This is a genomic window from Collinsella sp. AM42-18AC, from assembly GCF_003467965.1.
Lineage (GTDB): Bacteria > Actinomycetota > Coriobacteriia > Coriobacteriales > Coriobacteriaceae > Collinsella.
Genome location: NZ_QSFY01000004.1, coordinates 57,672 through 115,342, shown reverse-complemented (window position 1 = coordinate 115,342; position 57,671 = coordinate 57,672). Strand labels below are relative to the sequence as shown.

Below are 57,671 nucleotides of genomic sequence, written 5' to 3'. Positions count from 1 at the left end.
CGAATCGACGTGTCATCGGCTTTGATGCTGCCCGCGTGTCCTGCCCGGCTCTACGCTCCGGGTATGCGACGTTGCGACGCGGCCGGCTTCGGTCCTTGCGTGCGGGTTCGCGAGTATGCAACTGTGTATGTAAGGAGCGACATATGACTGTCGAGAAGAAGGATATCGATTGGGGTAGCCTCGGCTTTGGCTACATGAAGACCGATTACAGCTACGAGGCTCATTGGAAGGATGGCGAGTGGGACGAGGGCGGCCTGACCACCGACCACACCCTGCATGTCTCCGAGTGCGGCGGCATCTTCCATTACTGTCAGGAGGTCTTTGAGGGCCTGAAGGCCTACACCGCCGAGGACGGCAGCATCGTCTGCTTCCGTCCCGATATGAACGCCGAGCGCATGTATAACTCTGCCCAGCGCCTCGAGATGCCCCCGTTCCCCAAGGACAAGTTCGTTGAGGCCGTCAAGCAGGTCGTTTCTGCCAACGCCGCCTGGGTTCCGCCCTTCGGTTCCGGCGCGACCCTGTACGTGCGTCCGTTTATGATCGGCTCCGGTGACGTGATTGGCGTGGCTCCCGCTCCTGAGTACACGTTCCGCATTCTCGTGACCCCGGTCGGTCCGTACTTTAAGGGTGGCCTCAAGCCCGTCAAGCTGCGCGTTTCCGAGTATGACCGTGCCGCACCGCACGGCACCGGCAACATCAAGGCCGGCCTGAACTACGCCATGTCCCTTAAGCCCACGATGGAGGCCCATCGCGAGGGCTATGCCGAGAACCTGTATCTCGACTCCGAGTCCCGCACCTATGTCGAGGAGACCGGTGGCGCCAACGTCCTGTTCGTGAAGGAGGATGGCACCCTCGTCGTTCCTCAGTCGCACACCGACTCCATCCTGCCTTCTATCACCCGTCGTTCGCTCGTTCAGGTTGCTCAGGACCTGGGCATGACCGTTGACCAGCGCCCCGTCGAGTGGGCCGAGGTCAAGGCCGGTACCTTTGTGGAGTGCGGCCTGTGCGGCACCGCTGCCGTCATCTCCCCGGTTGGCGAGATCGACAACAAGGTCTATGGTGCCGATGAGACCGTGACCTTCCCGGCTGGCTACACCGAGATCGGTCCCGTGATGAAGAAGCTTCGCGAGACCCTGACTGGTATCCAGTCCGGTGCTGTCGAGGACAAGCACAACTGGGTTTACACCGTCGCGTAAGCTGTCTTAGCTGTCCGGCCCGAGGGCGGCCTTCCTTTCCGGCGCGTCCTCGGACATGAAAGAACCTCCGCTGCGCACTTCGTGCGGCGGAGGTTCTTTCGTCCTGCGGAGTGCGCCGGAAAGGAAGGCCGCGCTTTTGTTTTGGTTCGCGCCATGTGGGGGTGGTGGCGACGTGCATTTTTGCGAGTATTCTGCAATCGAAGGCCCCTGCATACCGACCTCGGGCAAAAAATCGGGATTTCTCGATGTTTTCTACGGATGATGGGCGGGGTTATGGGCTGACAGCGTTTGATTTGCAGGGATATTCGCAGTCTTTGGCATTTATCGTAGTGCCCGAAGCCCTTGGTTATGTTGAATACTCCTAAAAATGCACGGCGCTTAGAGGGGGACCTTCGCGAAAAAGGAAACCGCCCCGTCGAAGTATGCATTCGACGGGGCGGTTTATACATTTGGCCGATTAAGGATGCGCTGTCAAACTACTAGAACTTGACGGTAGGGGCCTGGCGGGCTGCTTCGGCGGCCTCGAAGCCCTGGCGCTCCTTAAACTGGAAGATGCCGGCAAAGATGACAGCCGGGAACGTCTGAATGGCGTTGTTGTAGCTGAGCACGCAATCGTTGTAGCTCTGGCGTGCATAGCTAATCTTGTTCTCGGTATCCTCGAGCGATGCCTGCAGCTGCGTAAAGTTGGTGTTTGCCTTAAGATCGGGATAGGCCTCGGCTACGGCGAAGAGCTGGCGCAGCGCACCGGTCAGCACGTTGTCGGCTTCCATCTTGGCCTCGGGCGTGGTGGCCTTGACGGCGGTGTTGCGCGCGCTGATCACGGCGGAGAGCGTCTCCTGCTCGTGCTTGGCGTAGCCCTTGACGGTCTCGACCAGGTTGGGGATCAGGTCGTTGCGACGCTGCAGCTGCGTATCGATGTTCTGCCAGGCGTTATCGATGCGGTTACGCTTGGTGACCATGTTGTTGTAGATGCCGGCGATGGCGCAGACAATCACAATGACAACAACGATGCCGATGATGACGGTAATCATGATGTCTCCGTTTCGAATGGCCGCGGCGGCATGCGCCAGCTGCCGTTGGTATAACGCTACTAGTATACCCGCAACGTTTTGCCGTGCCGAACTTTCCGGTAAGCGTTATGTTTTCGGTGGGGTTGGTACCGGGACAAAGCGCACGAGGTACAGGTGTAAGATATGCGACAGATTGACGAACGTTGTCTTTGCCCTGAGGATGGCGATACCAGTGGACCTTCGCATTAAGAAAACCTACCGCGCCCTGTTCGATGCCTTCACCGAACTTCTCGAGGAGCATCGTTTTGAGGACCTGACGGTTGCCATGCTGTGTGACCGCGCCATGATTCGCCGCACGACGTTCTACAAGCACTTTCGCGACAAGAACGATTACTTTGCCTTTTATATCGATGAGCTTATGTCGGGCTTGCCGCAAAAACAGCCCGATGAGGCCGGCGCAGTGTCTGCCGAGGACGTGCGCGCGCTTCGACACGCGATTTTGGACGATGCCATGGATTTGATTTTGGCGCACGAGCAGCTCATGGATAACATTTTGGCAAGCAGCATGTCGGGCATGTTGACCAACGTTATTTGCGACCGCATTGCCCGCTCCATCCGCGAGCGTGTGATGAACGTGCTTGCCGAGAATGCCCTGGCCCCCGTGTCGCTCGAGACGACGTCTGAGTTTATCGCCGGCGGTATTATTCGACTTTTCACGATATGGTGGGAATCGGGCCACGATCTTGAGCGTCGACCTGAGATAGCCGACGTGGTCGATGCACTGTTTGAGCGGACCATGACACCGGTGAATCACTAAAGTGGCGGAGAGAGGGGGATTCGAACCCCCGGAACGCTCTCGCGCTCAACGGTTTTCAAGACCGCCGCATTCAACCGCTCTGCCATCTCTCCGTGAGTCGTAATGATAGCATCGTTTTGAATTTGCAACAGGGAAGGCGAACGATGACGAGCACCGAAATCGACGAGAAGTTCATGCGCGAGGCGTTGGTGGAGGCGCGCGCCGCCGCGGCGGTGGGCGAGGTGCCCATTGGCGCTGTGGTGGTGCGCGCGGGTGAGATTGTCGCGCAGGCGCATAATCGTCGCGAGCTCGATCAGGACCCTTCGGCGCATGCAGAGTTCGCGGCCCTGTGCGCTGCCGCTCGGTCGCTCGGTCGCTGGCGCCTTTCCGACTGTACGGTCTACGTGACGCTCGAGCCCTGCTGCATGTGTGCGGGGCTTATGGTTAACGCGCGCGTAGGACGCTGCGTGTATGGCGCGGCTGATGCCAAGGCGGGCGCTCTGGGTTCGCTGTATGACCTGAATGCCGATTCGCGCCTGAATCATCGGTTTAACGTGACCGCCGGCGTGCTGGCGGAGGAGTGTCGTGAGGTGTTGAGCGACTATTTTAGTGGGCTGCGTGACGCCGATGGTGCTGGCTGCGGTTGCGGGGCCGATCTTGAGGCGCATGCCGCTCATGCTGAGGCGCTCGCGTGTGCCGAAGAGGATGCTGGCACGGCGGTTGACTTTGGCCCCGCGTGCCGCCGGCCCCGCCGCGTGCTGCTGGCGATCGACTCCTTTAAGGGCAGCGTTTCGAGCGCGCGGGCGGAGGCGACGGTTGCCGAAGGCGTGCGCCGCGTGTGGCCCGATGCCGAGGTGTGCGCTTTGCCGCTGGCAGATGGTGGCGAGGGAACGCTCGATGCCGTTGCCGCGTGCGGCGGTGAGATTGTGGCCTGCGAGGTGGCAGGTCCCTTGGGCAAGCGCGCGTCTGCCCGGATGCTGGTTGATGTCGAGCGCGAGTCCGCGGTCATCGAGATGGCCGAGGCGGCCGGCATTGGGTACTCGCCTTGCACGGAGTCGTCGGCGCTGGTTGCTACAACCTATGGCGTGGGCGAGCTCATGCTTCGCGCGGTTCGCACGGGCGCAAAGACACTCTATATTGGTCTGGGCGGCAGTGCCACTAACGACGGTGGCGCCGGCATGCTGCAGGCGCTGGGCGCGCGTCTTGTCGATGACCGTGGCTGCGATATCGCGCCGGGGCTCGCGGGCCTTGAACACGTGGCGAGTATCGATTTGGCACCGGCGCTACGGGCACTGAATGGCGCGCGTGTCGTGGTGCTTTCGGATGTCGAGAACCCACTCGTGGGGCGTCGCGGCGCGCTTGCGGTGTTCGGCGGACAGAAGGGTCTGCCGGCTGATGATGCCGAGGCGCTGAGCAGGTGCGACAGCTGGATGGTCGGCTACGGTCGCTTGCTCGACGCTGCGATTGCCGGAGCTCGAGCCCAGGGGTTGTTGCGCACACCTGAGGGCGCACGGACATTTGGCTCGGTGCTCGGCGTGCCCGGCGCGGGCGCTGCCGGTGGCTTGGGCGCGGCGTTGCTGGCGCTCGGTGCCGAGTTGCGTTCGGGTGTGGAGACGGTGCTCGATCTCGTGGGGTTTGATGAGCGCGTGTGCGATGTCGACCTGGTCATAACGGGCGAGGGCAATATGGATGAGCAGTCCGCCGCCGGTAAGGCGCCGGTGGGCGTGGCCCGTCGTGCGAAGCGATATGGCAAGCCGGTGGTTGCCGTCGTGGGCGGTCGCGCCGTCAAGCTGGACACGGTGTATGGGCAGGGCATCGACTTGGTGCTTCCGATCTGCCGCAGGCCCATGCCCCTCGACCAGGCGCTCGATCCGCACGAGGCCAAGACGAACCTCATCTGCGCCGGCGAGGCAGCTGCCCAAGCCTATGACCTCGCTCGCCTCTAAAACCCATCCCCTCGATAAGTTGCGGTGGAATACGGAGTGTTTTTGCCTTTAAGGGGCCAATTCAGTCCGTATTCCACCGCAACATCGAGAATGGCCAACCGAGGCTGGTCGCCATGGGTCTCTAGTCGGACCGTTTGCCACGAAATGCGGCCATCTACTACATTAAACCGGCCACCCTCGACCATCCTGGAATTTGCAAAAACAAAACCGCAGGTAGAAAGCTTGCCGATTTTCGAAAAAGCCGGCTATGGTTGACTCCTGCGGCTTAAACGTAGTAGATAGGCCCCTTTCGTGACACAGCGTCAGACCAGTCTTTTTAGGACGGGCTTATTTTGACTACATGCCGATCTGATTGCCCAAGTAGTCAAAAAGCCTCGTCCCAAATTAGCTACTTTGTGGGTTGTGGGGGATAAAGATTGCCGGTCGATTTGTCCTACTGGGGTATGTCGATGGCGCGAGTGGTTCGATTTTGAGCCTGAGTGGCAACCCGAGGCGAAATTTCGGGTCACCCAAATTGCTACAATTTTAAGCATATAGCGATGTCCTGCCTTGCGTTTCTGCGCGGGGGGGGGGCGTATATTTGCATCGATGGGGACGACGACACATATATAATGAGCCGCTTCTTGCCGTCCTCATGGATTGGGGAGGCCTTCATGAATCGCGCGTGTGCGAGAGCTCGAGAAATGCTAAAGCCTTTTGGCAAGAAAACCAATACCGCCAAGCGTGCCCTGAGGGTTTTGGCCGTCCCGCTGGCGGCGTGTGCGCTCATGTTTGGTGCGACGAGTGCGTCGGCCGATCAGGCGGTTCCTTTTGGCAACCATACCGTGCAGACGGTGAATCCCACCGGCACTACGGTCAATTTGTTCGACTATTGGGTCGTCGATGGCGACAACGATAGCTCGGCAAACATCAATAACGACAACGGCAATAACAACACTGGCATCAATAAGGGTCGTCAGCTCAAGTTCAATGGTGGTGCCGGCACGGGCATTAACAAGTGGACGGGAAAAAGTGATATTGGCGGCTTTGGACGTCTTTCGTTTGTGAAGAACACGCTGGTAAATGGCTATCCGTCGATCATTGCCGGCACCTACACCTCCTATAACACGAGTGGTGCGTACACCGACGAGTCGCTGGCCTATCTCTTTAATAGCGACAGCCAGGCAAATGGCAAGCAGAATGGTAAGGCCGTCTACAACAACGTGAAGGGTCTCTTCCAGCTTAAGGGCGGCTATTACGTTTACGACTCGTATGGTTCTAACGGCAACTATGCCGTATATAACCACACGACCAACTCTTTTGACGTCTACGATAAGGCTGGCGTATATAAGGACAGCGTGTCAGATGCGAATCGGGGTCAGTTCTTCCCCTTTGACTCGGCTGCCAAGGTTTTTAAAGAGAATGACGGTCAGCTCTCTCCTATAGGAATAACGGACGGAACGAACGATAAGCTCAACCACCACTTTGGCATGTCCATGACCACGGAGTTCGTCCAGCCTGCGGGCGGCAAGACCACCGATAACAATGACATGGTCTTTAAGTTCTCGGGTGACGATGACGTCTGGGTCTATATCGACGGCGTGCTCGTGGGCGATCTGGGTGGTATCCACGAGAAGGCGACGCTTGATATTAACTTCGCTACTGGTGTGGTGCGCGTTGGACATATTGATGGCGCGAATGGTTCACCAAAGTATTTTCCGGATACTACCATCAAAGCAATGTTCAAAGCCGCCGGCGCAGATACCACCAACTTCCGCGACAACACCTTCCGCGACAGCACTAAGCACACGCTGAGCTTCTTTTATCTGGAGCGCGGCGCGGGCGCATCGAACATGTCGCTCAAGTTCAACCTCACCACCCTGCCGTCCTCTGAGCTCGAAAAGGTCGACCAGAACGGTGAGGCAGTTCAGGGTGCCACGTTTGCCCTGTATCGGTCAGATCCCAACTGGAACGCGCAGGGTGAGGCCATCGCCCGGGGCACGACGGACGCCAATGGCCAGCTGGTGCTTCTGAACTCAGATGGTTCGGTCCTTTCGTTCGACAACCAGCATTCCGAGGGACATGATTACTTTGTGCTCAAAGAGGTTGGCCTGCCCCCGGGATACCGCTCGAGCCTGACCTCGTCGACCACCGCAAAGCGAGGCGAGCTGCATCTGCAGTACAAGCCGGCTGCTGCAAGCGGTACGGGTGGCGTGGTGGTTGCGCCGCAAACAACGGTCACAACAGCCGATGACAACCAATGGACGGGCAGCCGCATGTGGCTGAACGGTGGCTATCTGGCCGCCAAGGAGACCATCTCCCTCCCTGAAGATACACGGGATAACAAGGGTAAAGCCATCCGCTCGGGCACGACCTTTGCCGTCGTGCTCAAGCGCACCGATAAAAGCATGGGTGACACGGACGAAAGCGCGTGGACGGCAGTTACGGGCAACCCGCTTAGCGGATATACCCTGTGCTCCACGCACGGCATCGCCGGCGCTGTCGAAGCTGCCAAATCAGCGGACACCAATGTCTTTGCCGTCAACACCAAGGGTGACTACGAGGTGTCGGTCAGCTCTCTGCCTGGCGATATCGAGACATACGCCGCCATGCTGCAAGACAAGAGTCAAGCCGACTATACCGTAGCGGTCTACCACACCACGGCATCGTCTCTGGCGGAGGCAACCATCGACAACACCTCTATGGTCCAATATCAAACGATAAACAGGCAGTTTTCTACGGTGATCCACCTCACCAACGTTCAGAACCGTCTGTTTGTGCAGAAGGTTGACGACCTGGGCAAGCCCGTGAACGGCGCGACGTTTGAGCTGTACCAGGCCAAGGACGTTACCGGCGATAGTCCCAGCACGTATGCCATCAAGTCCGGTGCCACGCCGTATGACACCGTGCAGGCAAACGGCATGACCTATCCGTATGACATTGAGGGCGCTGCATGCTTCCCACTCGATTCGGCAAATAATGCACCCCTTGTCAAGGGTGCGTACTACCTGCGTGAGTCTAAAAGCCCGGATGGCTATGAGATTAACAGCACGATTACCAAGGTGATTGTGGATGATTCGGGCGTGTATGTGGATGCCGGCGATGTGGACGACGGTGTGCGTAGTATGAGTGGCCCGGGTTCGCTGATTGCCTCCTTGGCGCAGTTCGGCTCCCCCGATGCTATCGATAACACCCTTACGCATATCAAGGGCAAGTTGCAGAGTGCGACCGTCGACGCCAGCGGTGGTCTGACGTGGGGTCAAGTGAGCACCGCCGAGGGCGTGACGCCCTCTCTTGCAGACAACTTGATGCACATGCGCTACGACAAGACGACGCAGGGAACCAGGTCGGTCTTGCGCTATGTCGAGGACGGTGGCGCGCGCAACGGTCAGCTGGCAATTATCTATACCGACACGGGCATCAACCGCATGGCCCTGTACCAGGAAGATGACTCGGCATATATAGACGATGCCTCCAAGACCCGTACCGACCTGGGCACGCTTCAGCTCAACCATTTGTTTACCACGGGTACGGCCGTGCAGTATGCCGACCGTCGCGTGGCGCGCCTGCAGGTGACTAAGACCGTGACGGCAGATGACGGGCTTACTGCACCCACTAAGGATGCGGACGGCAAAGATCTGACGTTTACGTTTAAGTTCACCCTGCCTGAGTCCCAGAAGGGCTATGAGGCGCATGTATTTGATGCGAACGGCAACGCTGTGGGCAAATCTTTCACGCTTAAGAGCGGCGACACCCACTCCATCAAGGCCGGCGAGACCATCCGCGTATACGACCTTAAGCAGGGCGACAAGTATAGCGTGAGCGAGCTCACCACCAAGGGCGAGGAGTCCAGCGGCAACGTGCTGGCGAGTATCGTTAACACTGTTACCGGCTCTGCCGACGAGTCGGTGCTTCCGGCTGGCTTTAGCCTCGTGAACCGCAAAGCCGGTGGCGAGGAGCAGTCGGGAACTGGCAACACCATCGAGGGCAAGATTGTCGCGCTTGCGGGCGGACAGATTCCCGCCGATAACACGCTTGAGTTCACCAACAACTACAGCGCCAGCCGCGTAACACTTGAGGCCAAAAACGGTCTGAGCGCCAAGAAGGTGCTCGAAGGTCGCGATTGGGCCGATGGCGATTCCTTTACCGTGCAGCTTACGGCCGACGACGGCGTTCCCATGCCCGGCGGTGCCAAGAGCAAGGTGGCTACGGTTGAGCTTACCAACGACCAGCCGGCGACGTTTGGCGACATCACCTATAAAAAGCCGGGTACCTACACCTATACCATCAAGGAGGTTATCCCCGGCTCCGATGCCAGGGCGGATGGCATAAGCTACTCTGCCGCCTCCTATACCGCGACGGTCGTGGTGGAGGACAACCAGGCTGGCGCTCTTGTCATTAAGAGTGTGAGGATGGTGCAGGAGTGCGACGACGCGGGTGCCGACACCAAGACGGATGTTGCCGGTAAGGTTGCAACCTTCACCAACCACTACGATACACACGAAGCGAAGATCACCATCCATGCTCAAAAGATCCTGACCGACAACGCCGGGAGTTTCCCGCTTTCCCAGAACGCCTTTAGCTTTACGCTCGAGGGCGTTGGCGGCTATGCGGACGTCAACGCTGTGTTCAGTCCCAATACGGTCGATGCGAGCGTGACGGCTCCCATGCCCGAGGGTGCCGAGGACAATACCGTAACCGTGGGCAACAACGCTGACGGTACGGTGGCATGGCCGGCGATCTCCTATACCGCCAAGGCGGATGCGGGACGCGCCTACGTGTACAAGTTCGCTGAGAATCTCGGTAGCATTACGGGCATGACCTACGACGGGTCGGTCTATTATGCCTTGGTGCGCAACGCCAAGAAGGGTGCCGGCATCCAGACTTCGATCGAGTACTACAAGGTTGCAGAGGACGGCTCGGTAAAGCAGCTGGACAAGGATGCCACACCTTCCTTTACCAATATATATAGCGTGGAGCCCACGAGCGTGACCCTGCAGGGCCAAAAGACTGTGAGCGGTCGCGACTGGAACCAGGGCGAACGCTATACCTTTAACCTCACCGCTGCTGCGGACGATGCCAACGCAACTGGTTTGAGCAAAACCACTGCACAGGCGGTGAAGGATGGGGTTGTTGCCGTTAACGCCAACCAGGCAGTCGCCAGCACGCCCGAGTCGGGACGCGTGGCCTCGTTCTCCTTTGTTGGCACCGAAGCCGCCCCGACCGTGACGTTCAACCGCGCAGGCACCTTTAGCTTCAACATCACCGAGAAAGCTGCGCAGGATGGCCAGGCGGGCATGTCCATGGACAAGCACACCGCACGCGCGACCGTCGTGGTGACCGATCTGGACGAGTCGGGCAACCACACGGGCAAGCTGCGCGTGTCGAGCGTGACCTACGCCAACACCGGCGCCTCCGATGCGGACAAGGCCGTAACCGACAAGGCCGCCTTTACCAACGCATACCATGCGTCGGGCACCTTTGATGGCGTGACGGTCAGCAAGACCCTTGAGGGTCGCGCTTCTGCCGCGGGCCAGTTTACCTTTGCCGTGACGGGCCTTTGGTACAACGGCGTTCAGACATCGGTCGACGGCGCCGAGGCTAGCCTATCCAATACGGCTGCGGGGGCCGGCGTGCCCGGTGCCGTGGTGGGCGCAAGCGGGCAAGAGAAGCTTTTTGCCCGTGAGCTCACGGAACAGGACCTGGGGCGTACGTTTGCCTATCGCATCCACGAGAACCAGCCTGCGGCTGCCGGCTACGCCTATGACACCGGCTACACGGGCGATGCCATCGTGCTCGTCAAGGTTCTAGCACGCAAGGACGACCCCGCTAAGCTCTATACCGTGACGACCGTGCTCAAGGGTGCGGGTGTGACGGAGTTGCTGGGCGATGGCACCGATGCGAGCGCGTTGACGGACGAAAAGATCGTCGAACTCAAGCAAAAACCGAATACCTACGTGCAGCAGTACGATGCAAGTGAGGTCGGCGCCGCGCCTGCCGTCTCGTTTGTGAACCGTTACACGGCAAGTCTCGACTATGGCGCCGCTGGCGGTTTGCAGATCGAGAAGACGTTGACGTATCCCAAGGACGCGACGGTGTTCGGCTCGCCCAAGAGCACGTTCCGTTATATCGTCAAGCCTGCTGATGAGACATCTGCCAGCAAGGTTGGCATTTCCACGGACGGCAAGGTCTTTGAGACCGCAAATGTCGAGGCTGACGCCCCCAAGACCGTGAGTTTGATACCTGCGGGTGGGTTGACCTTCACTCAGGATGATGCCGGCAAGACGTTCACCTATACGGTGAGTGAGATTGACGACAAGGCGACGGGCTATACGTACGACAAGACGGTCCATACGGTTAAGGCTGTCGTGGCGGATAACGGCGACGGTACGCTTAGAGTCACGACAGCGGTAAGCAAGCAGGTCGATGGCAAGGACGAGCTCGAGGGCCAGTGGATCTATCCGTCGGGTGCAACGTCCACCGGTGTCGCGACGGTCAAATTCAAGAACACCTATACGGTCACCGAGGCGGCAACCTACACTCCGTCCGTGACAAAGGTGGTTGTCGGTGCCGATGCTCCGGACAAGTTCACCTTTGCCATGACCGCGGCTGACGATGCTACCAAGGCTGCCATCAGCGGCAATCTCATTACCGGCTCTTCGATGAGTGCGGACAACGGCTACGTTGAGAAGGCACAAACGAAGGAGGGCCTCAAGGACGGGGAGCACTATAAGCTCGATTTCTCGAAGCTCACCTTTAACAAGCCAGGCACGTATAAGTTTGCTATTAACGAGCTGGCCCCGAATGGCGGTCTCGGCGAGTGGACGTATGACGCGCACACCCATAACCTGACCATCACTGTAACCGATGAGGGCGGCAAGCTTGTGGCCCGCGCCGATGGTACGACCGGCTCGGAAGGCTTCATCTTCACCAATAGTTACCAAACTTCAACGAGCTACGAGCTCCAGGGTGGTCTGGAGATCGTCAAGACGCTCAATGGGCATGACCTGCATGCCGGCATGTTTGGCTTCACGGTGACAGGCGAGGGCGATGCTTCAATCGAAAAGCTCAACAAGCTGCTGCGCGCGGATGAGGGCAAGCTCACCGTGACAAACGATGAGCCGCAGGCCGATGGCACGTCCCACACCGGTATTTTGGGCGGCCTGACCTTCGCGACGGAAGATGCCGGCAAGACGTTCGTCTACAAGGTTGTCGAGAATGGCGGCGGCAAGGGCGGCTATACATACGACTCCACCTATTGGATGGTAGAGATTGCGGTTAATAATCGCCGCGATGGTTCGCTCTATACCGTGACCACGGTCAAGCACTATGACGCCAAGAAGGTCGAGCTTTCTGAGGATGAAAAGACCTTTAGCTCCGAGAATGGTGCTGCCAAGGCTCAGGTATTCTTTACCAACAGCTACGCTGCGACTGGAACATTCGATGGCCTCCATGCCCAAAAGGTAATGGACTCCGGCGACAAGATCGAGGCGGGCCAGTATACGTTTGACCTGTATGCCGAGAAGGTCAACGGCTCGCTCGAAAAGATGGATGAGGGTAAAACCAAGACGGGTGAGAACGGCACCGCTACGGTCGACTTTGGTAAGGTTTACTTTAAGCTTGGCAATGCTGCTGGCGAATCCAATGAGCTGACGATTGACCTTGCCGACGCCGTCAACGATGGCATTGCCACCAAGCGTCACAATGCCGACCACACCACCACCTACAGCTTTAACCTGGTGGCAAAGGAGCGCATGGCCAACCTGCCCGAGGGTGTGCGTCCCGTGGATACGTCTGCGACGTGCCGAGTGCTGCTCGAGGTGACCGACCACAACGATGGCAGTCTGACGCCCAAGGTGACCTATCGCGATGGTGCCGAGAAGGGCAAGATCGTCTTCCACAACACACGCGATAAGGTCAAGACGATCGGCACGGTCGCGAAGCCCGATGTGGGCATCGACGGGCAGCTGCTCTCTGTGGGCGACTCCTACGTCTATACCATCAACTGGGTCAATACCGAGGCCGATGCTGACGGCAACCTGGTCTCCGCCGACGTGACCGTGACCGACGAGCTGCCCACGGGCGTTGTGTTCGAGTCATTTGAGGGCGAGTTTGCCGATAAGGGCGCCGCGAGCGGCCAGGTGCTCACCTGGAACCTGGGTGACCAGCCTGCGGGCAGCCACGGTTCGGTGCGCGTGCGCGTCAAGATTACCGAGGACGCTGTGAAGGATGCCCAGGGTGCGGTCGGCACCGTTGAGAACAAAGCTACCGTAACGGTTGACAACAAGAGCTATACCGGCACCACAACCAACTACGTGCCCAAGAAGTCCGAGAGCGATGTTCAGGATTCGACGGGGTCGGGTGTGGCGCTGGGCGATGAGCTCACCTACACCATCGGCTACAAGAACACTGAGGGCGCGTCTGCCACGGTGACGATCACCGATGCCGTTCCCGCGGGAACCGAGTTCGTGGAGTTCGCCGGCGACCATAAGGACGCCGGCTCCAAGGACAATGACGGCAACCTCACTTGGACATTGAAGGACGTTCCCGCCGGCAAGGAGGGCACGGTTCAGTTTAAGGTCCGCGTGACCGAGGACGCGTTTAAGAGCGGTGGCGCTTCGGGCGACATCTCCAACCAGGCGTCGGTGACGGTCGGCAACAACCCCGCCGTCAAGACCAACACCACCACCGATCAGGTTTCTGACGGGCGCCTGACGTTGAGCAAGACGGTCACGGCCGCCGAAGGCATCACCGCGCCCAACAAGGCATTTACCTTTAAGGTGCTGCTCTACCAGGCCGATGGCACAACGCCTCTGGCCGGCACCTTTGCGTTCGCCGGTCGCCCCGGCGGCACCAATGGCACTTATGTAAGCGGACAGATCAAGAGCGGTGACACCATCACGCTTAAGGCCGGCGGCTCCGTGACGGTTACCGTGCCCGTGGGCGCTCGCTACGAGGTGCAGGAGCTTGACTCCAAGGGCAACCTCATGACGAGTGAGGACGGATTTGCAATTACCGACAAGGCGAACCCCCAGAAGGGTACCGTCAGACAGGCGACGCAAGCGAGCTTCACCAACGTCTACAGCGTGGAGTCCACAAAAGTGGAAAACGCTTTTAAGGTGCAAAAGAAGATCTCCGGACGCAACTGGATAACATCGGATGCCTTTACCATGACGCTGACTGCCCAGGGTGAGGCGCCCATGCCCAAGGGCGCCAAGGACGGCGTGTCGGCGATTGAGTTGCACAAGGATGCCCAGGTTGGCAACTTCGGTACCATCGAGTACACCAAGCCCGGTACCTATACCTATGTGATTACCGAGCAGTCGGGTGACGAGGCGGCACTCACGTTCTCGAAGGCCACCTATCGTGCCACCGTCACGGTGACCGACAACGGCGCCGGTGAGCTGCTTGCCAAGACCAAGATTGCACAGCTGACCGACGACGCAGGCGACGTTGCTGAGCGCACGGTCGAGGCGGCGATCTTTACCAACACCGCCAAGACCGGCAGCCTCACCGTCAAGAAGACGGTCGTCGGCGGCGACAGCCAGCGCGAGTTCGGCTTTGCGGTCGCGCTGACCGACGGGGACGGCGAGCCCGTCTCCGGCACCTTCGGCAAGGGCGAGCACGCCGTGACGTTCGCGGACGGCAAGGCGACCTTCACGCTCAGGGACGGCGGGGAGAAGACCATCGCCGGCCTGCCCGTGGGCGCGCGCTACACCGTGACCGAGGACGCCGCCGAGGGATATGCGACCACGGTCAACGGGGCTGACGGCTCCAAGGTCGAGGGCGCCGTGACCGAGGACGGCGCGACCGCGGCGTTCACCAACACGTACGGTACGGCCACCGAGGGCAGGGACGTCTCCACCGTGGGGCTCTTCACCAAGACGCTCGAGGGCCGCGACTGGGCGGAGGGCGATAGCTTCCAGTTCACGCTCACGGGCGAGGGCGGCGCTCCCATGCCCGAGGGATCTGCCGACGGCTCCAAGACCGTCAGCGTGACGGCCGCCGGCACCAAGGCGGGCGATAGGGTCGCCTTCGACTTCGGCCCCATCCGCTACACGCTCAATGACATCAAGGACGCCGGGTTCGCCGAGGTCGGCGGCAAGCGCGTGCGCGCCAAGACCTTCACCTACACGGTGCGCGAGGTCAGGCCCGATGACGGCTCCGCCATCGCCGGCGTGGCCTACGACGGCCACGTCGCCACGATGACGGTGACCGTGGCCGACGACGGCTCCGGCAACCTCACGGCCACGACGCCCGCGATCGCGCAGGCGAGCGGCGGCGACTTCGTCAACACCTACACGACCGAGCTCGACTACTCGGCCCGCGCGGGAGTGCGCCTGTCCAAGACGCTCTCCGGCCGCGCCATGGAGGCGGGGCAGTTCGCCTTCACCGTGACCGCGGACGCCGAGACGGCCGCCAAGCTCGGCCTCAAGACCGACGGGGACGCCTATACCGTTTCCGCGGCCGATGACGGTGCGGCCGACCTGGTCGACCTCATCGGCGGGACCGCGGAGGGCGACGTGAAGTTTACCGACGCCGACGCGGACAAGACCTACAGCTTCACCGTCACCGAGACCAAGCTCGGCGGCGAGGGCAACGTGGCCATCAACGCCACCAAGACGCTGACGGGCCGCGCCGCGGCGGCGGGCGAGTTCTCGTTCTCCGTCCGCGATGCCCAGGGCAATGTGGTCGCGACCGCGACCAACCGGGCCTCCGGCGACGGCGAGGCCGTGGGACTTTCGTTCTCGCCCATCTCCTACACCACCGACGCTCTCGAGCAGATGGTGGCGGACGGCATCGCCACCAGGGCCGCCGACGGCTCCTGGGTCATTCCCTATACCGTTTCCGAGGACGGTACGGACCGGCTGCCCGCGGGCGTGACGGCGGCCGTGTCGAGCTTCGGCATTACGGTCAAGGTGACCGATAACGGTAAGGGCGGGCTGGATGTGGCCGTGGTCTACCCCGAGGGCTCCGACGGCACGCTGTCGTTTGTGAACGGCTATAGCGCCGGCGAGGCGACGGTCGACATCGCGGGTGCCAAGACGCTGGCGCTCGGCCAGGCCGGACTCGGCCTCACGCAGGCTGACATCGCGGGCAGGTACGCCTTTAAGATTGAGCCGCTGGACGGCGCGCCCGCACTGGTCGACGCCTCCGGCAAGACGGTGACCGAGGCGACCAACGACGCCGCCGGCAACGTCGAGCTGGGCCATGTCACGTTTAAGCAGCCGAGCGATCTCGATGGCGTCGAGATCGACGGTGACGGCCTGCGCACCAAGACGTTTGCCTACCGGGTGAGCGAGTCCGGTTCGGTCGACGGCGTGGTCAATGACGCGACGGCGAGCAGGATCTTCACGGTCAAGGTGGTCGAGGACACCAATGCGGGCACGCTCGCCGCGGAGGTCCTGCCCGCAGAGGGCACGCCCGAGGGCAGGGGTGCGTTCGAGTTCACCAACACCTACGGCGTGAACCCGACGCCGAGCTCCGTCACCGACCAGATCAAGGTGAACAAGAAGCTTAAGGGCCGTGACCTGGCCGAGGGCGAGTTCGAGTTCCAGCTGATCGAGATTGCCGCCGACGGCAGCGAGAGCGTCGCGGCGACGGGCAAGAACGCCGCCGACGGAACGGTCGCGCTCGGCCCCGTCACCTACACCGCGCCCGGCGCGCACAGCTACGAGCTGCGCGAAGTCGCCGGCACGGCGGGCGGCGTGACATACGACAGGGCGACGTACCGAGTGCGCACGACGGTCACCGATGCCGGCAACGGCACGCTCGCCGTCAAGCACGAGCTCATGGATGCCGAGGGCAATGCCGCGAACGACACCTCGGTGACCTTCACCAACGGCTACGAGGCCGCACCCGTCACCCTCAAGCTGGGCGCCGCCAAGGTGATCGAGGGCGCCGAGCTCAAGGCTGGCCAGTTTAGCTTTGAGCTCAAGGGCCGGGACGGCAAGGTCATGTCGACCGCCAAGAATGCCGCCGACGGCAGCGTCGCGTTCGATGCGCTGACGTTCAAGCGGGCCGGCACCTACACCTTCACGGTGAGCGAGGTCGACGACGGTCAGGCGCACGTGACCTACGACACGGCGGCGCACAAGATCGTCGTCACGGTGAGCGACGAGGCGGCAGACGGCACCAAGACGGGCTATCTGTCGGCGAAGGTCTCCTACGAGGGCGACGCCAACGTGCCGCCAGTCTTCACCAACAGCTACGCCGAGGAGCCCGGCACCCCCGAGAACCCCGGCACGCCGGGCGGCGGCTCGGGCGGCGGTTCAGATAACGGCTCCGGCAGCGGCTCCAGCGGCGACGGCTCCAAGGGCGGCATGCCCGACACCGGCGACCGCAGCCTGCCGGTCGAGGCGCTCGCGGCCATGGCCGGCATCGGCGCGCTGACCGCAGCGGGCGGCGCGGTCCTGTACCGTAGGCGCCGCTAGCGATATGGACGAGTGGGGCGAATCCATCCGATGGGTTCGCCCCACTTGCCGTGACGGGCGGGAGCAGGTAAGATATACCGAGCGCCTAGCGCGTTCGATGGGTTCGGATGACGACATGTTCCGAATCTGGTCAGGTCCGGAAGGAAGCAGCCATAAGGAGCCTCTGTCGGGCATCCGAATCCATCGAGCGCACGGGCTTTCTTTTTGCGCGGTTTTACCAAACCGCGCAATGCTCGACGCTGCGCGCCATCCAGAGCGACAATTTGTCATTCAAAAGGCAGGGCATGACCAGAAGGTCTATGCCTTGCCTTTTTCATGCCAACTTGTTCGCTCTGGATGGCGCTCGCTGACTGCGCCAAGACATCAATGGCTACGTGGTTCAAGAGACGGCGGCGTTGCCATCTGTTTTTACAAGTAAAGAGGCCCGTTTCCCTGGTTTTGGTTGGGGAAACGGGCCTCTTTTTTTCTCTGGGCTTGTAGATTGGCGAAGGCGATATGCTCTGTCGGCTATTTTGAGTTCTTGAGGCGGCGTGTGGCTGCGGTGGTTATTCCGAGTCCTGCGGCGGCGATTCCTGCGAGTGCGATTGCGCTCGGTGCTGTGTCGCCCGTGTTTGCGAGCTTGCCGGCGGTCGTATTTGCTTGCTTGGTGGAGCTCGATGGAGCGTATTTGCCGGTCGCGGGCGAGCTGGCGGGCTGGGCCGTTTCGGCCGGCTGCGCTGAGCTGGAGGGTTTTGTCGTCTCGGCGGGTTTCGCTATCTCGGGCGAGGTGGCCTTGTCTGCCGCGGCCTTTGCCTCTTCGTATGCCTTGCAGGCGTCGTCATAGGCCGCTTGCGCCTTTTCCAAATCGCTAAGGAGCGCATTTCGCTTGGCTATGTCCTCGTCGATGTGGGCTTTAGCTTCCTTTGCCTCACTTTCGAAATACTGAACCTGTTTTTCCTGGCTTTCGAGCCGGCGTTGGTAGCGGTGAAGATCATCTTCACAAGATTCTTCTCGCCTTTCTGCCGCCATGATCTCACTGCGCAACTGCTTAATATGCTCCTCAATGGCTGTGCTGGGCGCCTCGTCGCCGAGCTCCTTGAGTACCTTATCTAATTCTGCCTGAAGGCCGCTTGTCCGGTTGTGGGCCTCATCGTATTTGGCTTGGGCTGCATCGACGTTCGCTTGCATGGCGGGAAGGGGTTCCCTCCGTTTGGCGGCTTCCGTCACCACCATGTCGTGGATCTCTTGAAAACTGGCAATGTCATCATCGATTTCCGCAAGTTTCTCGGGACTTGCGGCGTCTTTCGCGGCTTCGAGGTTTTTGAGCGCTTCCTGCATGGCTGCATACGCTTTTTCCTTTGCGGCGGCCGCGTCTTCCGTCTGCAAGGCAACTGCACCGGTGGGGGAACTGGTTTCTGCCGCGATCGCCGTTGCGGGGGCGATTCCCGCGACAAGTGCCGCGGAAAGGGCGATGCCCACAGTTGCTCGTCTTGCTCTTCTTGCGAGAATGTCGTGTAAGTATACCAAGTGGTCGACCCGCCACTGGCTGGGTGTGCGCGTATGCCCCTCTGAAAACTGAATCCCGTTAGAAATGACGAGTTGTTTACGCTTCTTTTGGGGTGGCGGTACTATCATGGTTCGAATTGAATGTGGATGATGATAGGGAGCGCCTTTTTATGATTGAGCTGCTCAGGCGTTTTGGTGGCAAGTTTCGCCGGTATATGGTGATTGGCCCGGCGTGCAAGTTGATCGAAGTGATCTTTGACCTGCTTACGCCGCTGGTGATTGCCCAGATGATCGATAAAGGTATCGGTGCGCACGACGTGAGTGCCGTCGTCCACTACGGTATGCTGCTTGGCGCCATGGCTGTGATCGGTATCTCGTTTACGCTCGTCTGCCAAAAGATGGCGGCGCTCACCTCGCAGGGCATGGGCACCGACATTCGCGGCGCGCTCTACGAGCACATCAATAAGCTGAGCTATGCCGAGCTCGATCGCTTTGGCACGCCGTCGCTCATCACGCGCATTACCAACGATGTCAACCAGGTGCAGCTCGCTGTGGCGCTCGGTGTGCGTATGCTCATCCGTTGGCCCTTCCTAGCCGTGGGATCCATGTGCGCGGCCCTTGCCATCGACCTTAAGCTCGGCATGATCTTTTTGATTTGCACGCCCGCCATCGGCCTGGTGTTCTGGTTTGTCATGGCGCGCTGCATTCCGTACTACAAGCAGCTGCAGGCAAAGCTCGACCGCATCGCGCTCATTTGCCGCGAGGGCCTTTCGGGCGCCCGCGTGGTTCGCGCCTTTGTACGCGAAGATCACGAGCGTGAGCGTTTTGCCCAAGCCGCCGATGACCAGGCCAATACTGCCATCGCGGTGGGCAAGCTCTCGTCGGTGCTCAACCCCGTCACGTTTCTTGTGATGAACCTGGGCGTGTGCGCCATCCTGTGGGTGGGTGGCATCCAGGTCAACGTGGGCGAGCTTACGCAGGGCCAGGTTATGGCGTTTGTGAACTACATGACGCAGACCCTGACCTCCATCGTGTACGTTGCCAACCTGGTCGTGGTCTTTACCAAGGCGAGCGCCAGCGCGTCGCGTATCAACGAGGTGCTCAATTGCGTGCCGAGCATCACCGACGAGGACAACGAGCCGGTCGCGCTGCCCGAGCCGAGCGCGACGGGCAATGCCGCCCTGGCCCCCGCGCTGAGCTTTGACCATGCGAGCTTCTCGTTTGGCGCCGGTGCTGCCAACGCCGTCAACGATGTGACGCTGGAGCTGCCGCTGGGCAAGACGCTCGGCATTATCGGCGGTACAGGCAGCGGTAAGTCCACGCTCGTCTCGCTTATCCCGCGCCTGTACGATGCGGGCACCGGCAGTGTGAACGTGATGGGCTCCGATGTGCGCGCTTGGCCGCTCGACCAACTGCGCCACGTGGTCGCGACCGTTCCGCAGCGCGCGTCGCTGGTGAGCGGCACCATCCGCAGCAACCTGACCTGGCGCGACGAGGCGGCAACCGACGAGGAGCTCTGGGCGGCGCTCGACATGGCACAGGCGAGCGAGTTCGTGCGCAACAAGCCGCAGGGGCTCGATGCCCCGGTCGAGGCGGGCGGCAAGAACTTTAGCGGTGGCCAGCGCCAGCGCCTGACCATTGCGCGTGCTCTGGTGGGCTCGCCGCAGATCCTGATTATGGACGACTCCGCCTCGGCGCTCGACTTTAAGACCGATGCGGCGCTTCGCCACGCCATTCGCGAGCGCAGTGGTCGCGCCGCCGCCGAGGGCGGGCTGCCGCTGACGACCGTCATCGTAAGCCAGCGCGTCTCGACCGTGCGCGACGCCGACATGATCTGCGTACTCGACCACGGCTCGGTCGCGGGTCTGGGTACGCACGACGGGCTGTACGCAAGCTGCCAGCTCTATCGCGAGATTTGCCAGTCGCAGCTTCGTCGCGAGGAGCTCGAGGGTCAGCAGGGGAGTGCGGCGTCCGAGTCCACCCCAGGTGTCGTGTCCGCTCCGACTGCCTCCGCATCCGTCTGCGCAAAGGAGGGCTGCTAAATGAACCCGTATACTTCTTCCGGTTCGGTCGCCACGATGACGGCTAACGTGTCCGGCAACGATAGCCTCAACGACTTGGGTGACGGCCCGCGTCAGCCCGGCGACCCCGAGCGCTACCCCGTGGGCGCGGTGACCCGCCGCCTGCTGGGCTACGTCCGTCCGCATCGCATTTCGTTTGCGGCGTCGTTTGTGAGCGCCGCCATCTCCGTGATTTTGCAGCTCTACACACCTATTCTCATCGGCGAGGGCATCGACCTGATCGTTGCCGCCGGGCAGGTGGACTTTGACGAGCTGTTGCCGCTCGTCACCAAACTCGCGATTGTCGTGGTGGGCGCGGCGGCCTTTCAGTGGCTGCAGGGCTACTGCGTTAACCGTCTGTCCTACGAGACGGTGCGCGACATGCGCGTGGGGGCGAGCGACAAGCTCAGCCGCATGCCGCTCAGCTTTATCGACGGCCATGCCCACGGCGACCTCATGAGCCGCGTGGTCAACGACGTCGATCAGGTGGGTGACGGCCTGCTGCAGGGCTTTACGCAGCTCTTCACCGGTGTTATTACCATCGTGGGTACGCTCGCGTTTATGCTTTCCATCAACCTGACCATGACGCTCGTGGTGGTACTCGTCACGCCGCTTTCCATTTTTGCAGCCGGTGCTATCGCCAAGCTTTCCAACAAAAGCTTTACGGCACAGCAGCGTATTCAAGGGCAGCTCGGTGGTCATATCGAGGAATACGTAGGCGAGCAGAAACTTGTCGACGCCTTTGCCTATGGTCCCAACGCTCAGCAGCGCTTCGATGCCCTCAACGCCGAGCTCTATGCGGCAGGTGAGCGCGCGCGGTTTATGGGTTCGCTCTCCAACCCCGGCACGCGCTTTATCAATAACATCATCTATGCCGTGGTGGCCGTGATTGGCTGCGTGGGCGTGATCACGGGCGTGCCCGCGGCACTCACGGTGGGCGGCGTGCAGATCTTCCTGTCCTACGCCAACCAGTACACCAAGCCGTTCAACGAGGTCACCAACGTCATTACGCAGATCCAGACGGCGTACGCCTCGGCACGCCGCATGTTTGCGCTGCTCGACGCGCGCGAGCAGGAGCCCGATGCGACGGGCGCCGTGGAACTTGCCGCCCCGCGTGGCGAGGTGACCTTTGAGCACGTGGACTTTAGTTATGTGCCCGATCGCAAGCTGCTGCAGGATATCTGCATCGAGGCCAAACCCGGCATGCGCTTTGCCCTGGTCGGCCCCACGGGCTGCGGCAAGACAACGCTCATCAACCTGCTGCTGCGTTTTTACGATATCGATGCTGGACGCATCATGGTCGATGGCCGGTCTTCGCGTGACTACACGCGCGCAAGCCTGCGCCGCGCCTTTGGCATGGTGCTGCAGGATACGTGGCTGTTCGAGGGCACGGTGGCGGAAAACATCGCCTACGGCTGTCCCGACGCCACGCGCGGGCAGGTTATCGAAGCCGCCAAGCGTGCTCATGCGCATAAGTTTATCGTGCAGCTGCCGAAAGGCTACGATACGGTGATCGGCGAGGACGGCGGCACGTTTAGCCAGGGCCAAAAACAGCTGCTGTGCATCGCTCGCGTCATGCTCACCGACCCGGCGATCTTGCTGCTGGACGAGGCGACGTCGAGCATCGATACCCGCACCGAGCTGCAGGTTCAGGCGGCATTCGACGAGCTCATGGCAGGTCGCACAAGCTTTGTCGTGGCGCACCGCCTGAGCACCATCCGCAACGCCGATTGCATCCTGGTAATGCGCGACGGCGAGATTATCGAGCGCGGCACGCACGATGAACTGCTCGCGGCAGGCGGCTTTTACGCCGAGCTCTACCGCAGCCAGTTCGCCCAGTAAGCAAGACGTGGGGCTAATGAATCGGGTTTGTTCGTCCCACGTCTTAAGTATTTGGGGGCTTGCGCTGCGGACGTTTTGCCCCCATCGGTGTTGCCCATGTCGCCAATCGGCAGAAGGTGGTTTACATCTGTCACGTTAGTACTAAGATATTCATCTAATAAATTGCATTAGTGGCTTTAGTTTTGGGGGAAACGAGCAACGTGACTATGACATGCTCTTTGGTGGTCAACAGCAAGAGCGGTAATACCAGGATGGTTTCGGGCGCGATTAAGCGCGCTCTGCAGGCTGCGGGCGTTGAGTTTGTCCATGCCGCGGCGTTGAGCGACGATGCGGATGCAGATCAGGTTGCGCTCGAGGCGCAGGGCGCCTGCGCGGCCGACACAGTGCTCGTCGGTTTTTGGTGCGACAAGGGCGCGTGCACGCCTTCGGTCGCGGCGTTGCTCTCCGCCTTGCACGGCAAGCGCGTGTTCCTGTTTGGCACCTGCGGCTTTGGCGCCGACCAGAGCTATTATCAGCAGATTATCGACCGCGTAACTTCCAATTTGGCTGGGGATGCCGAGCTTGCGGGCTGGGCGATGTGCCAGGGCAAGATGGGCCCCGCGGTCAAGCAGCGCTACGAGGCCATGCTCGAGCAAGATCCCGATAACACCCGATTTAAGATGCTGCTCGACAACTGGGTTGCCGCGAAGGATCACCCCACCAAGGAAGACCTGGACAACATGGCTGCAGCCGCCAAGAAGGCCGTGCTGGGAGAGTAGCTTCGCCGTTCGCGGTCCTTCGTGCAAAACAATACAAATGTGAAAGCCTCGAAGTTCTCGAGGCTTTTTTCTTGACACTCGTGGGCGCCCCTTTATTGATGGAAGGCCTAATAAGCTGATTGTTCTATGCCCGGATGTGTGCGGAGTGGGATGGGATTTCCGGATGGGTGGGGTTGCGGAAGCTGCGTCCCGGAATTTGCCTTTGGAATGGGATGCGGTTTCCCGTTGAGGGTCTTGGCGGAAAGTGCGACCCGGAATTTGTGATCGGAGTGGGATGTGGTTTCCCAACGGGGCCACAAGCGGAAGCCGCATCCCACTCCGGACGGGAATTCTGGGACACAGTTCTCAGAGGATTATGGGCTGCGAACTACATGGGGCCGTCATAAAACTCCGGTAAAAGGGGGTCGGAAATAAATGGCACTTCCAGCAGTTTGTTTTAATGTGGGGGGGGGTACCATTATTTTACTTTCGCAAAAAATCGATCCCTCTATGGGGAAGTTGCGTAGGTGGTCAGTCACAGATATTGGATAAAACAGACTAATTTGGGGATAAATGACCACTTACGCCAAAATAGGTAGCATTTGGCGACAAAACATTGAAAAATTTGTAGCATATCGCTATGTTTTTATTACGAAAAGATTCCAAATTGGCTTATTTCGGACTCACTTTTCAATCGCCTTGCGGTTCCTGTTGAAACTTGCTGACCTTTGGATGGGTCGAATAAGGCCTCGATGGGGATGAATTATCACTTTGACGGCGCGTAGACTCAAACGATTTATTGCACTTTTGAGTAGCTTGGCGATTGCGCTCGTCATGGCTCTTGCCGTCGTTTCTTTTGTCCCTCGTGCATTTGGATACACGCCCTATACAGTGCTTTCGGGTTCTATGGAGCCCGAGCTACCCGTTGGCTCCATGGTGTTTGTTCACCAAGTTGATCCAACGGATATTGCCGTGGGCGACAATGCAACCTTTTACCGATCGGACGGCGCCGTGGTGACGCACCAGGTGTACGAGATCGACCCTGCGGCGCAGATGATCGGCACGCAGGGAATCGCAAACAAAAATGCAGATGGAAGCATCATGCACGACGCCGAGCAGACGCCTTTTTCACGCGTGATCGGTGTCGTTTCTTTTTGTGTCCCTTACCTGGGCTTCGTTGACGCATATTGCACGACGATGCCCGGTTTGCTTGTTGTGGTGGCCGTTCTGGCGCTGCTAGTCGCGGCGTCGATAGTGCTCGATCGGATGGTTCCCGACGAGCCTGCGGGCAAGCATACCCGCGTGCATGCGAGGGAGCGGCGTTCATAGCGGCAGGGAAAAGCGTCGGCGGCGGTAGGGGCCGTTGGCGGGGAAAACGATTCTCGAAAGGAAGAGAACGATGGAAAACAAGAAGAAAAAGCGCTACGGCATCATTGCCGCCCTGCTGCTGTTGGTGCTGGCCGCCGGCGTTGGCACCTATGCATGGCTGTCGGCAACCGACTCCGAGACGAACGAGTTCACGGTTGGCAGCATCGACAAGCCCGAAGTGAAGCCCGACCCTGATCATCCGAACAAGCCCGGCGACAAGCCCACGGACCCCTCAGTGGATGGTTATCTGTTCGAGACCCTGTGGAAGAAAGATTCCAAGATGATTCCCGACACCAATATTGCCAAGAACCCCAACGTTGGTATCGGCAAGGACTCTGATGAGTCCTATGTGTTCATCTACGTGAAGAACGCCATTGTGAAGAAAGATGCCACTGACGCTCTTGCTAAGACCCCGTACTTCACGCTTAACGATAACTGGAAGCCGGTTGCGGATACCACCGTGGGTGCTAAGAACAACGGTAACCCTAACCAGTACGTGAGCGGTCTGTTCATGTATACCGCTGGTAACACCGACACCCCTGCCAAGCTTGCTCCTACTCCAAAGACTGAGACTACCGAGGCAAAGGCTGCTTACACCGGTGAGCTGTTCAGCACCGTGCATATCCCGGCTGCCATGAACAACACGGATGTTGTTCAGAGTCCCGCCAAGCCCACTATGACAGTCTCCTGCTACATCTTCGGCGCTGACCAGGGCGATGCCGAGAACGCCATCGCGCAGGCCAAGGAATGGGCTAAGACTCAGGCTTAATCCCCCCTCCACCGAGATCCCGGCCCGCTCCCCATCCCCATTTTCGGGCCGGGATCTCGGTCCCCCCTTATCGACGATTGGCGAACGTAATGCTCAACAATCTTTCTGACAATCAGAAACGCACCTTGGCGCTTACCGCGATGGCGCTGTTGGCCCTGGCGTGCCTGTGCGGCACGCTGGCTTTTACCGTTGATATGGTTCCGGTGAACAACGTTCTCTCGTTTGGCAGCGTGAAGGTACGAGTCTGCGAATACACCCTCAACGAGCATGGCGAGGAGATTCCGTTTGAGCCCAACGAGCACGGGGACTATCCCGACACCAAGGCCGGGGGCTCTGACATCAGCCGCATTGTGCGCGTGGAGAACGTCGGCGCGCAGCCTGAGTACGTTCGCGCTCGTCTGCACATGACGTCGGTGGCGCCCGACGGTTCGAGCGCGGATGCTTCGGGCAGCGTTGCGTTTCATGTGAACGCGGGCGAGGGATCCCCGTGGATCGATGGCGGCGATGGGTGGTACTACTACCGCGGCTTGGCCGGACGTGGCGGCATGCTCGACCCCGGCGCCATGACGGAAAGCCTCATGGACTCGCTGCGCTTTGTGGGCGACTACCACGATGCCGCGCGCGGCGGCTCATTCAGGCTCGATATCGATGTGCAGGCCGTGCAGGCCAAAAACCAGCAGGAAAGCGATACCGTCCTCGACGTTCTCGACGTCGCGGGTTGGCCGGAGGCGAACTAGCCTATGAAGATCAAGAACATGAACCGGGGCGTGCTTAGCAGGCTAGTTGCCGTCGCGGCGATTGCCCTTTGCTGCGTTATGGCGCTGCCGATGGCGGTACATGCCGAGACTGCGCCCGAGGCCAAAACCGAATTCCACATCAAAAACGAGGCTGACTTTTTGTCGTGTGTGGCGCTGTCGCGCGAGCGCGATACGTCCGGCTGGCACGTTTATCTCGATAACGACATTGAGCTCGACAGCGACGACATGAAAGACATCGTTGCAAACACCGTTAAGCATCTGTCGTTTGGCAACAAGGAGCATCCGTTTAAGGGCGTGTTCGATGGTCAAAACCACACCGTTGAGGGCCTGAACTACGATAAAGACGCTTTTGACCCCGAGCGCGATACGGGATTTTTTGCCGAGACCAACGGTGCCACCATCAAAAACTTCTTGGTCAAGGACGCCAACGTGTGGGCGGACTTCCGCGGTGGCATTATCGTGGGCAAGGCCGTCAATACGCGCTTCGAAAACGTTATGGTCATGGAGAGCACGCTGCACGTGACCTGCGCCAACAATGCTCTCAACCTCATTACCAACGCAGGCTTTGAGGGCGGTCTCATCGCCGGCGAGCTCGACGGCTGCACCCTCTACAACTGCGAGGTCCGTGGCGGCCGTGCCGTCAACAATACGACCTCGGGCGTGCAGGCGCTCGGCGGTGAGGGTCTGTATATGGCGGCGTTTGCCGGCTACGTTAAGAAATCGACTATCGAGTACTGCCGCGTGACGCCGACGCGTAAGGACGACGGCTCGATTGCCGAGAAGGGCATGACCGACGTCACCAATAAGTACGACGTGGCCATTGGCGCCCTGGGCGGCAACAACGTGTACGCCTCGGGTTTTGTGGGCTGCATGGCGGGCGAGGCCAAGATTATCGACTGCTTCTCGACGGCGCAGTGCTACAGCTATGCCGCGTCGTACGTGGGCGTCGTCGCCGTGACGCGCGCGTGGACGGGTGGCTTGGCGGGTCGTATTCTAACCGAAAAGGGCAACGAGCTCGTTCGAAGCCATTTTGCGGGTGACTTGAGCTCGCGTCAGTACAATCCCATCGCCGTGATCCCCATCATTCAAAACGATGTGAACCTGGGCGGCATTGCCGCGCGTGCCAACAAGGATGATGCCACGGTCACCGAGTGCTACTTTAAGCCGAGCGTGAGCCTAAACGGCAGCAGCCAGGGTACCGCGGCTAAGAAGAAGATCCCCTCTTTTGGCGGCGACGGTACCACCAAGGGCGACGGCTACGGCCCGTGGGACGACGGGCGCTACGCCACGCGCGAGCTGTGGGAGGAGCACGACTACGACTTCTGTGCCGGCACCATGCGCTCGACCGCTAACGATGAGGCCCTGGGCGGTTCGCATGCCAACGAGTGGGCGATGGACTACAGACTGAATATCCCCGTGCATGGCCAGAGCGTTAAGGCGACGATCGATTTTCCCGGTGCGGGCACCGCGACAATCGAGGCGACCAAACTCGGTATTGATCAGAAGACCTCGGATCCGTACGCCTTTGCCGTGAGCGCCGTGCTGGCGGGAACGGCCCAGGGCTTGGCCCAGGGCGATACGTCGGTAACGTTCAGGCAGGAAACCTCCGCAAAGCCCGCGGGGCTGAGCGAGGCGAACGGCGGCTACCGCTTTATGGGCTGGTTCCACGAGTCCGGAGTCAATGTGAACCGCATCGATGCCGATAACGCCTGGTTTAACGGCAAGACCGATGCTGCTGCTGTCGCTGCTGACAAGCGCGTCGAGGAGAACACGGACCACGATAAGGCTTCGACCTACACCGCCAACAACGGAAGCGGCGTCGATGAAAAATTCGGCTTCAAGGGTAACGACCTCTTTATCGCTTCATACGAGGCGCAGGTGCTGTTCTATAACGTTAAGGGCAAGACGCTTGATTGGAAAACCGGTGCCGCGCACGACAAGTCCACTGATTGGTATCGCTACGGCGTGGGTTTGACGCCCGCGGCTCCCGAAGACCGCGAGGGGCTTTCCGCTACCGCGACATTTATCGGCTGGACCACGCAGCCTAGCAGCGAGGAAGGTATGAACGGCGCCTATGCCGCCATCACTTCGGATAAGTTAGCCGAGCTTAAAAATCAGGGAGCTTTTTATCCTGCGGGTAGCGAGATCACTGTTGTCCGTCCAGCCGACTTCTATCCCGTGTACAGCGACTACGTGTCGAACATCATAACTGTGTTCGAGGGTAATGAGCAGGACGCGCTCAATGATGTGAGCCAGCGCGTTGGCGTGGGCAAAACCAAAGTCGACGTCAAGACTGCCGGGGGCGGCACTAGCGTCTACACGGTACAGGTGTGCAACACGGACGGTACGCCCCTGTCCGATGGCGGCAAGCTGCCCGACGGCTATTGCTTCCTGGGCTGGTACGAAAACAAGGGAACCGAGGATGCTCCGCTCGAGGTGCGCGTAAGCCGCGATCCCAGCTATACGCTCCCCGCAGATGTCGATTTAACCGTGCCGCATACCTACATCGCCCGCTTTGAGTACCGCGTGGACTATTACGTCAAGTCGATGACGAACGATGCCTATAAGGATTCTAGACTCCTCTGCTCTGTGTGGAACGGGTACCAAACTTCGTTTAACGAGCAGGTCGGTTCGAGCTACGTGCGAGAGAATATCGTGCACTGGGGTTCCGAGCACGTCTATCACGGACTGAAGGAAAACTATAAGGACGAATGCAATGAGGGGCGCTTTGGGGCAGAGACGCTCATCGTTGCGCCTTTGAAAGCGTATTCGCATACGGTCAAAAACGATACAGGTGTGGATACCCGGAAAAATGTCATTGCCGATACGGATTTCCCGGGTTCGGGCACACTGGATGACGAGTGGGTCGCAGGAGCGCTGAAGTTTTACTTTAGGCCGGCGAGCAAGCGATACCATTTAAATTTCTGGACCCTCGAGCGCCAAGGCGGGTGCTGGACTTGCGTGGGCAACCCCGTTCAGAGCGAGATTGGCATCGATTCGGAGTATTACATGCGTGCCATGGTGACGACAAGCGTCAGCTTTTATGGCAAGGACGATGTCTCGGTTAAGAGCGTCACGCGACGTTATGAGGCTCCGTTGCTGCTGGACTCCGATAGCACCTACACCTATAAATATCCGTTTATCCATACCGAACAGACGGTAGACAACACGCCCGAGCACGGAAAGGAGGGTGACGTCAATCCCAACCTGACACTCGAAGCCTCTCCGACCGATGCGGAGATGGCGGTGCCGGGCTATAAGTTCCTGGGCTGGATTTCAACCGCCGAGGTTCAGAAGGATTCCGACGTCTGGAAGTATATCTACGACGTCGCCGGCGACCCCTATGTGACGAGTGATCCGGATAAGGCAGAGCCGTATCTGGCGACCGACGAGTCCAAGGTCACCCAGTGGCAGGATGCCTATCCCGTCTACGCAAAGTACGACGTCAGCTACACCACCAACCTGCATCGCGCAGGTTTTGAGGGTACGGACAAGGTCAATGTGCCTAGCTACAACATCGCTCCCGTTATCAACGCGGACACCAATCCTGCTACGGCAACGGTGACCCCTGACGTTACGACGCCGGTTTATAAAGCAGGCGGTGAGCTGTATAAGTTGCAGAAGGTTGAGATCGAGCTTCCGAACGGCGAGATCAAGACGCTTCCCTACGATGTGGAGCATGGTACTTGCTCTTATCCGGTGGAACCTGGCGGAGCCTATACATTCGTGGCGTACTATTCGCCGTTGGCGGTTGTGTACCACCTCAATGCCACGGATGTGGACGGCAAAGTTGCTCAGCAAGACGATATGCTCGGCAACCTTAATGGCGGCATCCCGAAGCCTACTTATGACGTCAGCACTATCGATGCGGATACAGGCGAGTTCAACGTCTTCGTGGGCTGGACGGAAGCCGAGCCGGCACCTGGCAAGGGCTATGTCGCTTGGTCAGAGGGCATCCGTATGGTGAGTGCTTCTACCGTGGTCAAGGCCCCCATGGAGCTGTACCCGGTCTACCGTCCCAGCCTGGTTACCGTTCAATCGAACATTGACTCTGAACTTGCGAATCCCGATCTTGTCCGTAGCCTCGGCCGCACTGATTCCGGCGACCAGATTTCTCTTGAGGTCAAGGCCGCCGAGGAGGTTGAGGGCACTGACGGCACCAAGTACGACTTTGTCGGCTGGTCGCGCGATTATGTCAATGACGGGCAGTACACCCTGATGACTGACGATGAGAAGTATCCCCTCGAGGGCAGCGAGCCCTTTGAGAGCGTGACCTACACTGCGGTGTACAAGAAGACGCCGCTTAAAGTGCGCTATCACGACACCGAAGGCAACGTCATCTACACCGCTACGGTAGACCCGAACGATACGAGTGTTCTGCGTGGCCAGGATGGCAATGCCGGCTTTGTTCAGACAGTTAAGGTGCCCAAGATGGACGAGAACGGCAACCCGTTCTATGACGACAAGGGTGAACCCGTCATGGAGCCAAAGGAAGTGGCCTACGATCCCGAAGCCTACTCCGCAATCGTCGCATTCCTGGGCGAGCGAGCGGATAGCAGCTTGAAGGAGTTGTTCTTGGAGTGGCAGTGGGTTAATGGCGACAAAGCTGTGGCGTGGAGCGACTTCAAGGGTAAACCGGTTACAGCCAACATGGATTTGTATCCGGTGACGTATAAGGTCGTCGCTAACGACACATCGGACGATGCGAGCCCTAAGAATGTGACCGGGCAGCTCAAGTGGTTGCTTGATCCCAATGCCGCGAACACGATAGATGACAAGAGCGATAAGGCGCCGTTCAAGGCTTGCTTTGCAAAGCCCTTCATGGGCACGCAATTGACGGTGCACGTTGACCGCGTGGGCTATGGTCTTCCTGGCCAGACTCCTGCGCCTGTCAACGGGAAGTATGTCTCGCTTTACAGTTCGGGTTCAGGCGAGGGCTCGTTTGAGCTGACGAATCGTTTGGACTACAAGCTCACGGGCGACGGCACTCAGAGCGATGGCAATGCGGTGTTCGATTTCGCCGCTACGCATACGCTCAAGATCGTCAAGCAAACCCAGGATAGCTGGGCGAAGGGCAAGACGTTCCGCTTCAAGGTTTCCCGGGCCGGCATGGACGGCAACGCCTTGGAGGAGCGCACGGTTGAGGTAACGGTGTCATCGGATGCGCAGCTGAAGGACGGTTCCGCCTGGTACTCCGGCGCTATCGAGCTTGCGGTCCCGGCGGGTATCTACACCGTCGAGGAGGACTCAGCGTGGGCATGGCGCTACAGCAACCAAATCGGCGTCCCTGGCAAGCAGCCGGGCGATAAGGCGCAGGCGACTATCTCCGCTGCATCGAGCGCGAACGATGCCACGTTCACCTGCACGAACACGCGTGTGAACGACAAATGGATCGACGGCAGCAATCGTGCCCATAACGTTTGGAGCAACGGCATCGTAGCAAAGAAGGAGGATTAGCATGTCCAAGCGCAAGCGCATCATCGCCTTGCTGGTGGGGGTTATCCTCCTGGCCGGTACGGCAGGCACGCTGGCCTGGCTTTCGGTTACGGGCGTGCTGGTCAACCAGTTCGGCATCGGGTCGGTGACGCCATCGGTTCAGGAAACGCTCAACGGCAAAGTGAAAAGCGATGTCAAGGCGAAGAACACGGGTACTGCGCCCGCCTATATTCGTGCTGCAGTGGATATCTACTGGCAGGACCAGGATGGCGCACGCCTGTGGGATGAGCCGAAGGAGGAGCCGAAGGGTGAGGCGGATTACGAGATTGCGTGGAGCGTGGCTGATGCCTCGAGCGCGAACTCGGCTTATAACTGGGTTAAGGCGAGCGACGGGTTCTATTACTGGACGTCGCCCGTCGCTCCCGGCGCGGAAACCGGCGTGCTCATTAATAGGGTTACCGAGCTCAAGGCAACCGAAGGTCGCAATCTTGTCGTGGATATCTCCACTCAGGCGGTCCAGGCGACGCCCGATGAGGCCGTGCGCGACGCATGGGGTTGCTCGGTCGAGGATGGCGTGCTGGTGCCGCCGTATGGAGGTGCGTAAGTATGGCGTTCTCGATTCGCAAAGGTGTTGCGCGCTCCTTGCGTTGCGTGGTCGCGGCTATTCTCTGCATGGTCACGCTCGCCGTTCCTGCCCGTGCGTTTGCCGATACTCCCGCGATTGCCTATGACGGAAATGCGCGCCAGCTGACGGTCTCGGGGGCGACGGGCTCCTCGGGGGAGCCCGATCTGTTTCCCGCCTTTAAAGGTCTAATGCCCGGCGATGTGCGCGAGCAGCAGATTGAGGTTCGTGCCACTGGTGTAAAGTCCCAGGTACGCGTGTTTGTGCGGGCCGTTGTCGATCACGAGACGGCACACCTGCTGTCGCCCATTACCTTAACGGCGTCGGCGGGCGATGCGTCTGCAGGTTGGCTCCAGACGGGAACTCTGGGCAGTGTGTTCGCCTATCCCACGCAGGTCGCAACGTTTACGAGCGATGGCAGCACGGTGCTCAATTTGCAACTAAGTGTCCCGACGTCGGTGGGCAATGAGCTTGCCGACGCAAGCAAGACCATCCGCTGGGAAATCACCGCCGAGGACGATGGCGAGAAGATTCCCGTACAACCTGCTGACAGTAAGAGCCCCGGTCTGTTTGGCCTGGCGGCAACCGGCGACAGCACGCTCGCATGGCTTTTGATGCTGCTGACGCTTGCAATCATCGCTTTTATGGCCGCGCTGCTTTTGTCCCGGAGGGATAAGTACTAGGTCCATCCTCTAAACGCAACGCCCTCCCGGGCGGCGGGCACGAAGTTCCCTGCTCTACAGTCCTGCGCAAGACGAAGGCCACATTAAGTGGCCTTCTTTGCGTGCGGAACTCGCGATGAACTTCGTGCCCGCCGCCCGGGAGGGTGTCTCTTTATTGATAGAAGGCCTAATAAGCTGATGATTTCATGCCTGGATGTATACGGAGTGGGACGGGCTTTCCGGATGGGCGGGGTCTCGGAAAGCTCATCCCGGAATTCGCCTTTGGAATGGGATGCACTTTCCGATTGAGGGACTCAGCGGAAAATGCATCCCAGTATTCGGCTGAGAAATGGGACACGGTTTCCGGTTGAAGCCTTGGCGGAAAATGTGACCCGGAATTTGTGATCGGAATGGGATGCGGTTTCCCAACGGGGCCACAAACGGAAACCGCATCCCATTCCGGACGTGAATTCCGGGACAAGCTTTCCGCGATGCGCATGCCAGGCCACGCTTCTGCTACGAGGCGAGCGCAGCTTCTCATCAGCCCACTCAACTCGCAACGGGTGAGGGGCGGCGGCAGGCGGAGGCGCGGGAAGGGTCTGTCGCGAGTTCCGCACGCAAAGGGGGCCACTTAATGTGGCCCCCGTCTTGCGCAGGACTGTCTGAGCAGGGAACCTTATATGCCTCCGCCCGGACAGACGTTTCAGTTATGAACTCGCAGATAGTCGCTATTTGATCTTGGTCGTACCCGGTGCCAGGTTGGGGTCGGTCTCGTTGGCCTCGGTCTGGAAGTGCTCGGTATACACGTTCTTGCCGTCGCGGAACATCTCGTAGTACTGCATCTTGGCGTAATCCTCGCGTGCCTTGGTGGCGGCCGCGGCAGCGGCGTCGTCACCGGTGACGTTGGAGGAGAGCGCCCAGCGCAGGCTGGCGTCCTCGTAGCCGACCGAGTTGATGGCGGGCAGCGACTCGCGCAGTGTCATGTGCGCCTTCTGGTAGTCGGTCAGCGGTGCGCCGATCAGCTGCATGAGCTGGGTGGACAGGTAGTTGGTGGACAGGTCGTCGACCTCGCTCGTCTGGTCACAACCGGCAACGTCGTAGTTAGCCCAAATGATGTAGTCGGTCTGCCACAGGCGCTCCTGATGCGTAGCGTCGTCCTCGCCGGTAAACCACTTGTCATTGAACTTGGACGGGAAGAACGGCTGATGGTCGCCCCAGAACACCACGACCACCTTGCGGTCGAGCTTGCTCAAGGCGTTGAGGAAGTAGCGCAGCGCCTGATCGGACTGCTCGATGCACGAGACATACTCGTCGACATCGGAGAGCGTGCCGTCCTCGACGGTCTTGGCGTCCAGGTCGGTCGTGTCGATGTTCAGGTGCATCTGCTTGTCGACCGGCAGCAGGCCCGTGTCGTAGCCCGAGTGGTTCTGCATGGTCACGTCGAAGATGAACTGCGGATCGGCGTTCTGGTCGAGCAGCTCAAGAATCTTGTCGTAGGTAGCTTGGTCGGTCACCATGCCGCGCAGGGTATCGGCGCCCTGGAAGTCGTTGATGGACAGGAACTGGTCAAAGCCAAAGTCCTTGTAGACGTTCTCGCGGTTCCAGTTGGTCGCGTGGTTGGGGTGCATGGCCGTGGTGGAATATCCGAGCGACTTGAACTGCTCTGCTAGGTTCCCAGTCGTTTCCATGTTGTAGATGGTGTAGGGGTACACGCCCGAGCCCAGGTTGGCCATGGAGTTGCCGGTCATAAATTCAAACTCGGTATTGGCGGTACCGCCGCCGTAGGCGCTCACATAGAGCTTGCCGCGGCTGAGGCAGTTGGACAGGCTCTTAAAGTACTGCGGGCCCTCGTAGCCGGCGCGCATGTTCTGGTAGATTGACAGATCCGAGAAGGTCTCGTTCATGATGGCGATGACCGTGGGCTTCTCGCTGTCGAACTGCTCCTGGGCGGCGGCGCGCTCGTCGCTCTTGGCCGCGTCGGACTTGTCGTAGGCCTTGGCGTACTTTTTGAGCGTGGCCTTGGCATCGTCGACGGAGTAGTCGGCGGGTTTGGGCGGCTTGATGGACTGTGCCGCACTAATAAAGGCGGGCAGGTAGCCCTCGCGCCAGTAGCTCTCGAGCGGGCGCCAGGTGTAGACGGTGATGCCGAGGGTGTTGTAGTAGTCGATGAGCGTGACATGCGCGGTCACGCCGCCCAGGCACAGCACCGCCACGAGCAGGTTGGTGAGCAGCATGCGCTTGGCGTTGGCGGCACCCTTCTGACGGTGCGGTGCCACCAGGCCGGCGTACTCGCACAGCAGCATGGCGATGGCGGTAAAGCCCATGGACAGCACGCAGAACAGCGAGATCGAGAAGGTGTAGCCGTTGCCGGCGACTGCGGCGGCAGTGGAGATGGCCGAAAGGTCGCCCGGCTGGATGGGCATGGATTTAAACGTGATGACGAAGAACTCGGCAATGCCCAGGACAAAGAGGGCAAAGGCCAAGACGGCGGGAGCTGCGCCGTGGCGCTGGAATAGGAAGAACAAGCCGGTCATGAGCACGGTGATGATGGCCCACTCGAGCAGGATGCACAGGGGGTAGACCCAGGTAAAGTCGTGGTTGGACGAGACCTCCATGCCCAGCAGCGCAAAGACGCCGGCGAGCAGCAGGCACAGGACGGCGGCGACGAGCGGTTTGCCCACAAAGGCGCCGCGCAGGCGGGCGAGCTTGCCAGTGGGGGCGGGAGCGTCGGCCGAGGCGAACGCAAAGACGCGCGGTGCGATGCGGTCGCGGGCGATGCTGGCCCAAGCGCATCCGGTGAGAATGGCGTTGGTCAGGATGAGCATCACAAAGGCGAGCGGCTCGTTTTGAGCGACGAGGCCAATGGCGCCCCAAATGGTCAAAAAGAGCTGGAACAGGCCGAAGGCGACGCTCCACCCAAGAGCGCTTTTGGCAACGGTGCCCGACTTTGCGCAAATGGCCTTGGCCTCGCGCAAGACAAGGTAGACGGTCGCCGCAAGACCGACGAGCGAGATGGCGGCAGCGAACATGCTGAGACTCCTCACAAACTAAAACCTACGAAAGCGGGGATTTACCCGATTGTTACCAAGATATGCGCAGCAATTGGTGGCTGCGCACAACAACCAGCCATATTAACGCGCGCGTGTGGCGGTGTGGCGCAATGTAGTGGCGACCTGCGCGATAATGGACGGGAATTACACGGAAACGTAATGGCTTCTTAAAGAAATGGCAGGGATGGGGCAATGGGCGAGCAGGTTTGTGCGGCGGCTTTGGATACGAACGGCTATTCGGTCGAGACCACGGGCAACGCGGTATTGGACACGCTGGAACACCGTTCTTCCACGCGTGCCTTTGCGCGCGATGACGACGGCCGTCCCGTGGCGGTGACCGACGAGCAGCGGGCGGCGATTCTGCATGCGGCGAGCCGTGCGCCGTCGGCAGGCGCCATGATGATGTACTCCATCGTGAGCATTCGCGAGCAGGCTACGCTCGATCGCTTGGCCGATCTGTGCGACCACCAGCCGATGATCGCCAAGGCGCCCTGGGCATTAATATTTGTAGTCGACTATGCCAAGTGGATCGATCTGTTTGAGCATGTGGGTTGCTTTGAGCCCGAGTTTGTAGAGCGCACGGGCAAGTCGCCCCGTCGTGCTCCGGGCCTGGGCGACTTTGCCATCGCGGCGCAGGATGCCGTGATCGCTGCTCAAAACGCCGTGGTTGCCGCCGAGGCCCTGGGGCTGGGGAGCTGCTATATCGGAGATATCGTCGAGAACGCCGAGGAGGTTGCCGCACTGCTGGATTTGCCTGCCCATACCATGCCGCTGTCGATGCTCATCATCGGCACACCCCGCAAGGAGCGCCCGGCAATCGCGCATCCCGTGGTGAACCTGGTGCACGAGGAGCACTACCGCCGCGCCGACGCCGCGACGATGGACACGCAGGTGGCCGAGATGGACGCGATGTTTCGCCCGCATGCCCGCGAGGTGGGTGAGCGCGTCGTCGACATCTACACCCGTAAGCACACGAGTCCCTTTATGGCCGAGATGAGCCGCTCCATGGAGTGGTGGTTCAAAAACTGGCTCGGAAAATGACGAATGTGACAAAGGGGGGGTGTCCCTTTGTCACATTCCATATCGCCGCGGTGGCCTAAAGGCCGCATAAATGTTTATCTAGCTGGGAAAACGGTGCCATTAAAATATGGGCTGATTACATATAATCCCGTCGAACGTTAAAATTGGGAGGAAACCGGCTTATGGAACAAAAGGCAAAGGAAGTAGCCTCGCACGCTGCGATTCCTGTGAGCATCTCGGCGATGCTCGTCACGCTGGGCGTGGTGTATGGCGATATCGGCACCAGCCCCATGTATGTAACCAAGGCGCTCGTTGCCGGCAACGGCGGCATCGGAAGCGTCACGCAGGAGTTCGTGCTCGGCGCGCTCTCCCTTGTCGTGTGGACGGTCACGCTGCTGACGACCGTCAAGTACGTGCTGATCTCGCTGCGCGCCGACAACCACGGCGAGGGCGGCATCTTTGCCCTGTACAGCCTGGTCAAGCGCTGCGGCAAGTGGCTCATCATCCCCGCCATGCTGGGCGGCGCGGCGCTCCTCGCCGACGGCATCCTGACGCCTGCCGTTACCGTCACCACGGCCATCGAGGGCCTGCGCACCATCCCGGCGGTCCATGCCGTGCTCGGTGACGACCAGGGTCGTGTCGTCGCCATCACGCTTGCCATCATCATCGCGCTCTTCTTGGTGCAGCGCATCGGCACGGCCAAGATCGGTCACGCCTTCGGCCCCATCATGACGCTGTGGTTTTTGTTCCTGGGCGGCACGGGCCTGTTCTTTGTCTGCCAGTATCCCGCGGTGCTGCTGTGCCTCAACCCGTTGCGTGGCATCGCTTTTCTGCTGAGCCCCAACAACCACGCGGGCATCATGATTCTGGGCAGCTGCTTCCTTGCCACCACCGGTGCCGAGGCGCTCTACTCCGACATGGGCCATGTGGGCCGCGGCAACATCTACGCCACCTGGCCGTTCGTTAAGTGCTGCCTGCTGCTGTCCTACATGGGCCAGGGCGCGTGGCTTATCAACAACGCCGGCAACCCGGAGCTCATGGGTATCGCCGACCTCAACCCCTTCTACCAGATGCTTGCCCCGGGTCTGCGCCCCTTTGCCGTCGGCCTTTCCACCGTCGCGGCCATCATCGCCTCGCAGGCGCTCATCACTGGCGCATTCTCGCTGGTGTCCGAGGCCAGCCGCCTGGACCTCATGCCGCATATGCAGGTCTTCTATCCTGCCGAGACCAAGGGCCAGCTCTACATCCCCATGGTCAACAACGTCATGCTCGTGGGCTGCGTCGTCGTGGTGCTGCTGTTCCAGAACTCGGCGCACATGGAGGCCGCGTACGGCCTGGCCATTACCCTGACCATGATGTGCACGACAATGCTGCTCTTCTTCTATCTGCACGTGGAGCGCAATCTCAAGGTCGCGCCGTGGATCTTTGCCGCCTTCTTCCTTATGCTCGAGGGCTTCTTCTTTGTGAGCTCGCTCACCAAGTTCTTCCACGGCGGCTATTTCACCATCCTTATGGCCGCGCTCATCATGGGCATCATGGTGTGCTGGTACAACGGTACGGCGGTCGAGCAACGTCAGTTTACGCTGCTGCCGCTGCGCAGCTATCTGCCGCAGCTCAAACGCCTGCGCGACGACGATCGCTACGAGCTCATGAGCGACAACATCGTGTACCTGACCAAGGACACCAACACCGACTATATCGACCGCGATATCGTCTACTCGATTTTGGATAAGCACCCCAAGCGCGCTCGCGCCTGGTGGTTCGTGAATGTCGAGACCATGGAGGAGCCGCATACCTTTGCCTACTCGGTCGAGACGTTCGGCACCGACTACGTGTTCCGCGTGCATCTGTACCTGGGCTATAAGATCAACCAGCGCGTCAATGCTTACCTGCGCCAGGTTGTTCAGGACCTGGCTGCCAGCGGCGAGCTGCCGGCGCAGACGCATGACTACTCGGTCTACAAGGACCCGGGCAACATCGGTACGTTTAAGTTCGTCATGATCCGCAAGCTGCTGGCGCCCGAAAGCGACGTGGAGCCCAGCGAGCGTACGGCCATCACGCTCAAGTACATCATCCGCCGCGCCGCCGGCACGCCTGCGCGCTGGTACGGCCTGGAGAACTCCAACGTGAGCTTTGAGTACGTGCCGCTGTTCACCAAGTTTAAGGCCGTGAGCAAGATGCAGCGCCTGGCTCCCGACGAGCGTCCGTAGTCGACGTCTGCTGTTTGTCTAGCGACCGCAGGCTGCAAAGGCTATACACTTGAAACCACCACAAGGAGGCCACCACCGCAAAGGTGCCAGTCCCCTTTGTGGTGGTTTTTGTTTTTGAGAGAGGGGCGGGGCGCTGATGGACGTCCGTGCGGACGGCGATATTGCCGAGAACTTTTGGTGGCGGCGTACAACGCTGACGCGTCGCAGTCCTCTGTATGACGCCTGCGTATCGGCGGGGCTGCTGGCCGCGGCGACGATTGTGGGCGCGCTGCTCGACCATCCGGGGCTCGCGCCGAGCATCATGATCGTCTATGTGTTTGCCGTGCAGCTGTGCGCTTTCTTTACCTGGAGCCGCCTGTACTGCCTGCTGAGCTCGGCTGCCGCCGTGGCGCTCTACAACTTCTTGTTTGTCGACCCGCGCTACGCGCTGTCGTTTATCGACCGCGTCTATCCCGGCATGTTCTTTATCATGTTTGCGGTCTCGCTCGTATCGAGCTCGATCGCGCTGGCCCTGCGCCGCGCCTTGGCGCAGGCCGCCGCCAGCGACCGTCGCACGCAGATGGTGCTCGAGACCAACCGCATGCTGCAGCGGTGTGGCGATCAGCAACAGATTGTGCACGCTATGGCAACGCAGCTGGCGCGTCTTTCGGACTGTCCGGTCGTGTGGTATAGCGCCGATGCCGATAACGATGACCTGCTGCCGCGCACGACGTACACGGCCGTGGGCGATGCCGCGCCGGTACACCAGCTGGCGCCGCAGATGCCGCCGCGGCTCTCGGCGTCCGCCTATGTGGGAACGCCGCTCGATGCCACCTATGGCGCCTCGGCGTTCTACGGCATATACCTGACCGTGCGCTCGGGCGACACCATGGTGCGCGCGGGCGATCCCGCCTCGGTGGTGGGGGTGTTCGCCATTGTCGCCGAGCCCGATGCGCTGACGCCCGAGGAGCGGACGCTTGCCGATGCCATCGTGAGCGAAGGCGAGCTGGCGCTCGATCGCGCCCGCGCCATGGAGGCCCGCGAGGAAGCGGCGGTGCTTGCTAAAAACGAGCAGCTGCGCGCCAACTTGCTGCGCTCCATCTCGCACGACCTGCGTACGCCGCTCACCAGTATTTCGGGTAATGCCGACGTGTTGCTCGACCAGGGCTCGACCGGCACGGCCGTGCTCGACGACCAGACACGCCGCGGCATGCTCCTATCCATTCGCTCGGACGCGCAATGGCTCAACGCCACTGTCGAGAATCTGCTCGCCATCACCAAGCTCGAGGGTGGCGGTATGCGCCTGTCGACCACGCTCGAGCTCATGGACGATATCGTCGAGGAGGCGCTGCGCCACGTAAGTCCGGCCGTGCGCGAGCACGACCTTAAGGTGGTGGCGTGCGATGAGCCGGCGCTCGTCAACGTCGATGCACGCCTGATGGTGCAGCTGGTGGTCAATCTGGTGAACAACGCCATCACCTATACGCCGGCGGGCTCGCATATCATGATTTCGATTAGCGTCGACGATGGGCGCGTGGCGTGCTCGGTGGCCGATGATGGTCCGGGCATCGCACCCGAGGATCGCGAGCGGATCTTCGAGTCGTTCTATACCGCCAACCATGGTCTGGCCGACAGCCACCGCAGCGTTGGCCTGGGTCTTTCGCTCTGCCGTTCCATTGCGTTGGCACATGGCGGTAGCATAGAGGTTGCCGCGGCGGACCCGCACGGTTCGGTCTTTACGATTGAACTTCCCGCCGCCGACGTTTCGTTTGATAAGGAGTAGCGCTGTGCCGAACTCTGCCGTAAAACCGCTCATCTTGGTCGTTGAGGACGACCCCGCCGTTCGCAATCTTATTGTTGCCGCGCTCGAGACGCACGGCTTGCGCCATATGGCTGTGGAGACCGCCCATGCCGCCATCGCCGCCGCCTCATCGCAGGCGCCGAGCGTTGTGCTGCTCGATCTGGGCCTGCCCGATATGGACGGCGTCAAGGTGGTGGAGTCGGTGCGCGCATGGTCGGGCATGCCGATTATCGTGGTCTCGGCGCGCAGCGAGGATGCGGACAAAATCCGCGCGCTCGATGCCGGCGCCGACGACTATCTGACCAAGCCGTTTTCGGTCGAGGAACTGCTCGCGCGCATTCGCACGACGCTCAGGCGCCTTTCGTATGCGCAGACGGGCGGCGTTGTCTCCGAGGGCTCGTTCGATACCGGTGAGCTGCATATCGATTTTGATGCCGGCATCGCCACGATGGATGGCGAGGAACTGCATCTGACGCCGATCGAGTATAAGCTCTTGTGCTTGCTGGCGCACAACGCCGACAAGGTGCTCACGCACCAGTTTATCCTGCATGAGATCTGGGGCACGGCGACCAAGAGCGACCTGGCGAGCCTGCGTGTCTTTATGGGCACGTTGCGTAAGAAGATCGAGTCCGACCCCGCGCATCCGCGCTATATCCAGACGCACGTGGGTATTGGTTACCGATTGGTCATCCAGGGATAGGTCGGCATCCACCATCCCAATATGAGTTGCGGTGAAATACGGCCTAACTTTGCCTCATTCTAGGCAAAACAGTCCGTATTCCACCGCAACTTTGTTTACTTGTCCTTGGGCTTGCTGGCGTAGAACTTTTTCTTTTTAGGTTTGCCGGCGGGGGAGGGTTTGCCGGCAAAGTTGGACTTGCCGTTGCCGGCCTGCGCGTGCGCGGGCGCTGTTGCGCGAGGCTTACGGGCCTCGGGGTTGCGCAGCTCCTCGGTTCGCTCGGCAATCTCCTCAGCGCTAAAGCCGACTTCGGCCATGGCGTCCTCGATGGGCAGGCGGCGCACGATATAGCAATGGTGCACCTTCTGGTTGCGCGCGAAATCCTCGGGGATGGTCTGCGCCGTAATGTCCTCCAGCACGACGCCCGCTCGCGCGAGCTTGCGCGTCTCGGGGCGGAAGCCGCGCAGGTTGCAGCTAAAGATGGCGTGCCCGCCCTGTGCGAGCAGGCGCGATACGCCGGCCAAAAGCTCAACATGGTCGCGCTGGACATCCCAGGTACGGCGGCCCATCTTGGACGAGTTCGAGAACGTGGGCGGGTCGACAAAGATCAGGTCCCAGCGGTTGCGCGTCTGGCGCTGGTCGCGAATCCAGGCGAGCACGTCGTCGCGCACAAAATGATGCTGCGGGCCAACAAAGCCGTTCTGGCGCATGTTGCGCTCGGCCCAGTCCAGATAGGTGTTGGAAAGGTCGACCGTCACGGTCTCCTCGACGCCGCCATCGGCCGCGTAGCAGGTGGCAGTGCCGGTGTAGGCAAACAGGTTGAGGAAGCGGCGCGCCTGCTTGGCGTGCTCGCGCACCAGGTTGCGCGTGACGCGATGATCCAGGAAGATGCCCACATCCAAATAGTCGTCAAAGTTGACGGCAAAGGTGAGTCCGCCCTCTTCGATGAGCGGGAGGCGACGGCGCGCGATGTTGGCGCGCTCGCCCGGGCCGCCCTTGCCGGCGCCCTGCTTGCCGTACTGCGAGCCGCCGCGCGAACGCATGCGGGCCTTAGCGTGCACGTGCTCGGCCGGAACATCCAGGATGCGCGGCGCGATGGCCAAGATGTCGAGCATGCGGGCCTGGGCCAGCGCAGGATCGATGGTCTTGGGTGCGGCGTACTCGGCGATGACGAGCCAGCGACCCGGCGTCTGCGGGCAGCCCTCGTACAGATCGATGGCGGCGGAGTAATCGGGCAGGTCGGCATCATAGACGCGGTAGCAGCTCACGCCCTCGCGCTTGGCCCACTTGCGGCGCAGACGGGCATTCTTGCGCAGGCGGTTGGCGAACTGCTCGGACTCCGGGATGAGCACGGGCAGCGGCTTGCCATCGCCCAAGTCGAGCGTGGCGGCAGGTTCGGACATGGGGGTGTTGGCGGCTTCGTCTTCGGCGTCCGCGGTCTGCTCCTCGGCATCTGCGCTGGTCGCAGCTTCAAACGCCGCGGCAGCATGATCGAGCGAGGGCCAAACCTCAATAGTCGCCTCTTCGTTGTTGGGCATGACGGCGATGGAGCGCGCGGGCTCGGCATGGAGCGCACGGGCCATAAGGCCATCGCGGGTGAGTGCGGCGACCGGTGCCGAAGCGAGCTCGGGCGCGCGGCGCAGCTCGCCGACCAGCGTCATGGCGTCGTGCATGAGCGAAAGCGGGGTCTCGGTGGTGTCTGCGACCACGGCGGCACCGGCGACGGCGCCCGCATGGTCCAGCACGGTGGCGGGCTTGGCGGCACAAAAGTTGACAAAACGCTTGTAGCCGGCGCACTTGACCATGCGCTCGGCAGTCTTGCGGGCGGCGGGGTCGATGTCTACGGCCACGATGCGCGCCTGGCGCTCGCGCGCTGCCGCTTCGCGCTCGCGCGCCTCGGCAAGCAGCTGCTCCCACAGGGCGGCGTCGTGCAGCTGCCAGCCCTCAAAGCCCCGGCGCTCGCGTGTGGCGCCCGGGGCGCGGTCGGTCAGAATGTTCACGGCTTCCAGCAACAGGCCGCCGCCGGCGCACGAGGCATCGATTAGCGTGGGAAGGGCTTCATCCTCGTAATCATCGGCCGTCAGCTCGCGCTCGCACAGTGCGGTCCAGCCGACCTGCGCCAGCACCAGGGCGGCGTAGTCGGGGCGCAGCACGTGCGCGCCCTCGCCGGCGCGGGTCGCTGCGGGCGGCAGGCGTTTGAACAGCGGGTCGCCCGAAAGGTCCAGGCTTATGCTCGCGCGGCGCTGACGCAGCGAAAGCAGCAGGTGAACGTCGGGATCGGCGGCATTGACGTCGGCGCGGCGACCCGTGGCCTCGGCCAGGCGGTCACACAGCGCGTCCTTGGCGCGCAGAGCCGAGAAGCGCGTGTTGCGCAGCTGCTCGGTCACGCCGCGGGCGGTGATGGCGATGGTGGCGCCGGGGCGGACGATGTTCTCCCAGGCGATGTCGTAAACGCCGTCGTACAACTCATCGGCGTCCTGTGCCTCAAAGCGCCCAAGCACCACAAACACGCGGCTGGTCAGGCGCGACCACAGACAGGCGCGGTAGCCTTCTTCGAGCTCGCCCTCAAACGTAGCGCGGCCCTTCAGGCGGCGGACATGCGAAAGCCCGAGCCGTTTAAGCTCGTCGGCGAGTGCGGACTCAAAGCCCTCGGGGCAGCTTGCGTAAAATTCCATGGGTGACCTCTCTGATTGCGTCGCTCCATTATATGATGGATGCTTCGTTTGCCATCGCCCCCGAAAGGAACCCATATGATTGATGCGTGCCCCTTGATTCCCATTTTCATTGCAACAGCCTCAGGACTCGGGGCCTCGCACAGGCTCCCGCCGCCTTACAGAACTGAAAGCTGGGCGTAGGGCAAATCCATGGCACGTGACCTGCGATTGCTCGGCCATAGATGGCGTAATCGAGGCTAAGGGAGGGCATCATGCGCAAGGGAAACGAGAGCTGGTTCTGGCACGCGAACGACATGGTGGTGGCGGGCGACATGAACCCCGTGGTCCGCGTCCTGTGGGCCGCGCTCATCGTAGGCATCGGCGTCGCGACGATGGCCACGCTCTGGATCGTCACGAGGTAGCGCGCCACGAACGGATGACGAGGCACGCGGCGCATGCCACGCTGGCGGAACCCTAGCCTCGCTGCTGGACAATCTGTTCGATGAGCTTCGCGACGGAGTCCTCGGCTGCGTTCCCGATCAGGTGATGGGCCGCGGCCTTCGCCTCTGGCATCGCGCCCGCGACTGCGTAGGAGTTCGGCACCTTATCGAGGAGCGTCACGTCGTTTTCCGAGTCTCCGATAAAAGCGACCTCGTCCAGCGTGACCCCAAGGCTGCCGAGAAGCGCGTCGAGTCCGTTTACCTTGCTCCAGCCAGCCGGAACAACATCGAGGAAGAATGGGACGGGCGAGGGGAAATCAAGTTCTGGGCAGGCTTCCTTGCATCGACTCCGAACGACTTCCGTCGGGGCGGAGCTGACATTGACGAAGATGCCGGCGGTTATGACGTCACGGTTCGTGGGCACGTCTCCGAGCGCCATGTCTCTTCCGGAGTCCTTAACGACTTCCAAGGCGAATTCGTCGCCAGGCTCGACGGCGCAGAGGAACTGCTCGCAGCGCTTGCCTGTCTCATCGACATCGGCGACTAGCCAGAGTGACGTCCCCGCGTAGGGGCGTACAGCGCTATCGAGCTTGACGAGGGCCTCCGTCGAGAGCGTCTTTTTGAACACGAGTTCGCCGCTGGAGAAGACCTTCTTTCCGTTGGCCATGATGCCGGTCGAGAAACAGCGCGCGTCGCCGTCAAAGGCATCGGCCAGGTCGGCGTAGTCGCGCCCGCTTGCGGGGCCGAACGCGATGCCCGCATCGAGCGCCGAAAGAATCGCGCTGTGCGTGCGCTCCGATACGACCCTTGAGCCAAACGGCAACAGGGTCCCATCCATGTCTGCGAGGATGAGCTTTATCAAGGGGTCCTCCCGTTTCGGTCTGGGCATCGGTGCGTCGGCGTGCGTCGTCCTAGCTGTATTGCTTGTCTCCCATGAGATTCTTCGAGATGATCCTGTTAAACTCTACCGGGTCATCCCAGCAAGAGGTCAGGAAGAGGAACAGCAGCTCGATGACGAAGTTGATCGAGCTGTGCGAGAAGGCGATCTCGGTTCCGGTGATGGCCTGATCTCGCGAGATGGCTCGGATGATATGCGTGGCACGCTTCGCGAGCGGCGTATCCGGGTTGTCTGTGATCATGATGATGGGGGTGTTCGAATCCTCGGCAGAGTCGAATATGTTGACGAGGCGCTTCGAGTATCCGGACGTCGAAATGACGAGCAGAACGTCATTCTCCTTGAGGCTGGTTGCGACGGAGACCATGGCTTCGGTGGTACTGGGGCAAAACGCTCTGACTCCAACCTGCGAGAGCTTGAACGCCGCGTTTACGCCCATGTTAATCGAGTTGCCGACGCCCGCGATCAGGACGAGGTTGGCGTTGTGGAGCAGATTGACGACTGCCGAAAAGTCATCGGAGTCAATGAGCGAGGCGGTTTGGGAGAGCTCCTTGACCTTGTGAGACAGGACGTACTTGATGGAGCCCTCGACGTCGTCCAGAGTAATCCTGCCGTCCGTGGCCTTTTCTTCGCCGGATGCCCTGCTGATGGATATGCCGAGCGCCAGACGCATGTCCGAATAGGTTCGGTAGTCAAGCGTCCTTGCGAATCTCGAAACAGACGCCGGTGACGTACCGGTTTCTGCGGCGAGTTCGCGGACGGTCATCGTTGCGACATCCGACGGGTGGTCGAGCACATACGTTGCGATTGCCTTCTCCGAGGGGGATAGGCTGCTCATGACCGCGCAGATGTGGCTGAGCACATCCCCTGTCTTATCCATGGTTACTCCTTGGTCCTAGCTTGCTTTGTATCTTAGGTCAAGAGAGGTGAAAATTAAGCAAAATGTTTCATCAGCGGTGAAATAGCGTTTCACCGCTGATTTCCTACCGTTCGCGGTAAATCGGTACTTCCTCGGCGCAATCTCAGCTTGAGCTGCTATCTTATGAGTCGTGAAACAACGGCACGAAAACGATGAAACAACAGAACATTGTTTCAACGCCTCGCAACTCCGTTTCACGCTAGATGGTGGATCACTTCGAAGCCCAGACAGGCACCCGGCGAGCAAGAAGGGAGAAGCACGATGCACAACGCCAGGACAAACGCAAGCATGACTTCGCTGTTCTTCGCGAACGTACTCTACTGGGTCTGCGCGGGCGTGTACTCGCCGTTTCTCTCCGCTCACTACACGAGCCTCGGCCTCAGCGCGGCCCAGACCGGCATCCTCCTCGCGGCGACCCCGGTGTGTGCGCTCGCCATCCAGCCGCTCTGGTCGACGATCGCCGACAAGCTCGGGCGCCGCCGCGCGGTCATCGTGGCCCTCTGCCTTGCGGCGGCGGTACTCGCTCCGCTGTATTACCTGGCGTCGACGTTCGTCCCGGTCCTTCTCGTAACCTTTGCATTCTCGGCGTTTTTCTCGGGGCTCCTGCCCCTGAGCGACTCCCTCGTCATCGAGCTCGCGGATCGCTCTGGCCTGGACTTTTCTCGCATTCGCATGGGTGGCACCATCGGCTACGCCATCGTCGTCCTGATCGTCGGCTGGCTGCTTGACGTGGCTCCTCAAATCCAGTTCGCGGTGGTCTCCGCCGCGCTGGTGACCTTCGCGGCTCACATGTGGCGCCTCCCCGAGGCGGGAGTTCGCGCCAATGCTGCGGACGATCCCAAGGTCTCCCACGGAAAGGGCCTCCTCTCGCTGTTCACCAGCAACGAGATCGCATTCGTCTTGGTCTTCGCCTTCATCAGCTCGGCCGCGATTGGCTTCATCGGGGCGTTCTTGGGCCGCTACGCGGTCGAGCTTGGCGAGGGTCAGAACCTCGTGGGCGTCCTGAGCGCGGTCTCCGCTGCGAGCGAGATCCCCATCCTGCTCGTCTCCTCCAAGCTGGTCAGGCGCTTCGGCGAGATGAACCTCCTGATCTTTTCCTGCTTCATGGCGGCTCTCAGGCTCGTGCTCGTGGGCACCGGCATCGTCCCGGTCATGATCTGCGGACAGCTGCTGCAGAGCGTGAGTTACATGACCGTTTACTACTCCTGCGTTACCTACATTGCCAACCACACCTACGAGGATTGTCGCGCTCGAGGTCAGAGCGCCTTCGCGATGGTCCAGAGCGGTCTGTCCGTCGTGGTTGCGAACTTGTTTGGCGGTTGGGCGTGCGACGCGCTCGGCACGCACGCGGGTTTCCTGGCCTTCGCCCTCGTTTCAACGATTGCTGCGGTCGTTGCTCTTGTGACGTACGTGCTGTGGCGTAGAAGCGCGGCGCCACAGCCTGAGGAGGCGGCCGCATAGGCTCCACCGCGCTTCGCAAGCGCCTGCCTGCCTCGCGCTTCGCTTCGTGTTCAACCAGCTGACGAGCTGAGAACTGTCCGATCCAATGATTATCCAGGTGAAAGGAAGATAAAGATGTCTCTCATCAAGGTCAACGAGCTTCTTCAACATGCGACCGAGCACCACTATGGCGTGTCCGCGATCAACGTCATCAACACGGAGACCATCCGTTATGCGATCCAGGCCGCCGAGGATGAGCACATGCCCATCATCATCCAGTATTGGCCCGGCTTCGAGGACCACTGCGCCCTCGACATCATCGCCTTCGCCGCCCGCTATTACGCCGAGCGCGCGAGTGTGCCCGTCGCCGTCCACCAGGATCACTCCGCTGGTTACGAGATCGCCGTCAAGGGCGTCAAGGCCGGCTTCCCCTCCGTCATGGTCGACGGTTCCTCACTTCCCTATGAGGAGAACTTCCAGCTCACGAAGGACGTCGTCCAGGTCGCCAAGATCTTCGACGTCGACATCGAGGCCGAGCTCGGCCATGTCGGTAACGGCTCCGACGCCAACGATTTCGTGAACAGCGACCACTACACCGACCCGAACCTCGCCGAGGAGTTCGTCGAGGGCACCGGTTGCGGCTCGCTCGCCATCGCCGTCGGCAATGCCCACGGCCCCTACGTCAAGGTCCCGAACCTCGACATGGAGCGCATCAAGGCCTGCAGGGAGGCCGTCAGCGTTCCCCTTGTCATGCACGGATGTTCCGACATCCCCGACGAGCAGCTCCAGGAGGCCGTGAACCTCGGCATGAGTAAGTTCAACATCGCCACGGAGTACTTCCGTTCCATGTACCGCGCCTTCGAGAAGGACATCAACTCCGGTAAGAACGACGGCAACGGCGTTGGCCTCCTGATGGACGCCGCCCCCGACATGCGCGCGTTCGTCGCCAGTAAGATCCAGCTTCTGAACCCCAACCACTATTCGCTCTAGGAGAGACTCGATGAAGAAGGTTCTTGTCGCGTCGCACGGCCACCTCGCAAGCGGAATCAGGAGCTCGATCGAGATTCTGACCGGCATGGCGGACATGGTGGAGGCAGTTGACTGCTACGTGGACGATTCCGATTTCACCCCTCGCATCCAGGCCTTTATTGACTCGGTGGGCCCTGAGGACGAGGCCGTCATCTTCACCGACATCTACGGTGGCTCCGTCTTCCAGAAAGTCGTCCTCATGGAGCCGGAGAAGCGCGGAATCGTCCACGTCACCGGTATGAACCTCGGCCTCGTGATCGAGACGCTCCTCGGCGCCGAGCCGGTCACGGCAGATTCGATCAAGCAGAGCGTCAAGCTGGCGAGGGCGACGATGCAGGTCGTCGAGCCTCCGAGCAAGGCCGCGGACAACGAGGAGTCCGAGGGAGACTTCTTTGATTAGAGAGTACTAACAAGCAGGGAGAGAGGAAACAATGATTGTACAGGTTCGAGTCGATGACCGTCTGATTCACGGACAGGTCGCCCTGGTGTGGACCAAGGAGCTCAACACCACCAGGATCATCGTCGCCAACAAGCACGCCGTGGAGAGCGATGCCCTTCGCATGACGCTTTCCATGGGTACGCCGGCGGGCCAGAAGCTCCTCGTCAAGGATGTTCCGGATGCCTGTCGCATCGCGAACGATCCGCGTGCGGACTCCATGCGCATCTTCGCGCTCACCAACTGCGTGCGTGACGTGCTTGAGCTCGTTAAGGGCGCACCGGGCAAGATCGAGGGCGTGAACGTTGCCAATGTCGGCCGCTTCGACAAGTCCGATCCGGATAGCAAGGTCGCCCTCAACTCCACGATCATGCTCAACCCGGATGAGCTCGAGGCCGCGAAGGAGCTTTGCGAGCAGGGTATTCCGGTTTTCCATCAGCTTATCCCATCCAATCCCAAGACTCCTCTCAAGAGTCTGATCGAGGCGGCGGGGAAATAAGGGGATTTGGCCAGGCGGCCAAATGAAATGAAAGAAAGGAAGTCAAATGATTGGGTTGGCATTAATGGCCTGGTTGACCGTGCTGATTTGCTACGGCGGCAACTGGGTTCTCGGTCAGTGCATGATCGAGCGTCCTCTCGTGGTGGGCCTCGTTGCGGGCCTCCTGATGGGCGACGTCAAGACCGGTGTTATCATCGGTGCCTCTCTCGAGGCGATCTTCATGGGCGCGGTTAACATCGGTGGCGCTATCTCCGCCGAGCCCGTTACTGCGACCGCCCTCGCCGTCGCCTTCACCGTTGGCGCCGGCATCGACCAGGGTGCCGCTATCACGCTGGCCGTTCCCGTGGGTGTCGTCACCGCGTTCCTCTCGATCTTCATGAACAACGTGTTCCTTGCGTTCTTCGCCGCCACCTTTGACAAGATGGCCGCCGAGGGCAACGAGAAGGGCCTCGCGCTTCAGCACTTCGTTCTCTGGTTCGTTAAGTACGCTGCCTTTGGCCTCATCGCCTTCCTCGGCGTTTACCTCGGCGCTGAGCCCGTTGCCGCCATCGTTAACCAGATTCCGGCCAATGTCATGAACGGCCTCAACGCCGTGGGCGCCCTCCTGCCCGCCGTTGGTATGGCGCTCCTGCTCCAGATGCTGTGGAGCACCGAGCTTAGCATCTACTTCTTCCTGGGCTTCACGCTCTACCAGTACCTCGGTCTCCCGATGATCGCCATCGCGGTTCTCGGTGTCATCATCGCGGTGGCCTCCGCCCTCCGCGACAAGGAGATCTTAGATCTCACCAAGAAGGGCATAGCCGCCCAGGCCGTTTCCGGCGACTCTGCAACCAGCGACGAGGAGGATTTCTTCGCATGAGCAACCTGACCAAGAATGTGAGCCCTGAAGACAAGAAGATGCTCAACAGCATTTTCCTGCGCTCCTTCTCCGTGTTCGCCTCCTGCGCCGGCGGTTCCGTCAAGGCTGGCGCCGACGGCTGGCTGTACTCCGTCCAGCCCGCGCTTAACCGCTACTACGCCGATGACCCCGAGGCCCGTGCCGACGCCATGAAGCGTCACACGACTTGGTACAACATTACCCAGAACGTCGGCACGTTCGCCATGGGCCTCGTCGCCTCCATGGAGAGGGAGAACTCGCGGCACGAAGACTTCGACACCGAGTCCATCGACGGTATCAAGGTCTCCCTGATGGGCCCGATGTCCGGCATCGGCGACGCAATCTTCTGGGGCGTCTTGCGTGTTATCGCCGCCGGCATCGGAATCAACCTCGCCATGAGCGGCTCGCCCCTCGGCGCGATCATGTTCCTGCTGATCTACAACATCCCGTCGATCCTCTGCCGATACTTCATGACCTACCTCGGCTTCAGCATGGGCACCAACTTCATCTCCGAGATGTACGAGGGTGGCCTCATGAAGCTCATCACCAAGGCGACCTCCACGATCGGCCTCGTGATGATCGGCGCCATGACTGCGGCGAACGTCCAATTCAACACGATCCTGTCCATTCCGGTTCAAGACTCCGACCCCGTCATGATCCAGACCTACCTCGACTCGATCTTCAAGGGCATCGTGCCCCTGGGACTTACTCTCGTCGTCCTCTGGCTCCTGCGCAAGAAGAACGTGAACGTCAACATCATCCTGGTCGGCATCATGGTTCTGGCGCTCGTCCTCGGCCTCGTGGGCATCGTATAAGGCGGTTTCCGGATCATTCGAAGCCTGTTCAAGGCAATTCCTGGCGGCACGCGATCGAGGACATTCGACGCGTGCCGCCCCATTAGAAGGAGAGAATATGCGCTACACGCACCTCAAGAACTCCGACGTTGACGTCTCCCAGCTCGCCGTGGGCACCTGGGCGATCGGCGGCGACTCCTTTGGTGAGAACGATGACGCCGCCAGCATGTCCGCCATCCGCACCATGCTCGATCACGGCGTCAACCTCATTGACACCGCGCCGTGCTATGGCAACGGCACGTCCGAGAAGGTCGTCGGCAACGCGCTCAGGGGCATCGACCGAGAGAGCTACCTGCTCTCGACTAAGGTTGGCCTGATCACCAGCGCCGCCGGCTATGACCGCGACTCCTCGTTCAAGAACATCATGAGGGAGGTCGAGAGCTCGCTGCGCAACCTCCGCACCGACTACATCGATTTCTACTTCGTGCACTGGCCCGACGCTAAGACCCCGTTCTCCGAGACGATGTGCGCCCTCCAGCTCCTCAAGGAGCAGGGCAAGATTCGCCACATCGGCGTCTCCAACTTCACGACCGAGATGATCGAGGAGTGCGAGAAGGTCGCTCAGATTGATGTCCAGCAGCCGCCCTACTCTATGGTTGACCGCTCCTCCGAGGACCTCATCAAGTGGGGCTACGAGCGTGGCATCGACTCCTTCACCTATGGCTCCCTTGGCGCAGGCATCCTGTCGGGCAAGTTCCGCGCGCTGCCGAAGTTCGAGGAGGGCGACGTCCGCGCCGGCTTCTACGACTACTTCCAGGAGCCCAAGTTCTCTCGCGTCCAGGAGCTGCTCAAGGTCATGGACGAGATAGCCGAGGCTCACGACAAACCCGTGGCACAGGTCGCCGTGAACTGGAGCACCCAGAAGGAGTACGTTGGCACCGCGCTCGTTGGCGTGCGCACGGACGCCCACGCGGTTCAGAACTGCGAGACGTTCGAGTGGGAGCTTTCCGCCGATGAGATGGCCAAGCTTGATGCCAAGCTTGACGAGCTGAAGATCGGCTAGCCATGGGCGCCGAGGAGAGAAAGTACCCCACTTCCGAGCTTGAAGTCCTTGAGCGTGGAGCTAGGGAGGTCGTCGAGCCTAATGGGCTGAAGCTCCTACTGAAGCCCGTGCCGGGAGATGAGCGCGAGCACGTGCTCGATCCGCGCGTCTATGCGCGCGCCCACGCGAAGCTCGCTGCTGGTCCGGCGCCGGCGGGGCCGGTGGACGTGATCGCGTGGCGCTCCGCGCCCAACAAGGAGACCCATGTCGTGAGGGGCGCGGGTGTTGCCAAGAAGACCGTCGTCATGAATTTTGGCGACAGGGGCATTCCCCTGCACGTCTTCACGCCCGAGAGCCACGAGAGCGGTTCTGCCGCGCTCGTGTTCATCCATGGCGGCGGCTTTATGGTTGGCAACATCGGCCAGTACGAGAACTGCCTGCGCGACATCGCGGAGCGAACGGGTTGTGTTGCGGTCTACCCCGAGTACCGCCTGTCTCCCGAAACGATGTTTCCCGGTGGCGTCGAGGACTGCGTGAAGACGCTCGGCTGGCTTGTCGAGCATGCGGATGAGCTGGGTGTTGACGCGACGCGGATCGCCGTGGCTGGCGACTCCGCGGGCGGAAGCCTGACCAACGCCGTCGTCCTCGACGGGTCCCATGTGGACAGGATCAAGCTCGTGGCCGAGCTGTATCCGCTCGTCGACGGCGGCCCCGTTCCGGAGGAATGGTCCTATGACCTCTATGAGATTGTGAACGACCAGAGGATCGAGGCTTTGAGCAGGGTGGATCGCATTCGCAATGCCAATGATGACCTGCCGCTGATGTACACCAACGGCAATGCGGAGGAGATGCTCGACCCGAGGGTGTCTGCCCTGTTCGCGGAGGACGTGAGCGCGTTCCCCCGCACGGTCATCATCTCTTCCGAGTATGACTACCTGCGCTATCAGGATGAGCTGTTCGCGAAGAGGCTGCAGGATGCGGGCGTTGATGTCACCGCGATTCGCTATCGCGGCTGCGACCACGGCTTCTTCGAGATGTACGGCGTGATGCCTCAGGCTGAGGACGTCTGCCGCGTCATCTCCGAGGAGCTTGCGAAGATCTAGAGGTTCGTCGCGGTGGCCTCCTGGACGAGTGACGGTCCGGCGGGATGCTAGGTGCGTCCCGCCGGACCTTTGCGTTGGCGGGCACGTGTGGGGTTTGCCTCGGCGGTGCCGGATTGACTGGGAGACGCGTTTACCGCCGAGCTTCCAAGCGAGCCCAGCAAGCAAACCGCGAGCTGAGCCCCAAGGGCATCGACAAGGGCGTGGGCGTGGCGCGAGCGCTGGCGTATCTGGGCCGCGAGGGAAATGCGCGCACTTTTGGCTTCGGCGATTCGGGCAACGACCTGGGCATGCTCGCCGCCGTCGAGACGGCTGTTGCCATGGGCAACGCCATGCCCGAGGTCAAGGCGGTCGCCAACTACGTGACCGACGACGTCGCACACGACGGTACCGTTACCGCCATGCGCCACTTTGGGTTGATCTAATAAATGGCCGGGTCGCCTGCAGTGGGGGGGCGACCCGGCCATTTGAGCTATTTTTCAATATAGAGCTTGGGATGGCTGCGACTGCTCTCGATCGCCGCCGTCATGATGCCCTCGTCGTCTCCATCAACGATGATGCCATCGAGGTCATCGATCTGCGCGGACTGATAAAAACTGGTCTTGTTGAACTTTCCCTGGTCAACCATCATGTAGCCCTGGTTTGAGTTGGTTAGGTACAAATGCTTGATCATGGCCGAGAAGTCGTGCTCGACGGTAAAACCGTGGTCGGGGTGGAATCCGTCGGCACTGACAAACGCCTTATCGGCATGTAGTTTGCTCATGCAGTCGAGCGTTAGTGCGCCCGCGAGATAGAGGTGGCCCTTACGCACGGAGCCGCCCAGCAGCACTACTGAAGCATTGGGGAGATTGAAGCTGGCGTAGTTCGCGATTGCAAGATCGCCGGTGATAATGGTGATCTCACGCTTGTCCATGAGGGCCTTAGCGAAGTAAAAGCCTGTGGTGCCGATATCAATTACCAGAACATCGCCATCATCAACAAGAGTTGCTGCGGTTGCGGCGATGGCCTCCTTGGCCTCGACTTGGACATTGATGCGCTCCTCGGGATACGAGATTGCGTTGGAGCGAGAAAGCGACACCGCTCCGCCGCGTACGCGACGCAGCTTGCCTTCGGATTCCAGCGAGACGAGGTCGTGTCGCGCGGTGACTTCCGAAACCGAAAAACGGCGAACGATGTCGGATACCGAGATATTTGGCTTTTCGGCCAGCCAATTCATGATAAATCTCTGACGCTCGGCCGGTGAAAGGTCTGAAGTAGATGCCATATACCGCTCCTTTTGAACAAAAGGCAAAAGATGCGCCTTTCGTAATCGAAATATAACGTATCGATATGAAAAGAACAAGGCAAAATCGAATGAATCAAATGAACGGAATGACATGCCCCAAATTCATGTATAGCAGATAGTTCACACGTAGACGGGCTATAAAGAGTCTCATTCTGAAGGTGCCGCCCAAAAGAAGTACGTTTACACCCGATATTCGACCGTTCACGGAAAGTTGACAATTGAGCTTTCGATAGCTTTTGAAATGGTTTATAAAAGAAAACCGAAAAGCTTTTGAAACAAAGAAGAAGGCTTTCGATAGCAATAGTGCTAGATGAGAAAGGACCGAACATGGCGATTAAGGTGTTTGCCGACGGCGCTAACCTCGAAGGCATGCTTGACATGCATGACAATGGCAACGTTCAGGGCTTCACGACCAATCCTTCCCTTATGAAGGCCGGTGGCGTGACTGACTATCGCGCTTTTGCCAAGACGGTTCTTGAGCACATTACCGATGTGTCGGTTTCTTTTGAGGTGTTCGCCGACGACGAGGCTGGTATGGAAGCCGAGGCTCGCGAGATTGCAACCTGGGCAGACAACGTCTACGTTAAGATCCCGGCGCTCAACACCAAGGGCGAGTCCACTGCCGCGCTGGTCAAGCGCCTTTCTGCCGACGGCATCAAGGTGAATGTCACCACGATCTTCACGCCCGAGCAGGTCGACGAGTTTGTCGATGCCGTCTCTGCCGAGACCCCCTCTATTCTGTCCATCTTCGCCGGTCGCATTGCCGATACCGGCGTCGATCCGCTGCCCCTCATGGCGGAGTCCGTAAAGAAGGCTGCCGTTAAGCCTGCTGCCGAGGTTCTCTGGGCGTCTACGCGCGAGGTCCTCAATATCTTCCAGGCGGAGTCCGTTGGATGCCAGATCATTACGGTCCCCAATGCCCTTCTTGCCAAGCGCAAGAATTTCGGGAAAGATTTGCTTGAGTACTCGCTTGATACGGTCAAGGGCTTTGCCCGCGACATTCAGGCGCTTGGTTTTCATATCCTGCCCGAGGAGTAGGGGACGAGCATGCTGACCGATCTTCTTAAGCCCGAGCTTGTTGCCTGCCACGTCGAGGCCTCCGACTGGGAGGAAGCGATCAAGGCATGCGGTAAGTTGCTCGTAGACGCTGGCAAATGCGACCAGAGCTATGTTGACGCCATGATTTCATCGGTTCACAAATTCGGCCCCTATATGGTCTTGGAAGAGGGCATCGCCATGCCCCACGCTCAGGCAGATGGCAATGTGAGTGAAGCGGGGATCTGTATCGTCACGCTTGACCCTGCCATTGCGTTTGGACACGAGGATTTCGATCCGGTTCACGTGCTCGTGGGTATTTGCGCACCCGACCCCAAGGCTCATCTTGGCTGCTTGGCGGAGCTTTCGCAGATGTTCGAGGACGAGGACTGCGTTGCCAAGCTCAGCGCATGCGATACGCCCGAGCAGGTTTTGGAGACCATGCGTTCATTCTTTTAGGCCTTAATGGCACGGCGATGCGTCGCCGCTTTTGGATAGACGGAAAACCGTCACGTGTAGGAGAGGAAGGTTGCCATGCATATCATCACCGTATGCGGAAACGGCATCGGGTCCAGCCTGATGCTCGCTGGCAAAGTCGAGGAGCTTTGCGAGGAGGAGGGCATCAAGGCCGACGTTGAGTCTATGGACCTGAACGGTGCTTCTTCCGCAAATCCGGATCTGTTCATCACCGTTAAGGAACTCGCCCCCGAGCTCCACGGCAACGTCGTGATCGTTCGCAGCTATGTGAACAAGAAGAAGATCCGCGAAGACGCCCTCGAGGCAATCAAGGCGGCCGCCGCTAACGCCTAAAGCGGCACAAAAAAGGGCGGTTCCCTGTGGAAGAGGGAAACGCGCCCACGTTAGAGAGAAAGGAAGCGCAGATGCAAGCCATCCTTCCCATACTTGAGTTTATCCAATCGATTCTGACCAAGCCAGCGTGGATTATGGGTCTATTTGCCTTTGTGGGCCTTGTCGCGCTTAAGCGTCCTGCCCACAAGGTGATGACGGGCACCCTGAAGCCCATTCTTGGTTACATCATGCTGTCCGCCGGCGCCGCTGTTGTTCAGGAGAACCTTGCTCCGCTGGGTACCTTCATCGAGACCGGTTTCCACATCACCGGCGTCGTGCCCAACAACGAGGTCGTCGTTTCGATGGCTCAGAGCGTCCTCGGCGTTCAGACCATGATGATCCTGATTCTCGGCTATGTCGTGAACATTATCATTGCCCGCTTTACCAAGTTTAAGTACATCTTCCTGACGGGCCATCACAGCATGTTTATGGCCTGCCTGCTGTCTGCCGTTCTGCAGGCATCTGGCTTCCAGGATGTCCAGCTTGTCATCGTGGGCGGCATGTTCCTGGGCCTCGTGAGCGCTATGCTTCCCGCCGT

General features: G+C 60.3%; 38 protein-coding genes, 1 tRNA gene and 1 other RNA gene (1 of these 40 only partly in view). 32 read left to right on the top strand and 8 right to left on the bottom strand.

Annotation, left to right across the window (positions count from 1 at the left end):
• Positions 1-143: 143 nt before the first annotated feature.
• The gene (locus tag DW913_RS03735) at positions 144-1,196 is read left to right on the top strand and encodes a branched-chain amino acid aminotransferase (protein WP_035138743.1); all 1,053 of its coding nucleotides are present in this window, start codon (positions 144-146) and stop codon (positions 1,194-1,196) included.
• A gap of 479 nt (positions 1,197-1,675) precedes the next feature.
• On the opposite strand, the gene DW913_RS03730 is transcribed toward DW913_RS03735, so the two are convergent.
• The gene (locus tag DW913_RS03730) at positions 1,676-2,227 is read right to left on the bottom strand and encodes a LemA family protein (RefSeq protein WP_082421874.1); all 552 of its coding nucleotides are present in this window, start codon (positions 2,225-2,227) and stop codon (positions 1,676-1,678) included.
• Between the two features lie 211 nt (positions 2,228-2,438).
• Here DW913_RS03730 and DW913_RS03725 point away from each other — a divergent pair, with 211 nt between their 5' ends.
• Positions 2,439-3,023 (top strand): TetR/AcrR family transcriptional regulator, encoded by a 585-nt coding sequence (locus DW913_RS03725; RefSeq protein WP_158566187.1) that lies wholly within the window; start codon positions 2,439-2,441, stop codon positions 3,021-3,023.
• Positions 3,024-3,025: 2 nt separating this feature from the next.
• Here the strand turns inward: DW913_RS03725 and DW913_RS03720 are convergent.
• Positions 3,026-3,115, bottom strand: a tRNA-Ser gene (locus tag DW913_RS03720).
• Positions 3,116-3,166: 51 nt separating this feature from the next.
• Here DW913_RS03720 and tadA point away from each other — a divergent pair.
• From tadA to ffs, 3 genes are all read left to right on the top strand, one after another.
• Positions 3,167-4,948: a tRNA adenosine(34) deaminase TadA gene (gene tadA / locus DW913_RS03715; protein WP_117797628.1), complete on the top strand. Its 1,782-nt coding sequence runs from the start codon at positions 3,167-3,169 to the stop codon at positions 4,946-4,948.
• A 683-nt stretch (positions 4,949-5,631) separates the two neighbouring features.
• Entirely contained in the window at positions 5,632-17,361 is an 11,730-nt protein-coding gene (locus DW913_RS03710; protein ID WP_158566186.1) for a Spy0128 family protein, read from the top strand.
• A 94-nt stretch (positions 17,362-17,455) separates the two neighbouring features.
• An RNA gene (gene ffs, locus DW913_RS03705) (signal recognition particle sRNA small type) lies at positions 17,456-17,551 on the top strand.
• A 317-nt stretch (positions 17,552-17,868) separates the two neighbouring features.
• Here the strand turns inward: ffs and DW913_RS03700 are convergent.
• The gene (locus tag DW913_RS03700; protein ID WP_158566185.1) at positions 17,869-18,819 is read right to left on the bottom strand and encodes an LPXTG cell wall anchor domain-containing protein; all 951 of its coding nucleotides are present in this window, start codon (positions 18,817-18,819) and stop codon (positions 17,869-17,871) included.
• 197 nt (positions 18,820-19,016) lie between these two features.
• On the opposite strand from DW913_RS03700, the gene DW913_RS03695 reads away from it, so the two are divergent.
• From DW913_RS03695 to DW913_RS03655, 9 genes are all read left to right on the top strand, one after another.
• Entirely contained in the window at positions 19,017-20,888 is a 1,872-nt protein-coding gene (locus DW913_RS03695) for an ABC transporter ATP-binding protein (RefSeq protein ID WP_117797625.1), read from the top strand.
• Positions 20,889-22,748 carry an ABC transporter ATP-binding protein gene (locus tag DW913_RS03690; protein ID WP_117797624.1) on the top strand — a complete coding sequence of 620 codons (1,860 nt, stop codon included), beginning with the start codon at positions 20,889-20,891 and terminating at the stop codon, positions 22,746-22,748.
• Positions 22,749-22,954: 206 nt separating this feature from the next.
• Positions 22,955-23,506 (top strand): flavodoxin family protein BilS, encoded by a 552-nt coding sequence (bilS, locus tag DW913_RS03685; protein WP_117797623.1) that lies wholly within the window; start codon positions 22,955-22,957, stop codon positions 23,504-23,506.
• 750 nt (positions 23,507-24,256) lie between these two features.
• Positions 24,257-24,814 (top strand): signal peptidase I, encoded by a 558-nt coding sequence (locus DW913_RS03680; RefSeq protein ID WP_369832259.1) that lies wholly within the window; start codon positions 24,257-24,259, stop codon positions 24,812-24,814.
• 70 nt (positions 24,815-24,884) lie between these two features.
• Positions 24,885-25,622, top strand: coding sequence for a SipW-dependent-type signal peptide-containing protein (locus tag DW913_RS03675; RefSeq protein ID WP_117797621.1), 738 nt, complete (start codon positions 24,885-24,887; stop codon positions 25,620-25,622).
• An 89-nt stretch (positions 25,623-25,711) separates the two neighbouring features.
• Positions 25,712-26,359: a hypothetical protein gene (locus DW913_RS03670; RefSeq protein ID WP_117797620.1), complete on the top strand. Its 648-nt coding sequence runs from the start codon at positions 25,712-25,714 to the stop codon at positions 26,357-26,359.
• A 3-nt stretch (positions 26,360-26,362) separates the two neighbouring features.
• The gene (locus tag DW913_RS03665) at positions 26,363-31,837 is read left to right on the top strand and encodes a hypothetical protein (RefSeq protein ID WP_117797619.1); all 5,475 of its coding nucleotides are present in this window, start codon (positions 26,363-26,365) and stop codon (positions 31,835-31,837) included.
• 1 nt (position 31,838) lies between these two features.
• On the top strand, positions 31,839-32,420 hold the full coding sequence (locus DW913_RS03660; protein ID WP_117797618.1) for a hypothetical protein: 582 nt from the start codon (positions 31,839-31,841) through the stop codon (positions 32,418-32,420).
• A gap of 2 nt (positions 32,421-32,422) precedes the next feature.
• A complete protein-coding gene (locus DW913_RS03655) occupies positions 32,423-33,121 on the top strand; it encodes a hypothetical protein (RefSeq protein WP_117797617.1) in 699 nt (232 codons plus the stop codon).
• A gap of 707 nt (positions 33,122-33,828) precedes the next feature.
• Here the strand turns inward: DW913_RS03655 and DW913_RS03650 are convergent.
• Positions 33,829-36,129 (bottom strand): LTA synthase family protein, encoded by a 2,301-nt coding sequence (locus tag DW913_RS03650; protein ID WP_117797616.1) that lies wholly within the window; start codon positions 36,127-36,129, stop codon positions 33,829-33,831.
• 213 nt (positions 36,130-36,342) lie between these two features.
• Here DW913_RS03650 and DW913_RS03645 point away from each other — a divergent pair, with 213 nt between their 5' ends.
• The 4 genes from DW913_RS03645 (at position 36,343) to DW913_RS03630 (ending at position 41,860) form a co-directional block, all read left to right on the top strand.
• Positions 36,343-37,191: a nitroreductase family protein gene (locus DW913_RS03645; RefSeq protein ID WP_117582961.1), complete on the top strand. Its 849-nt coding sequence runs from the start codon at positions 36,343-36,345 to the stop codon at positions 37,189-37,191.
• Positions 37,192-37,352: 161 nt separating this feature from the next.
• The gene (locus DW913_RS03640; protein WP_117582962.1) at positions 37,353-39,380 is read left to right on the top strand and encodes a KUP/HAK/KT family potassium transporter; all 2,028 of its coding nucleotides are present in this window, start codon (positions 37,353-37,355) and stop codon (positions 39,378-39,380) included.
• 136 nt (positions 39,381-39,516) lie between these two features.
• The gene (locus tag DW913_RS03635) at positions 39,517-41,142 is read left to right on the top strand and encodes an ATP-binding protein (RefSeq protein WP_117797615.1); all 1,626 of its coding nucleotides are present in this window, start codon (positions 39,517-39,519) and stop codon (positions 41,140-41,142) included.
• Positions 41,143-41,146: 4 nt separating this feature from the next.
• The gene (locus DW913_RS03630) at positions 41,147-41,860 is read left to right on the top strand and encodes a response regulator (protein ID WP_117797614.1); all 714 of its coding nucleotides are present in this window, start codon (positions 41,147-41,149) and stop codon (positions 41,858-41,860) included.
• A gap of 95 nt (positions 41,861-41,955) precedes the next feature.
• Here DW913_RS03630 and rlmKL read toward each other — a convergent pair whose 3' ends face one another.
• Positions 41,956-44,514, bottom strand: a complete 2,559-nt coding sequence (rlmKL, locus tag DW913_RS03625; RefSeq protein WP_117797613.1) for a bifunctional 23S rRNA (guanine(2069)-N(7))-methyltransferase RlmK/23S rRNA (guanine(2445)-N(2))-methyltransferase RlmL — start codon at positions 44,512-44,514, stop codon at positions 41,956-41,958.
• 251 nt (positions 44,515-44,765) lie between these two features.
• Between rlmKL and DW913_RS10015 the strand changes: the two genes are divergently transcribed.
• Positions 44,766-44,915 carry a hypothetical protein gene (locus DW913_RS10015; protein WP_158558713.1) on the top strand — a complete coding sequence of 50 codons (150 nt, stop codon included), beginning with the start codon at positions 44,766-44,768 and terminating at the stop codon, positions 44,913-44,915.
• A gap of 52 nt (positions 44,916-44,967) precedes the next feature.
• On the opposite strand, the gene DW913_RS03620 is transcribed toward DW913_RS10015, so the two are convergent.
• Both DW913_RS03620 and DW913_RS03615 read right to left on the bottom strand, forming a co-directional pair.
• Positions 44,968-45,795, bottom strand: coding sequence for an HAD hydrolase family protein (locus tag DW913_RS03620; RefSeq protein WP_158565247.1), 828 nt, complete (start codon positions 45,793-45,795; stop codon positions 44,968-44,970).
• Between the two features lie 49 nt (positions 45,796-45,844).
• Positions 45,845-46,708 carry a MurR/RpiR family transcriptional regulator gene (locus tag DW913_RS03615; RefSeq protein WP_117635579.1) on the bottom strand — a complete coding sequence of 288 codons (864 nt, stop codon included), beginning with the start codon at positions 46,706-46,708 and terminating at the stop codon, positions 45,845-45,847.
• Between the two features lie 300 nt (positions 46,709-47,008).
• On the opposite strand from DW913_RS03615, the gene DW913_RS03610 reads away from it, so the two are divergent.
• From DW913_RS03610 to DW913_RS03570, 9 genes are all read left to right on the top strand, one after another.
• Positions 47,009-48,208, top strand: coding sequence for an MFS transporter (locus DW913_RS03610; protein ID WP_117797612.1), 1,200 nt, complete (start codon positions 47,009-47,011; stop codon positions 48,206-48,208).
• A 114-nt stretch (positions 48,209-48,322) separates the two neighbouring features.
• Positions 48,323-49,177, top strand: a complete 855-nt coding sequence (locus DW913_RS03605; RefSeq protein ID WP_117797611.1) for a class II fructose-bisphosphate aldolase — start codon at positions 48,323-48,325, stop codon at positions 49,175-49,177.
• Positions 49,178-49,187: 10 nt separating this feature from the next.
• Complete coding sequence (locus DW913_RS03600) at positions 49,188-49,616, top strand: PTS sugar transporter subunit IIA (RefSeq protein ID WP_117797610.1); 429 nt, start codon at positions 49,188-49,190, stop codon at positions 49,614-49,616.
• 31 nt (positions 49,617-49,647) lie between these two features.
• A complete protein-coding gene (locus DW913_RS03595) occupies positions 49,648-50,151 on the top strand; it encodes a PTS sugar transporter subunit IIB (protein WP_117635575.1) in 504 nt (167 codons plus the stop codon).
• Between the two features lie 46 nt (positions 50,152-50,197).
• Positions 50,198-51,010, top strand: a complete 813-nt coding sequence (locus DW913_RS03590; protein ID WP_117797609.1) for a PTS sugar transporter subunit IIC — start codon at positions 50,198-50,200, stop codon at positions 51,008-51,010.
• The gene (locus tag DW913_RS03585; RefSeq protein ID WP_117797608.1) at positions 51,007-51,843 is read left to right on the top strand and encodes a PTS system mannose/fructose/sorbose family transporter subunit IID; all 837 of its coding nucleotides are present in this window, start codon (positions 51,007-51,009) and stop codon (positions 51,841-51,843) included. The genes DW913_RS03590 and DW913_RS03585 overlap by 4 nt, the downstream gene beginning before the upstream one ends.
• Positions 51,844-51,940: 97 nt before the next feature.
• Positions 51,941-52,885: an aldo/keto reductase gene (locus DW913_RS03580; RefSeq protein ID WP_117797607.1), complete on the top strand. Its 945-nt coding sequence runs from the start codon at positions 51,941-51,943 to the stop codon at positions 52,883-52,885.
• A gap of 2 nt (positions 52,886-52,887) precedes the next feature.
• Entirely contained in the window at positions 52,888-53,967 is a 1,080-nt protein-coding gene (locus DW913_RS03575) for an alpha/beta hydrolase (RefSeq protein ID WP_117797606.1), read from the top strand.
• A 113-nt stretch (positions 53,968-54,080) separates the two neighbouring features.
• On the top strand, positions 54,081-54,389 hold the full coding sequence (locus DW913_RS03570; RefSeq protein WP_304650754.1) for an HAD family hydrolase: 309 nt from the start codon (positions 54,081-54,083) through the stop codon (positions 54,387-54,389).
• 47 nt (positions 54,390-54,436) lie between these two features.
• Here DW913_RS03570 and DW913_RS03565 read toward each other — a convergent pair whose 3' ends face one another.
• On the bottom strand, positions 54,437-55,228 hold the full coding sequence (locus tag DW913_RS03565; RefSeq protein ID WP_158566183.1) for a DeoR/GlpR family DNA-binding transcription regulator: 792 nt from the start codon (positions 55,226-55,228) through the stop codon (positions 54,437-54,439).
• Between the two features lie 348 nt (positions 55,229-55,576).
• On the opposite strand from DW913_RS03565, the gene DW913_RS03560 reads away from it, so the two are divergent.
• The 4 genes from DW913_RS03560 to DW913_RS03545 all read left to right on the top strand — a co-directional run.
• On the top strand, positions 55,577-56,287 hold the full coding sequence (locus DW913_RS03560; RefSeq protein ID WP_117564350.1) for a transaldolase: 711 nt from the start codon (positions 55,577-55,579) through the stop codon (positions 56,285-56,287).
• A 9-nt stretch (positions 56,288-56,296) separates the two neighbouring features.
• Positions 56,297-56,743, top strand: coding sequence for a PTS sugar transporter subunit IIA (locus tag DW913_RS03555; protein ID WP_117564351.1), 447 nt, complete (start codon positions 56,297-56,299; stop codon positions 56,741-56,743).
• A gap of 75 nt (positions 56,744-56,818) precedes the next feature.
• Complete coding sequence (locus tag DW913_RS03550) at positions 56,819-57,094, top strand: PTS sugar transporter subunit IIB (RefSeq protein WP_022094539.1); 276 nt, start codon at positions 56,819-56,821, stop codon at positions 57,092-57,094.
• Positions 57,095-57,165: 71 nt separating this feature from the next.
• A protein-coding gene (locus tag DW913_RS03545) for a PTS ascorbate transporter subunit IIC (RefSeq protein ID WP_117635569.1) crosses the window boundary here: on the top strand, positions 57,166-57,671 show its start. The gene runs 886 nt beyond the window's last position; 506 of the gene's 1,392 nt are visible here — the first part of the coding sequence; it begins with the start codon at positions 57,166-57,168; its stop codon lies beyond the right edge, outside the window.

Bases quoted from the DNA above. Each gene is read 5' to 3' on its own strand.
- DW913_RS03580 (WP_117797607.1), top strand. From the start codon at position 51,941: ATGCGCTACACGCACCTCAAGAACTCCGACGTTGACGTCTCCCAGCTC.
- DW913_RS03595 (WP_117635575.1), top strand. From the start codon at position 49,648: ATGATTGTACAGGTTCGAGTCGATGACCGTCTGATTCACGGACAGGTC.
- DW913_RS03610 (WP_117797612.1), top strand. From the start codon at position 47,009: ATGCACAACGCCAGGACAAACGCAAGCATGACTTCGCTGTTCTTCGCG.
- DW913_RS03565 (WP_158566183.1), bottom strand. From the start codon at position 55,228: ATGGCATCTACTTCAGACCTTTCACCGGCCGAGCGTCAGAGATTTATC.
- DW913_RS03695 (WP_117797625.1), top strand. From the start codon at position 19,017: ATGATTGAGCTGCTCAGGCGTTTTGGTGGCAAGTTTCGCCGGTATATG.
- bilS (WP_117797623.1), top strand. From the start codon at position 22,955: ATGACATGCTCTTTGGTGGTCAACAGCAAGAGCGGTAATACCAGGATG.
- DW913_RS03555 (WP_117564351.1), top strand. From the start codon at position 56,297: ATGCTGACCGATCTTCTTAAGCCCGAGCTTGTTGCCTGCCACGTCGAG.
- DW913_RS03730 (WP_082421874.1), bottom strand. From the start codon at position 2,227: ATGATTACCGTCATCATCGGCATCGTTGTTGTCATTGTGATTGTCTGC.
- DW913_RS03615 (WP_117635579.1), bottom strand. From the start codon at position 46,708: ATGGATAAGACAGGGGATGTGCTCAGCCACATCTGCGCGGTCATGAGC.
- DW913_RS03655 (WP_117797617.1), top strand. From the start codon at position 32,423: ATGGCGTTCTCGATTCGCAAAGGTGTTGCGCGCTCCTTGCGTTGCGTG.
- DW913_RS10015 (WP_158558713.1), top strand. From the start codon at position 44,766: ATGCGCAAGGGAAACGAGAGCTGGTTCTGGCACGCGAACGACATGGTG.
- DW913_RS03650 (WP_117797616.1), bottom strand. From the start codon at position 36,129: ATGTTCGCTGCCGCCATCTCGCTCGTCGGTCTTGCGGCGACCGTCTAC.
- DW913_RS03710 (WP_158566186.1), top strand. From the start codon at position 5,632: ATGCTAAAGCCTTTTGGCAAGAAAACCAATACCGCCAAGCGTGCCCTG.
- DW913_RS03585 (WP_117797608.1), top strand. From the start codon at position 51,007: ATGAGCAACCTGACCAAGAATGTGAGCCCTGAAGACAAGAAGATGCTC.
- DW913_RS03560 (WP_117564350.1), top strand. From the start codon at position 55,577: ATGGCGATTAAGGTGTTTGCCGACGGCGCTAACCTCGAAGGCATGCTT.
- rlmKL (WP_117797613.1), bottom strand. From the start codon at position 44,514: ATGGAATTTTACGCAAGCTGCCCCGAGGGCTTTGAGTCCGCACTCGCC.
- tadA (WP_117797628.1), top strand. From the start codon at position 3,167: ATGACGAGCACCGAAATCGACGAGAAGTTCATGCGCGAGGCGTTGGTG.
- DW913_RS03670 (WP_117797620.1), top strand. From the start codon at position 25,712: ATGCTCAACAATCTTTCTGACAATCAGAAACGCACCTTGGCGCTTACC.
- DW913_RS03735 (WP_035138743.1), top strand. From the start codon at position 144: ATGACTGTCGAGAAGAAGGATATCGATTGGGGTAGCCTCGGCTTTGGC.
- DW913_RS03675 (WP_117797621.1), top strand. From the start codon at position 24,885: ATGGAAAACAAGAAGAAAAAGCGCTACGGCATCATTGCCGCCCTGCTG.
- DW913_RS03590 (WP_117797609.1), top strand. From the start codon at position 50,198: ATGATTGGGTTGGCATTAATGGCCTGGTTGACCGTGCTGATTTGCTAC.
- DW913_RS03660 (WP_117797618.1), top strand. From the start codon at position 31,839: ATGTCCAAGCGCAAGCGCATCATCGCCTTGCTGGTGGGGGTTATCCTC.
- DW913_RS03665 (WP_117797619.1), top strand. From the start codon at position 26,363: ATGAAGATCAAGAACATGAACCGGGGCGTGCTTAGCAGGCTAGTTGCC.
- DW913_RS03635 (WP_117797615.1), top strand. From the start codon at position 39,517: ATGGACGTCCGTGCGGACGGCGATATTGCCGAGAACTTTTGGTGGCGG.
- DW913_RS03645 (WP_117582961.1), top strand. From the start codon at position 36,343: ATGGGCGAGCAGGTTTGTGCGGCGGCTTTGGATACGAACGGCTATTCG.
- DW913_RS03690 (WP_117797624.1), top strand. From the start codon at position 20,889: ATGAACCCGTATACTTCTTCCGGTTCGGTCGCCACGATGACGGCTAAC.
- DW913_RS03605 (WP_117797611.1), top strand. From the start codon at position 48,323: ATGTCTCTCATCAAGGTCAACGAGCTTCTTCAACATGCGACCGAGCAC.
- DW913_RS03640 (WP_117582962.1), top strand. From the start codon at position 37,353: ATGGAACAAAAGGCAAAGGAAGTAGCCTCGCACGCTGCGATTCCTGTG.
- DW913_RS03550 (WP_022094539.1), top strand. From the start codon at position 56,819: ATGCATATCATCACCGTATGCGGAAACGGCATCGGGTCCAGCCTGATG.
- DW913_RS03600 (WP_117797610.1), top strand. From the start codon at position 49,188: ATGAAGAAGGTTCTTGTCGCGTCGCACGGCCACCTCGCAAGCGGAATC.
- DW913_RS03575 (WP_117797606.1), top strand. From the start codon at position 52,888: ATGGGCGCCGAGGAGAGAAAGTACCCCACTTCCGAGCTTGAAGTCCTT.